This is a genomic window from Pseudoalteromonas sp. Scap06, from assembly GCF_013394165.1.
Taxonomy (GTDB): Bacteria; Pseudomonadota; Gammaproteobacteria; order Enterobacterales; family Alteromonadaceae; genus Pseudoalteromonas.
In genome coordinates, this window is the sequence record NZ_CP041330.1 from 865,072 (window position 1) to 922,742 (window position 57,671).

Annotated in this window: 50 protein-coding genes, 1 pseudogene and 1 riboswitch (2 of these 52 only partly in view); of the genes and pseudogenes, 31 read left to right on the forward strand and 20 right to left on the reverse strand. The window is 39.7% G+C overall.

Translation table 11 applies throughout. The features are described 5' to 3' along the window. From argB to FLM47_RS03985, 7 genes are all read left to right on the forward strand, one after another. Positions 1–339 carry the final stretch of an acetylglutamate kinase gene (gene argB, locus FLM47_RS03955; RefSeq protein WP_178955321.1) on the forward strand. Its footprint begins 429 nt before the window's first position, so the window shows 339 of its 768 coding nt (coding positions 430–768); its start codon lies off the left edge, out of view; its stop codon occupies positions 337–339. A 7-nt stretch (positions 340–346) separates the two neighbouring features. Next, positions 347–1,279 carry an ornithine carbamoyltransferase gene (locus FLM47_RS03960; protein WP_010391031.1) on the forward strand — a complete coding sequence of 311 codons (933 nt, stop codon included), beginning with the start codon at positions 347–349 and terminating at the stop codon, positions 1,277–1,279. Next, the gene (locus tag FLM47_RS03965; RefSeq protein ID WP_138605071.1) at positions 1,276–2,478 is read left to right on the forward strand and encodes an argininosuccinate synthase; all 1,203 of its coding nucleotides are present in this window, start codon (positions 1,276–1,278) and stop codon (positions 2,476–2,478) included. Before FLM47_RS03960 ends, FLM47_RS03965 begins: the two co-directional genes overlap by 4 nt. Positions 2,479–2,530: 52 nt before the next feature. After that, positions 2,531–4,396 carry an argininosuccinate lyase gene (argH, locus tag FLM47_RS03970; protein WP_138605069.1) on the forward strand — a complete coding sequence of 622 codons (1,866 nt, stop codon included), beginning with the start codon at positions 2,531–2,533 and terminating at the stop codon, positions 4,394–4,396. A gap of 251 nt (positions 4,397–4,647) precedes the next feature. Next, positions 4,648–4,848, forward strand: coding sequence for a hypothetical protein (locus FLM47_RS03975; RefSeq protein ID WP_076920190.1), 201 nt, complete (start codon positions 4,648–4,650; stop codon positions 4,846–4,848). Positions 4,849–4,862: 14 nt separating this feature from the next. Continuing rightward, positions 4,863–5,399: a hypothetical protein gene (locus FLM47_RS03980; RefSeq protein WP_138605067.1), complete on the forward strand. Its 537-nt coding sequence runs from the start codon at positions 4,863–4,865 to the stop codon at positions 5,397–5,399. Positions 5,400–5,899: 500 nt separating this feature from the next. Next, entirely contained in the window at positions 5,900–6,412 is a 513-nt protein-coding gene (locus FLM47_RS03985) for a hypothetical protein (RefSeq protein WP_178956842.1), read from the forward strand. A 20-nt stretch (positions 6,413–6,432) separates the two neighbouring features. Here the strand turns inward: FLM47_RS03985 and coaD are convergent, their stop codons facing one another. Beyond that, positions 6,433–6,924 carry a pantetheine-phosphate adenylyltransferase gene (gene coaD, locus FLM47_RS03990; RefSeq protein WP_138605064.1) on the reverse strand — a complete coding sequence of 164 codons (492 nt, stop codon included), beginning with the start codon at positions 6,922–6,924 and terminating at the stop codon, positions 6,433–6,435. A 442-nt stretch (positions 6,925–7,366) separates the two neighbouring features. Here coaD and FLM47_RS03995 point away from each other — a divergent pair, with 442 nt between their 5' ends. Both FLM47_RS03995 and thiI read left to right on the forward strand, forming a co-directional pair. Beyond that, positions 7,367–8,020, forward strand: coding sequence for a TetR/AcrR family transcriptional regulator (locus tag FLM47_RS03995; RefSeq protein WP_010391043.1), 654 nt, complete (start codon positions 7,367–7,369; stop codon positions 8,018–8,020). A gap of 100 nt (positions 8,021–8,120) precedes the next feature. Next, the gene (thiI, locus tag FLM47_RS04000) at positions 8,121–9,578 is read left to right on the forward strand and encodes a tRNA uracil 4-sulfurtransferase ThiI (RefSeq protein WP_178955323.1); all 1,458 of its coding nucleotides are present in this window, start codon (positions 8,121–8,123) and stop codon (positions 9,576–9,578) included. A 26-nt stretch (positions 9,579–9,604) separates the two neighbouring features. On the opposite strand, the gene FLM47_RS04005 is transcribed toward thiI, so the two are convergent. Beyond that, the gene (locus tag FLM47_RS04005) at positions 9,605–10,507 is read right to left on the reverse strand and encodes a ketopantoate reductase family protein (protein ID WP_178955325.1); all 903 of its coding nucleotides are present in this window, start codon (positions 10,505–10,507) and stop codon (positions 9,605–9,607) included. Further along, positions 10,500–10,850 carry a VanZ family protein gene (locus FLM47_RS04010; RefSeq protein WP_008113182.1) on the reverse strand — a complete coding sequence of 117 codons (351 nt, stop codon included), beginning with the start codon at positions 10,848–10,850 and terminating at the stop codon, positions 10,500–10,502. Before FLM47_RS04010 ends, FLM47_RS04005 begins: the two co-directional genes overlap by 8 nt. A gap of 151 nt (positions 10,851–11,001) precedes the next feature. Here FLM47_RS04010 and FLM47_RS04015 point away from each other — a divergent pair, with 151 nt between their 5' ends. Then, positions 11,002–11,484, forward strand: coding sequence for a YajQ family cyclic di-GMP-binding protein (locus tag FLM47_RS04015; RefSeq protein ID WP_008113183.1), 483 nt, complete (start codon positions 11,002–11,004; stop codon positions 11,482–11,484). Between the two features lie 286 nt (positions 11,485–11,770). Continuing rightward, a riboswitch (cobalamin riboswitch) is annotated at positions 11,771–11,936 on the forward strand. Positions 11,937–11,972: 36 nt separating this feature from the next. After that, positions 11,973–13,799, forward strand: coding sequence for a TonB-dependent receptor domain-containing protein (locus tag FLM47_RS04020; RefSeq protein ID WP_178955327.1), 1,827 nt, complete (start codon positions 11,973–11,975; stop codon positions 13,797–13,799). A 56-nt stretch (positions 13,800–13,855) separates the two neighbouring features. On the opposite strand, the gene msrA is transcribed toward FLM47_RS04020, so the two are convergent. From msrA to FLM47_RS04035, 3 genes are all read right to left on the reverse strand, one after another. Continuing rightward, entirely contained in the window at positions 13,856–14,392 is a 537-nt protein-coding gene (msrA, locus tag FLM47_RS04025; protein ID WP_138605671.1) for a peptide-methionine (S)-S-oxide reductase MsrA, read from the reverse strand. Between the two features lie 74 nt (positions 14,393–14,466). Beyond that, positions 14,467–17,565, reverse strand: a complete 3,099-nt coding sequence (locus tag FLM47_RS04030) for an efflux RND transporter permease subunit (protein WP_010391050.1) — start codon at positions 17,563–17,565, stop codon at positions 14,467–14,469. A 3-nt stretch (positions 17,566–17,568) separates the two neighbouring features. Next, on the reverse strand, positions 17,569–18,621 hold the full coding sequence (locus tag FLM47_RS04035) for an efflux RND transporter periplasmic adaptor subunit (RefSeq protein WP_138571138.1): 1,053 nt from the start codon (positions 18,619–18,621) through the stop codon (positions 17,569–17,571). Between the two features lie 247 nt (positions 18,622–18,868). Between FLM47_RS04035 and FLM47_RS04040 the strand changes: the two genes are divergently transcribed. From FLM47_RS04040 to FLM47_RS04065, 6 genes are all read left to right on the forward strand, one after another. Beyond that, positions 18,869–19,573: a DUF2982 domain-containing protein gene (locus FLM47_RS04040; protein WP_178955329.1), complete on the forward strand. Its 705-nt coding sequence runs from the start codon at positions 18,869–18,871 to the stop codon at positions 19,571–19,573. 35 nt (positions 19,574–19,608) lie between these two features. Further along, positions 19,609–19,941 (forward strand): hypothetical protein, encoded by a 333-nt coding sequence (locus FLM47_RS04045; RefSeq protein ID WP_010391054.1) that lies wholly within the window; start codon positions 19,609–19,611, stop codon positions 19,939–19,941. Between the two features lie 66 nt (positions 19,942–20,007). Then, positions 20,008–21,654, forward strand: a complete 1,647-nt coding sequence (locus FLM47_RS04050) for a DUF1566 domain-containing protein (RefSeq protein WP_178955331.1) — start codon at positions 20,008–20,010, stop codon at positions 21,652–21,654. Positions 21,655–21,664: 10 nt separating this feature from the next. Continuing rightward, positions 21,665–22,180 carry a DUF1566 domain-containing protein gene (locus FLM47_RS04055; RefSeq protein ID WP_178955333.1) on the forward strand — a complete coding sequence of 172 codons (516 nt, stop codon included), beginning with the start codon at positions 21,665–21,667 and terminating at the stop codon, positions 22,178–22,180. A 152-nt stretch (positions 22,181–22,332) separates the two neighbouring features. Next, positions 22,333–23,250: an ExeA family protein gene (locus FLM47_RS04060; protein WP_058154289.1), complete on the forward strand. Its 918-nt coding sequence runs from the start codon at positions 22,333–22,335 to the stop codon at positions 23,248–23,250. An 11-nt stretch (positions 23,251–23,261) separates the two neighbouring features. Beyond that, a complete protein-coding gene (locus tag FLM47_RS04065; RefSeq protein WP_178955335.1) occupies positions 23,262–24,272 on the forward strand; it encodes a general secretion pathway protein GspB in 1,011 nt (336 codons plus the stop codon). Between the two features lie 7 nt (positions 24,273–24,279). On the opposite strand, the gene FLM47_RS04070 is transcribed toward FLM47_RS04065, so the two are convergent. Beyond that, complete coding sequence (locus tag FLM47_RS04070; RefSeq protein WP_178955337.1) at positions 24,280–25,476, reverse strand: HD-GYP domain-containing protein; 1,197 nt, start codon at positions 25,474–25,476, stop codon at positions 24,280–24,282. A 109-nt stretch (positions 25,477–25,585) separates the two neighbouring features. Continuing rightward, entirely contained in the window at positions 25,586–29,389 is a 3,804-nt protein-coding gene (gene putA / locus FLM47_RS04075; protein ID WP_138605655.1) for a bifunctional proline dehydrogenase/L-glutamate gamma-semialdehyde dehydrogenase PutA, read from the reverse strand. Between the two features lie 169 nt (positions 29,390–29,558). Here putA and FLM47_RS04080 point away from each other — a divergent pair, with 169 nt between their 5' ends. Continuing rightward, positions 29,559–30,041 carry a winged helix-turn-helix transcriptional regulator gene (locus tag FLM47_RS04080; protein WP_178955339.1) on the forward strand — a complete coding sequence of 161 codons (483 nt, stop codon included), beginning with the start codon at positions 29,559–29,561 and terminating at the stop codon, positions 30,039–30,041. 88 nt (positions 30,042–30,129) lie between these two features. On the opposite strand, the gene FLM47_RS04085 is transcribed toward FLM47_RS04080, so the two are convergent. Further along, complete coding sequence (locus tag FLM47_RS04085) at positions 30,130–30,735, reverse strand: TIGR04211 family SH3 domain-containing protein (protein WP_138605653.1); 606 nt, start codon at positions 30,733–30,735, stop codon at positions 30,130–30,132. Positions 30,736–30,947: 212 nt separating this feature from the next. Here FLM47_RS04085 and FLM47_RS04090 point away from each other — a divergent pair, with 212 nt between their 5' ends. Beyond that, the gene (locus FLM47_RS04090; protein WP_178955341.1) at positions 30,948–32,468 is read left to right on the forward strand and encodes a CYTH and CHAD domain-containing protein; all 1,521 of its coding nucleotides are present in this window, start codon (positions 30,948–30,950) and stop codon (positions 32,466–32,468) included. Beyond that, on the forward strand, positions 32,468–33,160 hold the full coding sequence (locus tag FLM47_RS04095; protein WP_178955343.1) for an START domain-containing protein: 693 nt from the start codon (positions 32,468–32,470) through the stop codon (positions 33,158–33,160). Before FLM47_RS04090 ends, FLM47_RS04095 begins: the two co-directional genes overlap by 1 nt. A 48-nt stretch (positions 33,161–33,208) precedes the next feature. On the opposite strand, the gene FLM47_RS04100 is transcribed toward FLM47_RS04095, so the two are convergent. Then, the gene (locus FLM47_RS04100; protein ID WP_178955345.1) at positions 33,209–34,726 is read right to left on the reverse strand and encodes a S10 family peptidase; all 1,518 of its coding nucleotides are present in this window, start codon (positions 34,724–34,726) and stop codon (positions 33,209–33,211) included. A 305-nt stretch (positions 34,727–35,031) separates the two neighbouring features. Here FLM47_RS04100 and FLM47_RS04105 point away from each other — a divergent pair, with 305 nt between their 5' ends. The 6 genes and pseudogenes from FLM47_RS04105 to FLM47_RS18820 form a co-directional block, all read left to right on the forward strand. Continuing rightward, the gene (locus FLM47_RS04105; RefSeq protein ID WP_178955347.1) at positions 35,032–35,814 is read left to right on the forward strand and encodes a response regulator; all 783 of its coding nucleotides are present in this window, start codon (positions 35,032–35,034) and stop codon (positions 35,812–35,814) included. Between the two features lie 254 nt (positions 35,815–36,068). Then, on the forward strand, positions 36,069–36,407 hold the full coding sequence (locus FLM47_RS04110) for a P-II family nitrogen regulator (protein WP_010391070.1): 339 nt from the start codon (positions 36,069–36,071) through the stop codon (positions 36,405–36,407). Between the two features lie 9 nt (positions 36,408–36,416). After that, entirely contained in the window at positions 36,417–37,646 is a 1,230-nt protein-coding gene (locus FLM47_RS04115) for an ammonium transporter (protein WP_054202014.1), read from the forward strand. Positions 37,647–37,786: 140 nt separating this feature from the next. Continuing rightward, positions 37,787–40,120, forward strand: coding sequence for a penicillin-binding protein 1B (mrcB, locus tag FLM47_RS04120; protein WP_178955349.1), 2,334 nt, complete (start codon positions 37,787–37,789; stop codon positions 40,118–40,120). A gap of 242 nt (positions 40,121–40,362) precedes the next feature. Next, positions 40,363–43,383, forward strand: coding sequence for a TonB-dependent receptor (locus FLM47_RS04125; RefSeq protein WP_178955351.1), 3,021 nt, complete (start codon positions 40,363–40,365; stop codon positions 43,381–43,383). Between the two features lie 240 nt (positions 43,384–43,623). Continuing rightward, positions 43,624–44,015, forward strand: a pseudogene (locus FLM47_RS18820) (IS3 family transposase); the annotation flags it as partial. 60 nt (positions 44,016–44,075) lie between these two features. Here the strand turns inward: FLM47_RS18820 and FLM47_RS04135 are convergent. From FLM47_RS04135 to FLM47_RS04155, 5 genes are all read right to left on the reverse strand, one after another. After that, positions 44,076–45,917: a methyl-accepting chemotaxis protein gene (locus FLM47_RS04135; RefSeq protein WP_178955355.1), complete on the reverse strand. Its 1,842-nt coding sequence runs from the start codon at positions 45,915–45,917 to the stop codon at positions 44,076–44,078. A gap of 161 nt (positions 45,918–46,078) precedes the next feature. Continuing rightward, positions 46,079–47,359, reverse strand: coding sequence for a glutamate-1-semialdehyde 2,1-aminomutase (gene hemL / locus FLM47_RS04140; protein WP_069440337.1), 1,281 nt, complete (start codon positions 47,357–47,359; stop codon positions 46,079–46,081). 38 nt (positions 47,360–47,397) lie between these two features. Beyond that, positions 47,398–48,414: an aspartate carbamoyltransferase gene (locus tag FLM47_RS04145; protein WP_054202016.1), complete on the reverse strand. Its 1,017-nt coding sequence runs from the start codon at positions 48,412–48,414 to the stop codon at positions 47,398–47,400. A 112-nt stretch (positions 48,415–48,526) separates the two neighbouring features. Continuing rightward, a complete protein-coding gene (locus tag FLM47_RS04150; RefSeq protein WP_010391077.1) occupies positions 48,527–48,961 on the reverse strand; it encodes a CopD family protein in 435 nt (144 codons plus the stop codon). A 16-nt stretch (positions 48,962–48,977) separates the two neighbouring features. Continuing rightward, a complete protein-coding gene (locus tag FLM47_RS04155) occupies positions 48,978–50,660 on the reverse strand; it encodes a chloride channel protein (protein WP_010391078.1) in 1,683 nt (560 codons plus the stop codon). A gap of 237 nt (positions 50,661–50,897) precedes the next feature. On the opposite strand from FLM47_RS04155, the gene erpA reads away from it, so the two are divergent. Beyond that, the gene (erpA, locus tag FLM47_RS04160; protein WP_002958911.1) at positions 50,898–51,236 is read left to right on the forward strand and encodes an iron-sulfur cluster insertion protein ErpA; all 339 of its coding nucleotides are present in this window, start codon (positions 50,898–50,900) and stop codon (positions 51,234–51,236) included. Between the two features lie 58 nt (positions 51,237–51,294). On the opposite strand, the gene FLM47_RS04165 is transcribed toward erpA, so the two are convergent. Continuing rightward, positions 51,295–51,483 carry a hypothetical protein gene (locus FLM47_RS04165; protein WP_138605633.1) on the reverse strand — a complete coding sequence of 63 codons (189 nt, stop codon included), beginning with the start codon at positions 51,481–51,483 and terminating at the stop codon, positions 51,295–51,297. Between the two features lie 365 nt (positions 51,484–51,848). Here FLM47_RS04165 and FLM47_RS04170 point away from each other — a divergent pair, with 365 nt between their 5' ends. Further along, entirely contained in the window at positions 51,849–52,088 is a 240-nt protein-coding gene (locus tag FLM47_RS04170) for a helix-turn-helix domain-containing protein (RefSeq protein WP_008111877.1), read from the forward strand. A 72-nt stretch (positions 52,089–52,160) separates the two neighbouring features. On the opposite strand, the gene FLM47_RS04175 is transcribed toward FLM47_RS04170, so the two are convergent. From FLM47_RS04175 to FLM47_RS04190, 4 genes are read right to left on the reverse strand one after another with little or no spacing between them, the layout of a single operon-like run. Beyond that, complete coding sequence (locus FLM47_RS04175) at positions 52,161–53,537, reverse strand: MFS transporter (RefSeq protein WP_138605631.1); 1,377 nt, start codon at positions 53,535–53,537, stop codon at positions 52,161–52,163. Between the two features lie 51 nt (positions 53,538–53,588). Further along, positions 53,589–54,209, reverse strand: a complete 621-nt coding sequence (locus FLM47_RS04180) for a peptidylprolyl isomerase (RefSeq protein WP_178955357.1) — start codon at positions 54,207–54,209, stop codon at positions 53,589–53,591. Positions 54,210–54,211: 2 nt separating this feature from the next. Next, positions 54,212–54,772: a YajG family lipoprotein gene (locus FLM47_RS04185; RefSeq protein WP_008111881.1), complete on the reverse strand. Its 561-nt coding sequence runs from the start codon at positions 54,770–54,772 to the stop codon at positions 54,212–54,214. Then, a complete protein-coding gene (locus FLM47_RS04190) occupies positions 54,773–55,921 on the reverse strand; it encodes a methyltransferase (RefSeq protein WP_131690653.1) in 1,149 nt (382 codons plus the stop codon). Positions 55,922–55,964: 43 nt separating this feature from the next. Here FLM47_RS04190 and FLM47_RS04195 point away from each other — a divergent pair, with 43 nt between their 5' ends. From FLM47_RS04195 to fabV, 3 genes are all read left to right on the forward strand, one after another. Continuing rightward, positions 55,965–56,552: an alpha-ketoglutarate-dependent dioxygenase AlkB gene (locus FLM47_RS04195; RefSeq protein ID WP_138605623.1), complete on the forward strand. Its 588-nt coding sequence runs from the start codon at positions 55,965–55,967 to the stop codon at positions 56,550–56,552. A gap of 69 nt (positions 56,553–56,621) precedes the next feature. Further along, the gene (locus FLM47_RS04200; protein ID WP_010391086.1) at positions 56,622–56,933 is read left to right on the forward strand and encodes a BolA family transcriptional regulator; all 312 of its coding nucleotides are present in this window, start codon (positions 56,622–56,624) and stop codon (positions 56,931–56,933) included. 109 nt (positions 56,934–57,042) lie between these two features. Next, positions 57,043–57,671 carry the 5' portion of an enoyl-ACP reductase FabV gene (fabV, locus tag FLM47_RS04205; protein ID WP_010391087.1) on the forward strand. It continues 565 nt past the right edge of the window, so only the first 629 of its 1,194 coding nucleotides appear in the window; its start codon is at positions 57,043–57,045; its stop codon lies beyond the right edge, outside the window.

Below are 57,671 nucleotides of genomic sequence, written 5' to 3' on the forward strand. Positions count from 1 at the left end.
TCTATCGGCTTTGATGAACAGGGCTTGTTATACAACGTTAATGCAGATGAAGCAGCCGCCGCAATGGCAAATAATTTAAATGCAGAACTTATTTTTATGACGGACGTAGAGGCGGTACTTGATGCCAATAAGCAGCCTTTACATCAACTTGACACAAAACACATTGATACTTTAATTGCAGAGGGAGTAATTGTGGGCGGGATGGAGGTCAAAGTTAAGACCAGTCTTCACGCTGCCCAACATTTACGACGCGGTGTGTACATTTCCAGCTGGCAAAAGCCAGAAAACTTAACTGCTTTGCTGCAAGGCGAGCATGTCGGAACTAAAGTAACACCATAGGTTGAACATGTTTAAAGATTTTTTAACGGGTCTAGAATTAGACCAACAAGGCGCACTAAATTTATTAAAGTTAGCGCAAGATATTAAAGAAAGCCCGAGTAAATATAGCCAAGTATTAGCTGGTAAGTCAGTGGTTACTTTGTTTGAAAAGCAAAGTTTACGTACTCGCCTTTCATTTGATATTGGTATAAACCGTTTAGGGGGCCATGCGGTTTACCTTGACCAACAAAATGGTGCAATGGGCGCCCGCGAATCAATAAAAGATTTTGCCTTAAATATTTCGACTTGGGCAGACGGGATTGTTGCGCGGGTTAATCAGCACAGTACGTTAACGACACTCGGTGAGTATTCATCCGTTCCTGTGATTAACAGTTTGTGTGATTTATATCACCCATGCCAAGCATTAGCTGATTTTTTAACGCTACAAGAAGTACATGGTGATGTTAGCCAGTTAAAGCTTGCCTACCTAGGTGAGGGCAATAATGTAACACACTCATTAATGCTATTAGCCGCTACTTTAGGAACAGACTTTGTCGCTGTAACACCAAAAGGCAGCTCACCTGATTCGCAAGTACTTAAAAAAGCAGAGCAAATAGCAGCGATGAATGGCGCTTCTGTAATGGTAAGTGACAGGGTTGAGGCTGCAGTAGGCGCTAATGTTGTTTACGCCGATACCTGGGTATCAATGGGGGATACAACTCCTCTTGAGCAAGTAAAAGAAAAATACATGCCTTATCAATTAAACCAGGCATTGTTAGAAAAAACCGGTGCAACTACGGTATTACATTGCCAACCGGCACACCGTGAGTTTGAAATTACTTCTGAGGTAATGGATGGCCCTGCATCAAAAATTATACAGCAAGCAGAAAACCGCATGCATGCGCAAAATGCGCTATTAGTTACATTGTTAAATCCAAATTTTGTTAAGGAACACCTATGAGTTCAATTAAAAAAGTCGTTTTAGCCTATTCAGGTGGTCTTGATACATCGGCTATCGTGCCATGGTTAAAAGAGAACTACGGCTGTGAAGTTATTGCCTTTGTTGCCGATGTTGGCCAAGGCGCTGAAGAACTTGAAGGCGTAGAAGCTAAAGCTATAGCGTCTGGTGCATCTGAGTGTTACGTGGTTGATTTAAAAGATGAGATGGTAAGCGATTATATTTACCCAACGCTTAAAACGGGTTCTATATACGAAGGAACTTATTTACTTGGTACCTCTATGGCGCGTCCAATTATTGCTAAAGCGCAAGTAGAAGTTGCGCGTAAAGTAGGTGCCGATGCACTTTCTCACGGCTGTACAGGCAAAGGTAACGACCAAGTACGTTTTGAGTCATGTTTTGCCGCACTCGCACCTGATTTAAAAGTGATTGCGCCATGGCGTGAGTGGGATTTATCAAGCCGTGAATCACTATTAGATTATTTAGCTGAGCGTGATATTCCATGTTCTGCGTCAGCAACAAAAATTTATAGTCGTGATGCGAACGCATGGCATATTTCACACGAAGGCGGCGAGCTTGAAGACCCATGGTGTGAGCCAAGCGAACAAGTATGGACCTGGACTAACTCACCAGAGCAAGCGCCTGATAAAGCCGAACATGTCACTTTATCGGTTGTTGAAGGTGAAGTAGTTGCCGTAAATGGCGAAGAGCTTAAACCTTATGATTGTTTAGTTAAATTAAACGATATTGCATCACCTCATGGTGTGGGTCGTGTCGATATTGTAGAAAACCGTTTAGTGGGCATGAAATCACGTGGTTGTTATGAAACGCCAGGCGGTACTGTGATCATGGCGGCGCTGCAAGCTATTGATGAGTTAGTACTTGATAAAGCGAGCCGTAAATGGAAAGAAGTACTCGGTGGTGAATTTTCACACTTAGTCTACGACGGTCGTTGGTTTACGCCGCTAAAAGATTCTATTTTAGCCGGTGCAGAAGCGCTGTCTACACTAGCAACGGGCGAAGTGGTACTGAAGCTTTATAAAGGCCAAGTCACTGCGGTTCAGAAAAAATCACCTAACAGTTTATATAGCGAAGATTTTGCTACCTTTGGTGAAGACGATGTTTATGACCAGTCGCATGCAGAAGGCTTTATTCGTTTATTCTCGCTATCAAGCAGAATCTCAGCATTAGCTAAAAAGTAATTTTTTATGCCCCTTGGAATTAAGGGGCTATTATCGGGTTTGGAGAAATTTCATGGCATTATGGGGCGGACGTTTTTCTACGGGTCCAGATGAAGCGTTTAAACAGTTTAACGATTCACTTCCCTTCGATTATCAATTAGCAGAGCAAGATATTATTGGCTCTGTTGCATGGGCTGGTGCACTTGAACAAGTAAGCGTGTTATCTAGTGATGAGCACAAAAAGCTGGTATCGGCACTTTATGAGTTACTTGAAGAGGTAAAAGCAGACCCAACGGCTGTAGCTACCTCAGGTGCAGAGGATATTCACTCGCATGTTGAAGCTGCACTAATTGAAAAAGTAGGTGATTTAGCTAAAAAGTTACACACAGGCCGAAGCCGTAACGACCAAGTTGCTACCGACTTTAGACTCTGGTGCCGCGATACCGCCGATCATATTTTAAAAGCGATTACGCAACTTAAAGCAGAGTTTATTGGCTTAGCTGAACGTGAACTTGGCACAATATTACCAGGTTATACCCACTTACAGCGTGCACAACCGGTGTTATTTAGCCATTGGTGTATGGCTTATGTAGAAATGCTTGAGCGTGATGAAAGTCGATTACAAGATGCCCAAGCACGAATGAATTATTGCCCACTCGGCAGTGGCGCTCTTGCAGGCACTGCATACCCGATTGACCGCCATGCACTTGCACAAGGGCTAGGATTTACTGGCGCGACTAAGAATAGTTTAGATGGCGTATCTGATCGTGACTTTGTGGTTGAGCTATTAAGCTGCGCGTCTATTTCTATGATCCACTTATCGCGGATGTCTGAAGACCTAATTTTTTATAACTCAGGCGAAGCTGGCTTTATTGAACTGGCCGATAATGTGACCTCGGGTTCATCTTTAATGCCACAGAAAAAAAACCCAGATGCATTAGAGCTAATTCGTGGTAAAACTGGCCGGGTGTTTGGTGCGTTTAGCGCAATGATGATGACTCTAAAAGCACTACCGCTTGCCTACAATAAAGACATGCAAGAAGACAAAGAAGGCATTTTTGATGCCATGCCAACATGGCTTGCGTGTATTCATATGGCACAAGCGTGTATTAAAGGTATAAAAGTGAAAGCAGATAAAACCCTTGCAGCGGCAAAAGGTGGCCACGCGAATGCAACCGAACTTGCTGATTATTTAGTGGCTAAAGGAGTGCCGTTCAGAGAAGGGCATCATATTGTTGGGGTGTTGGTGCAATTAGCTATTAGTGAAGGTAAAACGTTAGAGGAGCTTTCACTAGAGCAGTATAAATCAGTAAATCCAGTGTTTGAAGATGACGTGTATCCGGTACTTGAAATTGATGCCTGTATTAAGGCACGCCAAGCGCTTGGCGGTACATCATTAGAGCAAGTAAGCAAAGCGGTGAAAGACGCGAAAAAAAAACAGCAAATAACGGTTCGTGATGCCAACTTAGATGACGTAGAAGCAATTGCTAAACTCGTACAGCACTGGGCAACAGTAGGCGAAAATTTACCGCGAGCTAAAAGTGATATGGTGCACTCAATTAATGAGTTTGCCGTAACTGAGATAAACGGTCAGGTATCGGGTTGTGCTTCACTTTATATTTACGACACAGGATTAGCTGAAATACGTTCATTAGGCATTGATCCTAAAAGCGCAGTAACGGGGCAGGGACGAGAACTGGTTGAACACTTATTAGTGAAAGCCAAAAAATTGGCACTCAATCGTGTCATCGTTCTGACTCGTGTACCTGACTTTTTCGAAAATCAGCGGTTTAGTTTCTGTGATAAAGAGAGCCTACCTGAAAAAGTAATGAAAGATTGCGAGCTATGTTTACGCAAAGAAAACTGTGATGAAGTCGCAATGGAATATATGTTAAAGCTAAGTAATAGCATGGAGATCCCATGCAAAAACGTGGCTTGAGCAATCCCTAGGATAAAAAACGCACGGTGACCCCGATGCGTTTTTTTTTGAGTAAAATAAAATAATTTTTAAATTAACATACTATTAATTTAAAGTTGGCATATCGTTTGCTTTTATTATTCTGAAGCGAGTTGTTGAGTCAATTAACCAACATAGATTAAACGCGACTGCAGTTATTTACTAACTGCTGCAGGTGGTGTGATTTAAATTTGCGCCAATAATAAAATTTAATACTCAAGAGGATTAATCACATGCAAATTTCAGCGAACAGCCAAGTACAAATGCAAGCATACAATAAAACGCAACAATTAAAGCCTGCAATGGAACAAACTGCTAGCCCTAAAACCCTACAATCTGATACAGTTAGTATATCTCAAGAGGCGATGGCTGCTGCTGGCGGTAGTGCTGATCTCCAGCGTGGTAATACGATTCTTTTACCTCGTCCAAAGTGATAGAAAGGTAGTAAATGTTTTTAGCTGAGTTTTTTGGTCTGTTTTCTTTGTCAGCCCTAGTGACATGGGGCTTTTTAATGGCGTTTTTTTTTAACCTCTTTGTCTACAGCTTAGATGTTAAGAGGAGAACGACTTTATTACTCAGCTCATTAGTTATGGTAGTATCCTATTCCGTGACTGATTACTTATTTACATGGATTTCCTATTACAATACTACTTATTTTGATTGGGCAATACATGATTTAATAACCATAATTTGCCTAATTTTCGTTTACAAATTAAGTAAAACTACGACTCCTTCATTATTATATTTACTAATAGGCCTTTCAATTAATTTGATGTTAGCTTTGCTAATGCATTTAGATATTTTTATTAATAAAAATATTGAACCTTGGTTTTTGTGGGATATATACACGTTTGGAGTGACATTTATAGACCTAGTAATGATTGTTGCTCTAATTGTAGACAAAGACTTCTTAGGATTACACAAACTCAAAAATAAAATAGTATCATTATTCCTAAGACCTAAAATTGCAAGGGATTGTAACTAAGTTGTACATCGATTACAGCATGGTTGATTACGTAAGTGCTTTCACTCAATGGGGTTTTTTAATGGCATTTTTATACTCACTTGTTTCGAGTATTAATAAGCCAGACAAGTCGGTAACATACTTAGCCGCTATTATGTTTTCCTCTTACTTTTGTAGTGATTTTTTTCCGATATTAGAAAATGTATACTTAGACTGGATCCTCTTCGATTATATAACCATTTCTATTATTCTCATTTTATTGAATTTCTGTCTAAAAGCTCCCCTCGCTAGCTATTATATTATTTCAGGCTTACTAATAAATAGTCTGCTAACATTTTTCATTTATTATGACTTATTTGTACGTAATAATATTGATGAATGGTGGCTTTGGAGTGTTTACTCTTTAGGAGTAAACTTTATTGATGTATTAATGATTATTTCTTTGGTAATAAATACAAGTATCTTAAAAAAACGACAGGTAAAAAAACAACTTAATTTAGCTATTCGAAATAATGTTTCAAATGAATGACTTCTTGCTCAACCCATATGTATCTCTTTATCTAGGTGCGTTTGTTCAATGGGGCTTTTTAATGGCTTTTTTATACTCATTAGTAACGAGTATAAATACATCAAAAAAAGAGGCTTTATGGCTATCGCTAATCATGTCAATTTCATACTCTTCAAGCTTGTTCATTGATATTCAAAATATTTCTTACACGCAACTATTACTTTTTGACCTAATGACTATTTTGGCTATTTTAGTGGTAAGTAACTTCATAAATAAAAATACTATAACTTCTTATCTATTATTAGGACTGAGCATAAACTCACTGCTATTTTTTGGTATGCATTTAGATGTGCTAGTCTTTAATAACAGCACACCATGGTGGTTCTGGTCATTTTATTCTTTGGGAATTAATCTGATGGATTTTGTGATGATAGCTATTTTCTTTATTAATAAAGACTTTTTGGGTTTAGTGAGGTTTAAGAACTTTTTACTTCAAGCAAGAGCGAAGCTACCTAGCGCAACATAATGAAACGCTAGGCGTTGAGTTTAATGCTTGGTTTCCCCCAGCCTAGATTGCAGGGCTTTCATTACTATGCTATCAACAAACTCACTCACATCTCCGTTATGGCGCGCAACTTCTTTTACCAAGGTTGATGATATAAAGGTATTACGCTCAGCAGGTGTTAAAAATACACTTTCTAAATCAGGGTTTAAACGGCGGTTCATATTCGCGAGTTGAAATTCATAATCAAAATCAGAAACCGCTCTTATACCTCTAATCAATACATTTGCATTATGGTCGCGAGCCAGATCTGCTAGTAGCCCTGAAAAGCCAATGACTTTTACATTATCTAAATGGCTTAAAATCTCATTTGCTAAATCAACGCGTTCTTCTAAAGTAAAACACGGTTTTTTACTTGGGTTATGAGCAATAGCCACAATAACGGTATCGAACATTTTAGCCGCACGCTGAATTAAATCAGTGTGGCCGTTGGTAAGAGGGTCAAATGTGCCTGGGTAGATTGCGGTCACTTTCATAATATTTACTGTGTTATTATTTTTAGCCGTAGTGTAGCAGTGTTTAGTGTGCAAAGCAGCCTTGTAAGTAAATTGTGAAGAACTTCCTGCCTTGATTGTTTTAACGCTGACTATTTGTTTATACTAGGGCCTGTTGACCTTTCAGGATTAAAATTTGTTCTAACTAGGGACGATTTAATCGTGGCGCGAGGTTTGTAACCTAGTGGGCTAAGTAAAAGCCGAGCAACAAAGAGTTAATCGTCCCTAGGACGAACCTTCAGGCAGCGCGTGTTTGGTATTTATGCTGCGTTATCGCCTATTTATGGGGAATAACCACACTACATAGGCTCTGCCTTGCCAAAATACCAAACACACTGCTGCAAATTCAACCTCGAAAGATAAACAGGCCCTAGTGGATTGTTTTAATGCAGCATCGTATTTTCGAAAATTGAGTAATGAGTATATGAATACCAAGGATAAAATAATTCAAACCAGTATTTCATTGTTTAATGAACATGGTGAAAGAGCAATATCAACTAATCATATTGCATCGAGTTTAGGCATGAGTCCGGGTAATCTGTACTACCACTTTAAAAATAAAGAAGACATTATTCGCCACATATTTGCACTTTATCGTGACCATTTAAGTACTCACTTTAAGCCAGTTGATAAAGGCGACGATGCTTTTGAGCATCTTGGCCCTTATTTAGATTCGCTATTTGAATTAATGTGGCGCTATCATTTTTTTTACGACAACCTTGGCGATATTCTTGCTCGCGATAGCCATTTAAAACAGGGTTACATTGATTTTCAGCAGGAATTACTTGAGCAGGTACGTAACATCATTTTGGCCTTGCGGGATAGTGAAATTATTGCCATTGATGAACAAGATGCCATTGAACTTGCTCATACGCTAAAATTAACGGTTAGCTTTTGGACACCCTATATGAAAGCAAGAAGACTAAGTGGTGTGCTGGTTGAGCAAGATATATACCCTGGTATTGTAAAAGTACTGACTTTATTTAAGGCTTACAGTACAGAAAAAAGCGCAAATAAAATTAATCAGTTAAGAGACAAGTACGCACTTTTAGCAAATGCTGCCCCCCAGAATCCTTAAGCCTGTTGAGTTGGTTAGTTCCTAGGCGTTAAATTTTTTGCTATAATCCGCCGCGCCCAATGCCTGGGTGCGCGAATTCCCGCAGTCTAAGAGTTGAACTATGCTTAAATTTATCGTCAAACTTCACCCTGAAATAGCCATCAAAAGCCGTTCAGTCCGTAAACGCTTTACCAAAGTGTTAGAAAATAACATTAAAATTGTATTGCGTCGTGTTGACGAAAAAGTACAAGTACGTAATAACTGGGATAATATTTCAGTTGTTACAAAACTAGATGATGCTCAAACTCGCCTTGATTTTATTGATAGCTTGCAGCGCATTCCTGGCATCGTACAGTTTATTGAAGTGACCGAAACAGACTTTAAAACCCTTGATGACATCTATCAAAAAACCATTGCGTTAGTTGGCCACACTATTATTGGTAAAACCTTTTGTGTACGTGCTAAGCGCATAGGTCAACATGATTTTACTTCAACTGAATTAGAGCGCTACGTTGGTGGCGGGCTTAATCAACATGTTGAAGGAGCCCGAGTAAAGCTAAGCCGCCCTGAGGTAACGATTCGTTTAGAAATTAAAGACGAAAAAGCCTACATAGTGACGCAAACCCATTTAGGAATGGCGGGCTTTCCACTGCCAACACAAGACGATGTATTATCGCTTATGTCTGGTGGATTTGATTCTGGCGTTGCCAGTTATCAGATGATCCGTAAAGGCGCTCGTACACACTTTTTATTCTTTAACTTAGGTGGCGCTGCCCATGAAATTGGGGTTAAGCAAGCGAGCTACTACCTATGGAAGCAATACAGCTCTACGCATAAAGTTAAGTTTATTACCGTTGATTTTGAACCGGTTGTTGCTGAAATTTTAGAAAACGTTGAGAACAGCCAAATGGGTGTTGTGCTTAAACGTATGATGATGCGAGCGGGTAGTGCCGTTGCTGAAAAACTAAATATTCAAGCTTTGGTAACGGGTGAAAGTATAGGTCAGGTGTCTAGCCAAACCTTAGCTAACTTAAGTGTTATTGACCGTGTAACCGAAACGCTGATTTTACGTCCTCTTATTCAACATGATAAGCAAGAGATCATCAATATAGCGCGCCAAATAGGCACTGCAGAAATGGCAGAAACGATGCCTGAATACTGTGGTGTGATCTCTAAAAAGCCGACGGTTAAAGCCAAAATTGAAGTAATTAAAGCAGAAGAAGAGAAGTTTGATTTTGACGTATTAGATACCGTTATTGATAACGCCCGTGTTATGGATGTGCGCGATATTGATGTTGAGGCTAAGCAAGAGCTTAAAGAGGCAGAATCAGTTACAGAGTTACCAGAGGGAGCGGTTGTTGTTGATATTCGCTCACCTGAAGAAGAAGATGCTTCGCCGCTGGAAATTGAAGGTATTGAAGTTATCCACTTACCGTTTTTCCGCTTAGCAACTAAGTTTGGTGATTTACCTAAAGGTAAAGACTATTACTTATATTGCCAAAAAGGAGTAATGAGCCAATTACAAGCGCTTATTCTTCACGAAGAAGGCTTTAACACCGTAAAAGTATATCGTCCTTGATGGCTTAATATATTAGATGCGCGGATTTATTCCGCGCTTTTTTTTGCCAAAATTTCAGCAAGTAAGGCGTCATTATAAGGTGTTGCAATATGGTGCAGTTTTCCTTGCTCACTTATATAGCCACAAATTGCCATGATCTCAGTTTGCCTATTATGCAAAACGTCTTGATGCATAGATGAGTAATTCTCTGCGGTTAAACTCATCACCTTATAGGCGCGCTCGAGGGCATCAATAAGCTTAATATTAAGTTTAAGCGCGGTCGCAGTGTGGCACGCTTCAGTTAATAAATTAATAATTGAGCTATTAAACTGTGGCGCACGCAACTGGCCGTTTTTTATATTGTACAGAGCGGTTAATGGATTTATGGCAATATTAACCAGTAGCTTTTCAAACCGCAGTTGCTCAATATTATTACTGACAATTAATTGCGGAATAGTGTGTAATTGCGCACTAAGCTGTTTAATATTTTGCATAGCTAGTTGACTACAGCCCCCTAATACACTTTGCCCGTTTCCGGTATGCTGCACAATATTAGGGTTTGATTTGAACCCAGCCATGCTAGTGGTTAAAAAGTACAACGACTGCTGCTTTGTTAACTGTGCATTTAATTGTTCAACATTACCCATGCCATTATGACTCAGTACAATATGGGTATTATTACCAAGATAAGGCTTTACTTGGGCATAGGCTTGTTGCACTGCAAACGCTTTAACAGTGAATAAAACAATTTCAAATTCAGGAGCTTGAGCTAATTGCTGTTGTGAGATGAAAGTAGCGTTAATTTTTTCTGAAGGGGCATCACCACGGCTATAAAAGCGAGTGTTAAGGGTGCCTTTTTTAGTAAGAATATTAACAGTGTGATGTTTCGCTAAGAAATAGCTAAATAACAAGCCAATAGCACCATCACCAACAACAAGTATGTTAGCCATAACGCTTCTTTTTACGTAGTGTTAATAGGGCTTTAGCTAAAAAGTAGCTCGCCGCACCAATAAAGTCGGCAACAAAATCGGCCAGTGATGCTTGTCTGTAAGGAAGGCTATCTTGCATAATTTCTATTGCGGCACCATAGCCGGCTAACAGCAATATTTGTGCATATAACGGCAGTTTAAAGGCTTTATCCATTATAATGGCAAGTAAAAAGAAAATACCAAAATGCGCCACTTTATCTACATGCGGAAATAAGTTTGCAGCCCCTTTTACCTCTTTAGCAAATAAGAAGGTAAATGCGACAATACTAATTAAAAAAATAGCTTGGTAAACACGCCTCGTCACAAAAAATCCTAAAATCGTATAAAAAAGAAGCCTCAGTATATCAAACTAAATTAGTATCGCACCTGAACAAGATGCAGAAAAATGTAAAGATTTATCATTTTAACGTTATAATTGCCGCATAAAATTAAGATTAGCTAGTTAGGAGAACATCATGCCTTCATTTGATATTGTATCTGAAGTAGAAATGAACGAAGCACAAAACGCGGTTGATAACGCCAATCGTGAATTAGAAACACGATTTGATTTTAGAGGGGTCGATGCCTCAATTGAATTAAACGATAAAACAATTAAATTAAAAGCTGAAGCAGATGCTCAGGTTATGCAGTTGTTTGATATTTTAGCTGGGAAAGTTTCTAAGCGTGGAATGGACGTTGCGAGCTTAGAACTTCAAGAGATTTCTCGCGCAGGCAAAAATGTTTTTCGTAACGTTGCACTAAAGCAGGGTATCGAAAAAGATATGGCTAAAAAAGTAGTAAAAGCCATTAAAGATTCTAAAGTAAAAGTGCAAGCGGCTATTCAAGGCGAAGAAGTACGCGTAACGGGTAAAAAGCGTGATGACTTACAAGCTGCTATGCAAGTTGTACGCACTGCCGATTTAGGTCAGCCATTTCAGTTTAAAAACTTCCGCGATTAATTTATTGTTTCGAGCTAGGCACTATAGGCGCTTAGTTCAAAGCAACATGTATTTAGCCAAACACGCTATATTGTTTGGCTTTTTTATTTTTGAATCTATGATCTGTCTCTTATACACATCTGACGCCCCGAGCCCTGAGCCCCGAGCCCGAGCCCCGAGCCCGAGCCCCGAGCCCCGAGAGCCCCGAGCCCCGAACCCCGAACCCCAAAAATCAAATTGTAGATGTTTAGACGTCCGTTGACATTTTTAAGTAAACAGATAACAATAGCAGCCTATTTTCAAGGTGCTTGCTAAACACTTCAAAGGTGTGATTTTTTTAGTAGGATAATCGGGAAGTTGGTGCGTTTTCATTGATGAAGTCAATCCCAACACTGCCCCCGCAACGGTAAAGTTATGCTGTATTTTATTATGGTAACTGAGTCCGGAGACCGGCCTTGATGTAATCTTACTTACTAACATCTTTGCGGTGGGCAGAGATAGGGAACATCATGATAAATAAAACTGCATTGGGTGTGGCTATTTCGGCTGCGCTGTCTTTTTCTGCATCTGCAGAACAAACCATTGAAAGAATAACCGTTACTGCAAATAAATTTGAACAATCAATCAATAATGTACTTGCCAGTGTTAATGTTATTGAACGCATAGATATTGAGCAAGGTAATTACCGAGATTTACCCACACTTCTAAGTACTCAGGTAGGCTTTCAAATAAACTCAAATGGCGGCTTTGGTCAAAACGCTGGTGTGTCCTTGCGTGGTACAGGCTCTGGTGATACGTTAATTTTGATTGATGGTGTTCGTACCGGTTCTGCAACGCTTGGCCAAAAAGCATTGAGTAACGTGCCTTTAAATAGTATTGAACGCATTGAAATAATTAAAGGGTCACGTGCCGCTGTCTATGGCTCTGATGCACTTGCTGGTGTTATTAACATTATTACGCGTGAGTCAGATAACCTTTCTGTTAGTGCAACATTTGGTTCAGACGCTTACCAAGATTATCAAATGGCAGGCTCTGTAAAGTCAAGCGATATGAGGAGTGCATTTAATGCAGGTTTTGAAAAAACAGATGGTTTTGATGTATTGCAAGGTGTAGCGCCAGATGAAGATGGTTATGAGAACAAAAACCTCGGTTTTAAAGTAAATTATAATGATGCACAGTACGGTGATTTTAAGTTATTAGGTCAATACAGCGAAGGCTTTGCTGATTACGATAGTCGCTTTAGTCCTGCCGATAGCACGATTGAACGCAATGACTTTGAAAATTATCAATTGTCTGCTGGTTGGAATAAAAACTATAAAAATCAGTCTCACGGTGTTGATATTGCACTTGTAACTGATGACTCAGATAACACTTATGTTAATTTTTCCACTGGTCTGCCAGTCACAAGTACGTTTATAACTCAGCGTACTCAAATTGATTACAATGGCCAATATCGTTTAGATGATACTTTAAATATTAGTGGCGGTATTAACTGGTATAAAGACGATGTGTCGCGCAGCTCTCAAGTATTTATTGAAGATAGTCGTGACGTGCTTGCAGTATTTGTAGGTGCCTATTACGGTACAGATAAGGTGCTTGCTAATCTAACTGTTCGCCAAGATGATGATGAACAGTTTGGTGATGAAACAACGTATACCGCGGCAGCGGGATATCATTTATCGAGTAATGCAACATTCCGTTTAAGCCAGAGCACAGGGTTTAAAGCGCCTACCTTTAACGATTTATATTACCCTGATTTTGGTAACCCTAATTTACAACCAGAAAAGTCCGTTAACCGTGAGCTTGGCTTAAATGTAGACTTTGATATTGCGCAAGTTGATGTCGCTATTTTTAGAAACGACATTGAGGATAAAATTGATTATGATGCAAACTTTGCATTAGCTAATATTGACGAGGCTCGCTTTGAAGGGGTTGAATTTAGTCTTTCTCAGCAGGTTTTTGGTTTTGATAGTCACCTTAATTTTGCATATTTAAGTGCGCAGAACAAAGAAACAGGCGCAGAGTTGCGTAATGTTGCTAAGCGTACATTTAATTGGGAGCTTAAAAAACAGTTTGGTAACTTTGATGCGCGTATCGATATGCAGTATCGCAGCGATCGTCAAGGTGCACAAACCCACTTAGGCTCTTACACACTATGGAATTTAGCGGGTAATTATCAAGTTAATCAAAATATTGAAGTATCGCTTCGCGTAGAAAACCTGTTCGATAAACAGTACAACGCCGTTGATTCACATCTAAGTTCTACAACAGCTCAAGCGTATTACTATAATACACCAGAACGTCGCTTGTTTGCTGGTATAAGCTATGAGTTTTAATTACTGAATTAGCACATATAATAAATGCCCGAATTTAAATCGGGCTTTTTAATGTGTTATTCCGTTAAAAACTCGCTAAATTCGGTTTCAAACTTGTGCAATTTAGGTGCAATTAAAATACTACAGTAGCCTTGTTCTGGGTTTTCATTGTAGTAGTCTTGGTGAAAACTTTCAGCAGGGTAAAAAGTGGTTGCTGGGCTTACCTCGGTTACTATAGGTTCGCTAACATGAGTTTGCAGCTCTGCAATAACGGCCTGTGTTTGCAATTGTTGTTGCTGATCATGGTAATACACAACGCTGCGGTATTGAGTACCTATATCGTTACCTTGGCGATTTAACTGGGTGGCATCATGCAAGGTAAAAAACATTGCGAGTAAGGTTTCAAAGCTTATCACACTAGAATCAAATTCAACCTTAATCACTTCTGCATGCCCGCTATTGCCTGTGCAAATAGCTTTGTAGGTTGGGTTATCAGTGTGCCCGCCCGTGTAACCAGAACAAACACTGAGTACACCTTTAACACGCCTAAATGCCGCATCAATACACCAAAAACAGCCGCCGCCGAGTGTTGCTACCTGTGTGGTCGAACTCATAAGTACTTCCTCAATTATATGGTTATATGCACCAAAATAGCGCCGTAACAGCTAATTACGACGCTCAGAGTGACTTAGATCTCTTTAAGTGGTTTTTCAGCTGCTTGTTTATCTAGCTTTTGCTGTAAAAACTCTGGTGATTGTGTATTTCGCGCTAGTGCGTAATAGGCAGCTGGCACCACAAACAGAGTCAGTATGGTGGCAACCGTTACGCCGGTAAATACCACTACACCAATTACCATTCTACTTTCCGAGCCAGGCCCTGAGGCGAGTACCAAAGGTACCGCGCTCATAACTGTGGTTAGGGAGGTCATTATAATAGGACGTAAACGCTGGGTAGCGGCTTGTAAAATAGCTTCACTAAATTCCAACCCTTTATCACGTAACTGATTGGTAAATTCAACAATCAGAATACCGTTTTTAGCGCTTAACCCGATGAGCATCACAATACCAATTTGGCTGTATATATTAAGTGTTAAGCCCATACTCCATAGGCCAAACATAGCACCCATTAGCCCAAGTGGAACGGTGAGCATAATAACAAGCGGATGCATAAAGCTTTCAAACTGAGCAGCGAGCACTAAAAAGGTCACGGTCAATGCCAGCACAAACACGTAGGTCATAGCTGAGGCACCTTCATAAAACAATTGTGACTCACCTTTGTAATCAATGGCGCCATCAATGTCATTTTCTTCTGCGGCAACATTGTTTAAAAAGTTTAGTGCTTGTTCTAGCGTATAGCCATCAGCTAAGTTGGCACTTAGAGTAATTGCACGCATACGGTTATAGCGATTTAAACGCGAGGCGGTGGCTTCTTCTTTCAAGCTTATAAGGCTGTCGAGTGGCACCAATTCATTGCTGCGAGATTTAAGGTAAATATTTGAAATATCAGTAGGGTTTGCAAAGTCTTCTTTAGTTCCCTTTAAAATTACATCGTACTCTTCACCGCGGTCAATAAAAGTGGTTACACGGCGTTGGCCAAGCATGGTTTCAAGTGTACGTCCCACATCTGAGACTGATACGCCTAAATCAGCGGCTTTATTTTTATCAATACTGACTAAAAATTGTGGGAAGGTTTCTTTATAATCATGATCAATGCGCACTAACCCAGGGTTTTTCTCTGCACGTTTAATAATTCTATCGCGCCAATCAGCTAGCTGAGCATAATCATTACCTTGTAAAACAAACTCTATCGGTCGCGATGAACCACCACCGCCAATACCACGGCGCATAATTGCAAAAGCACGTACATCGGTGACTTCTTGCATTTTACCGCTTATTTCATCCATGACTTCCCAGGTTGAGCGTTTGCGTTTATCCCAATCCGCCATACCAACAATGGCTACACCACCACTGCCACCCCAACCTGGAACTCGCACTAAAACTCGGCTTAGTTCGCCAGATTCAGAGTAAGGCATTAAGCGTTCTTCTATCTTTGCCATATTAGCGGCATTATTCTCATAGCTAGCCCCTTCAGGGCCATTCATAAGTACAAAAAAGGTACCACGGTCTTCTTTAGGGGTAAGTTCAGACGGTATTTGTAAAAATAATGAATAACTAACAAACCCAGCTAAAACTAAGCTCAGCATTAAGCCCCATTTGCGGGTCATGTTTGACGCTAAAGCGTTACGGTATCCATTTTCTAATTTAGTAAAAAAGCGATCCATTGCTTGGCTAAATTTACTTTCTTTTTCAGAGGCCTTTAAAACCTTTGAACACAATGCCGGAGAGAGTGTTAATGCAGTAATACTGGAGAAGAACACGGCTGCACTCACCGCCATTGCAAATTCTGTAAATAGTGCGCCTATTCGTCCTTCCATAAACACCAATGGTACAAACACAGAGATCAGTACTAGGGTGGTGGCTATAATTGCAAAGCCTACCTCACGGGCGCCGCGATAAGCTGCCAATAAAGGCGGCTCACCAAGTTCTATGCGGCGGTGAATATTCTCTAGCATTACAATGGCATCATCTACCACTAAGCCTATTGCTAATACTAGTGCCAGTAGAGTTAATAAGTTAATTGAATAACCCATTGCTAATAAAAACATAAAACTACCGACTAAGGCGACCGGTACGGTGACCGCAGGAATAAGTGTGGCGCGAATATTACCTAAAAATATAAAGATAATAAGCACTACTAAGCCCATAGAAATTGCTAAAGTTTTATAAACCTCATTAATTGATTCTTTGATAAATACTGAAGAGTCGTAACTGTCTTCGATAGTGGTGCCTTCTGGTAGGTTACGCTTAATCTTTTCCAGTTCACTGCGGGCATTATCAACTACTGTAAGAGTATTTGCTTTGGCTTGTTTAACAATACCCATACCAATCATATTACGGCCATTTCCGCGAAATAAGCTTTCATCATCGGCGGCTTCTAATTTTACGTCAGCCACTTCGCCTAGACGTACTAAATAACCATCTTCGCCTCGCTTAATGACAAGGTTTTGAAAATCACGTTGGTTTTTATAGCTGCGTGCAGTGCGCACAGTAAAATCACGGTCTACCGATTCAATTTCACCCGCCGGAAGCTCTACATTTTCACTGCGTAGTGTTTGCTCTATATCACTAGAGGTAATGCCACGAGCTGCCATCGCTTGGCGGTTAAGCCATACTTTCATGGCATACTTTCGCTCTCCCCCAATACGCACATTTGATACACCATCAACAACGGCTAAACGGTCGACAATAAAACGCTGTGCATAATCAGAAAGTTGCAATGAATCCATGGTTTCACTGTTAAGTACAAACCACGCGATAGGGCTTTCGTCACTATTTGATTTTGATACTTCAGGAGGGCGTACTTGCTCTGGTAGGCTGTCTAATGCCCGTGCAACACGTTCTCGTACATCGTTAGAGGCATCGTCTATATCGCGGTTAATATTAAACTCAATGGTAATGTTTGAGCGGCCATTACGACTCGATGAGTTAATACTTTTAATACCCTCAATCCCCGAAATACGGTTCTCGATAACTTGGGTTATTTTTGTTTCAATAATTTCAGCAGATGCACCGGTATATTCAGTACTAATATTTACAATCGGTGTTTCAATATCTGGATACTCACGCAAAGGCAGCATACTAAAAGCAACTAAGCCAAAAGTGAGTAACAGTAAGTTAATAACAATCGCAAAAACGGGGCGTTTGACGCTAGTATCGGTAATTTTCACGTGTTACCCCTTAACGCTTACTTTGCTACCAGAGCGGATTTTGATTATTCCCTCGGTAACAATCTGCTGGCCGTTCTTTAACCCCTTGTCTATTGCAACCCAGCCATTGTTTCTACTTGCAACATGTACCTCTATGCGATTAGCTATGCCATCTTCAATTTGAAAAACATAATGTTTATCTTGCAGAGGAATAATTGCTTTTTCAGGCACCATTAGCGCTTGATTGCTGCTTAGCTCTAGTGCAGTTTTAAGTAGCATACCAGGGCGAAGTAAACCCGATTTATTAGCAAAACTGGCTGTTACTTCTACACTGCGAGTGATTGAATCAATACGTGAGCTTATATGGGTTACTTTACCGGTGAATGTTTGATCAGGGTAAGCATCGTTTTGAGTGCGAACAGTCATTCCGTTTTTCAGTTGAGCTAAATACTTTTCAGGCACTTTAAAATCAACTTTTATGATACTGATATCATCTAAGGTTGTAATTATCGTGCTGTTACTAATATAAGCGCCTACCGATATTTCGCGTTTACCCAGTAACCCAGAAAAAGGCGCGGTAATAGCCATTTCATTGAGTTTAGTTTTGGCACTTTCAAGTTGAGCTTCGCTGGCATCAACACGGGCTAGCTGTTCTTCAAGTAACGACTTGGCAGTCGCTTGTGAGCGAGAAAGTTCGGTAAGCCTAGCTAATTGGCGTTTTTCTTCTTGTAAATTAATGCTAAGTTCTTTTACTGCAAATTGTTCTTGTTGGTTTTGCAGTTGCACTAATTTTTGTCCTTTGCTGACCAAGTCGCCGTCTTCAAAGTAAATGCTGGTGACATAATCGTTTTGTGCGCTTTTAATGTAAATAGCCTGATTAGCACGGGCACTGCCAATGGCTTCAATCATAATGGCATTTTCTTGCGACTCGACAGTGTGCGCAGAGACTTGTGTTGTCATTGCCGAGTAATCAGCTTGCTCGCCCTGTGATGCGGGCAAATATAAATAAACGCTAAAAATTATTAGTACCGAAATAATAAATGGAAATAGGGCTTTGCCGGATTGTTTAGAGTGCATTGTTTTCATACCTGAAAATAGATTATAAGTATTGTACGAAATCAGGACAAAAAAAGGCGGTTATGTATCTCATTAATTTGTGCGTTAGGCGTAAAAATAACTGATACTTAGTCATTGCGCATATTTAACAGTAATAATAGGAGTTAATTGATGAACTTCAAAACATCATGCAAACGCTGTTTAACACTGAGAAAGTTAGTATTGTGGGCTATTATTATGTTTATATTTTATATGGCGTTTTTTCAGTATGGCTAATATAAAAAAACACACACTTAAATACCGAGCGCAAGGCGCTAAAAATGGGATTGAAATACTGGTCGTAGGTAGCATTGGTTTAATCTTCATCATGCTATTTAATTTATTGCGTCCAGGTGAAATCAGTATTATTGAATTTTTTTTAGTAAGTTTATGTATTGCAGCAATTTTAATTGGATTTTTTAAAACACAAGAACCTTTTTATAGTATTATTTTAACTGAGCAGCAATTAACATATCAGCATAAGTACGGGCAATGGGATTTACACCAAGAAAATCTCCACCATTGCGGTATTCCTAAAGTTGATAACGGTATTGATCATCTTGAGCTGAACGCGATTGGTATTAAGTTAAATGATATAGATACATTTTTAGCTGCTTTAGCACCAAGAATTGCGGGTAAATTACTAATAGAACAGCGGCACTTATTTATGCAAGTTGTTCAAAAAAATTGCAAAAATGGGCATTGCCCATCAGAATGGTTAGTTGAAGATAATAAATTTAGGTCAAAAAAAGGAATTGACTATAATGGGCTTATAGCGATGTTTGCTAATAGGGCTAAGCATCTTCAGCTTTTAACAGGGTATGACTTACTGTTACCTGCCAGTGTAATAGAAAGTGATATTTGGGAATTTTGCGCAAATTTAAATAAATGGAAGCGTGATCCCTCTCAGTTTATCAAGTCGCAGTGTGAATAATAATATAAGCACTCACTGCGGGATTAGGAATAACTATGAGTCAAGACAGATCTTTTATTAAAAGTGGTCGAAACACCATAATTCACAAAGACAGAAAACTAGATTTAGTGATTGTTAATGGTGAGGAACATCCTCGAATTAAAGTAACAGCAAATGGCCTTGAACCATTTAAAGAAGAGCTGCCAAAAAACCGCCGTGATGCAAAAGAGCGCTACTTAGATATGGTTTATATTGCAAGTCCAGATGTATTTAGCGAGGAGAAACAGTTGTTGTTTATTCAATCCTTAGATGGCCGCGAATATAAAGTAGATTACAGTAAAGTTGGCACTAAGTTATTTGTTCGTATTCATCAAGATAGCTATTTATAATTTATAATGGCACTTTTTTTGCTTTACAGTCTTATTAGATAATTTTAAGACACAAAGGTGCTTAGTATGAAAGCAATTTCGTTAATACCACTTATGGCATGCTTGCTTTTGGCTGCATGTGGAGGGGGAGACGGTGCTGATAACAGTGATATTAAAACGTCAGTATTTGCAGGTAACGATCTCCAAGTTGTAGAAAAATCAGAGTTTACTATTTCTGCAAAAGGCTCTCCTGCAGATGGTATTTTTACTTGGCAGCGTGTAAGCGGTCCTATTATAGATGTGTTTCCGCTTGAAGGGGCTGAACAAACCATCACTGCACCGGATGTAAAATCTGATAGTGAATTGGTCTTAAGGGTAAGCTATCAAACGCCAGATGGTAGTTTAGTGAATGACGAGTTGAGTGTTTTCATTTCCTCTAATAATCAGCTTCCTCTTGCTGTTGTTACTCAAGTTGCTCCTGCAAACTTACCCTCAGTTTATAAAGATACTGTAACCCTTAGTGGTTTAACTTCCACAGACCCCGATGAAAATGGCGAAATTAGTAGTTACTTGTGGCAATTATTATCTGGGCCTGATTTAACAATTGATAGCTATACCAATCCAACGCTTAGTTTTCCTCATCCATTATTAGAAAATAACACCAACTTAAAATGGCAACTCACCGTAACGGATGATGAGGGCGGGGTATCTGCATCACAATTTGATATGACTCTCAATAAAACAGCCCAAGTGATTATTGCCGATGCGGGTGCAGACCAAACAGTAGAAGAGTTTGATAAGGTTATTTTAGATGCGACGGCAAGCGAAGCGGCAACTCAGACTTATCAATGTAAGTGGCAACAACTTACCGGAAATACCGAAGCTCTTCTTGAACCGCAGTCATGTACTGCTAGCTTTTTCGCCTCTGATATTGATTTAAATGCAACTCTTAGCTTTGAAGTACAAGTTATGGATTTAAAAGGGCGTACCGACACAGATACTGTATTTATTGATGTAACACCTAAAGCGCTTGGGTTAATAAACGATACTGGGCTGGGTGAGTGTTATAACAATACTCAACGTATTAATTGTAATAATGATGAGTTTCCAGCTCAAGATGCTGATCTTGGGCGTGATAGTTTTGCCAATCGTTTAGGTAAAGTGGGTAAAGGGAATTTGGCTTTTGATTACACCAAACTTAATGAGTTTGCCGATGAGCTTCTTGATGATGCGTCGAACTTTAGCTGTATTCGCGATAATACTACCGGCCTTGTTTGGGAAGTGAAAAGTCCTTATTCCGGTGTGTTACCAAATACCTCACTGCGTGATGGACAAAACCGCTATATTTGGCAAGGGACTGTCAATAGTGGCGATGTAACGGGTAGTGCTAATACTACGTGCCCAAATAATACTGATTGTGGATTGCAAACCTATATAGATGAAGTTAACGCGCTTGATTTTTGTGGTGGCAGTAATTGGCGTTTACCCACTTATTCTGAGCTGTTAGGTTTAATCGACTACGGTAAACAAGGGCAAAATGTATTGATAGATACTGCATTTTTCCCTAATACACCATCGACTAATAGTGTCGGGCATTTACGCTACTGGACTTCACAGACCGCGGTTGATGGTGCCAGTTTATCTCAGGCTTACACTATCGATATGATGGATGGCAACGATTTAGCCTATCCAAAAGATAATACCGCTTACGTGCGCTTAGTTAGAAATCGTTAAGGTGATTATTATGAAATTAATTAAAGTCTCTATGTTATTAGCCTTGGGATTGAGCCAGTCACTTGCAGCGCAGCAGTGTTATGAAGAAGTTGCGACTAGCGATGATACCGACCGATTTGTGATTAATATTGATGGCACTGTGTCAGATACTAAAACAGGGCTGATGTGGCAACGCTGTAATTATGGCCAAGTTTATAATAGCGAAACAACTAGCTGCGATGGTGATACTCAGCCACTAAATTGGCAAGCTTCACTTAAAGGCGCAGTTAATGACAGCACAGCAGATTATAACGACTGGCAAGTACCAAGTATTAAAGAGTTAGCCAGTATAGTAGATCACCGTTGTACCGATCCAAGTATTAATGCGGATATTTTTTTAGCAACGCAGTCGCAAAATTATTGGTCTAACACCTCAGGTATTAGCAATATAAATTCGGCATGGGTTTATCAATTTTCCAGTGGTTTAAATAGCTTACATGCTAAAACAAGTAACGTATATTTACGCCTAGTACGCTATGAGAAGTAGTTAATTAATGTATTAGCGAATCTAAAAATGCGCTTTTATTTAGTTTAGCCTTTTTATTTACACTATTTTAATAATAAAGCCTGGTTGTAGTTGTCACCCAGGCTATTTTTTTGCCATTATAGGCCGTGAATTAACGACCAAGGACTATAAAGGTGTATTTAAGCTATTTTGGTTTACAAGAAAAGCCATTCTCAATTTCGCCTAACCCCCATTACTTATTTTTAAGTGAACGCCACAAAGAAGCATTAGCACACCTTACTTATGGGTTAGGTGAAGACGGTGGTTTTGTGCTGTTAACAGGTGAAGTGGGTACGGGTAAAACCACCATAACGCGTAGTATGTTAGAGCGACTGCCTGAAAATACCCAAGTAGCAATGATCCATAATCCTGCGTTATCAGAACTTGAACTGTTAGCCAGTATTTGCGATGAATTACAAATAACTTACGACGCCAAAAATGCAACCCTGAAAAGTTTAACGGATGTGATTAAAAAGCACCTTGAGTTTAATAATAAAGCGGGGGGGCATACTATTTTGATTATTGATGAAGCACAATTGCTTGCCCCTGATGTGCTAGAACAACTTCGCTTATTAACCAATATTGAAACGGATCATAAAAAGTTATTACAAATAGTATTAGTAGGGCAGCCTGAGTTACAGGTACTTCTAAAGCGAAATGAGTTAAGGCAGCTGGCACAGCGTATTACTGCCAGATATCACTTGTTAGCACTAACACCAGGGCAAACCATTGCTTATATTCAACATCGGCTGCATATTGCAGGTTGTGACAAGAAAATATTTTCAATGGAAGCAATGCAAATGGTGCATCAGCTCACAGGCGGTGTGCCACGATTAATGAATCTGGTGTGTGAACGCGCATTAGTAGGGGCATTTTCGAAACAACAAGAAATTGTTGGCAGTGATATTGTTAAACAAGCGGCGAGTGAATCTTTACCTATCGACTTTATTGTTACAAATAATAAGGTGAGTAAAACAGGTTCGATTTGGCCTTATAGCGCTGCTGCGTTAATGCTTTTTGGTGCAGGAATTGGCCTGTCTTTTATTTTTTAGTTAGGTGATTCATGTCTTATTTATTAGATGCGTTAAAGCAGTCAAAGCACGATACCATGAGCGCTGAGCAATATGACTTGCAAGCGCAACAATTAAAACAACAACGCCAGTTGATGACCTATCGTCGAATTAGTTTTTTACTCGCAGGAAGTTTATTGGCAACGGGTATATTGGCCAGTGGCTTCTTTGTCGGCAAGTGGGCGCAACAAGAAAATGTAACCGTTAAAAATGAGCCTGTTCAAAATGACCTTAGTCAAAAAGAGTCAGGGGTTGTAGAAAAACCAACAACAAATGCAGAGGAAGTACAAAGAACGGTTGCTCAAACAGTAACAACTCCTCAAGCGCCCATTGTAACAGCTGCGCCTAACAATTCTGTGCCGCTGGCAGGGCAGTTGGTTTATGTACAAACCCCAACGGGTGTACAGCAAATGTTGCTGACGCCACAAGGACAATATTTACCTATGAGCGTTAATCAAGCGTCTCAAGGGCAAACGCAAAATTTCTCGACGCAGAATAACGCTTCATCTAGTTTTCAATCACCGAGCAGTCAACCGCAAAGTGTCCCAACTCAATCAGCGAAAAGAACACTTACTGCAGATGAGTTGAGTAAATATAAGGTGTTAGGTAAACCACTTAATCAAAATGTGCCTGCGCAGCCAGAGTCAAATGATGAACTTGATACGGTTCCCGATACGCTGAAAAATGCGTTTGCGCAAGCCGTTAATAGTACAGAAACAACAGCCGACTATGAAGTAACTCAAGGCTCTCGCCTTTCATCACGAGTACAGCCTGTTGAGCTACTTCCTGATGGCTTACAAAGTATGTTACCAAGTATTAAGTATCAGGCGCACATTTATTCTTCAGCTGCGGATAAACGCTGGATAAAGCTCAATGGCAGAGAGCTATATGAAGGGGAGTCTATTGGTGCGTTGAAGCTGTTAGAAATAGCGCCAGATCAGAGCGTACTTGATTTCGATGGTTATGAATTTAGCTTAAAAGCCTTGCAAGATTGGCCACAATAGTGGCCAATTAACTAAAGATAGAGTGCTTATAAAAGCCTTCTAAATCTATATTATATTCATTGGGTTTTATTGCTGATTCAAGCGTGTCCTTCGTTCTTTTATTTGCTAAATCAACGTCTTGAACTTCAGTGTAACGCCCATGTTTTGCATTGAAAAACGTTTTTACTACTGGCTTTAATGGTGTTGCTGGATTGCTTTGAGTAACGAGTCCCACCTTTTGGCTTGAGAGTTTTACCAGTGTGCCCACAGGGTGAATACCAATGCACTGAATAAACTTATTAAGTAGCACCCCATCAAAGCTATCTGGGCAGCCTTGCTTTAAAATTTTAAATGCTCTAATTGGCTCCATGCCTGCTTTATAAACCCGTTCAGCGGTTAATGCATCATAAACATCAACAATAGACGCCATACGAACGTACTGGCTTATTTCATTGCCTTGTTTGCCAAAGGGATAGCCTTTACCATCTAAACGCTCGTGATGCATACCTGCAATATCTACGGCAATCCCCGTTAATCCTGCGTCTTCTAGTATCTCTTTGCTAAAGAGCGCATGATTCTGCATCACTTTGAATTCTTCGTCCGTATAACGACCTGGTTTGTTGAGAATAGCATCAGGGATTTTTATTTTTCCCATATCATGTAAAAGAGCGCCAGTGGCAAGTTCTTCAATAATTGCTTTTTCAATACCGAGATGTTTGGCAAAAATACTCATCAAAATAGACACATTTATCGAGTGCTCTAACAAATAGGCATCTTTTTGGCGCATTTGTGTAATGCACGCTAGAGCATCTTGATTTCTAAATACGGAGTCAATAAACCCACTAGCCAGTTCTTTAAAAGGCGCAACATCAACAGTACGCCCAGACTCTATATCGCCAAAAGCTTTGGTTTGCAGGTTTTTTGCTTCATCGTAAAGCTTTTTAGCTTTACTCATTTCTTGCTCAGCACTGTGGGTAATTAACCAAGGATCGCGCTTTTTGATTTCGTGCTGAGTAGGTAAGGTTGCTTGTGTTTCAGGTGCTTCAGATTCGAGCATTTTATCAGGGTCGATTTCAACCTCTAAAATTCCTGATTTTATTAATTTATCAATTCCACTTTGAGTTTTAACCCAGCCTTGGTTTTTTATTCTAATGCTACCAGTTTGTTTAACAACTTTTTGTACAAACATACCAGGCTTTAGCTGTGAAGTAGGAATGATTTTCAAAGTGAACTCTAATTAACAGTTATTATTTTTTAAATTAACAAATAAATGCGTAGATAGGAATAAAAAAGGCATCAAATAGATGCCTTTATTTAGATTAATGCATTAATTGCTATTCATCATCTTCAACAAGGGTCATCAACGAGGTGTTACCGCCTGATGCCGTCGTGTCTATACTGATTGTTTTTTCAGTAATTAAGCGCTTAATTAGCGTGTCGTAATACTCAGAGCTGATCACTGGTAGTATTGCGCCTTTACGTTGTGCAAGCTGTTGGCTGAAGTAGCCTAAGCGAGAAGAACGTGCAGCAACTACCGCACCGGCTAGGTGAGGATGCGCCAATATCGCTTGTAATTGATTTGGTTTAGCTACTTGGAAAACACCTTCAGCAACGCCAGTCGCAATAAACTTATCTCTAAAAGCAACCGCTTCATCATAAAATATTTCAGATGCTACCGTTATTACCGTGTTACCAGCAGCAAGCGCGGTAATAATCGATAGTGCCCAAAAGTTAAATGAGGTGCTCTTATCTGCGTAACATACTACACAGCCGCGTGCTTCAAGGTGAAGAGTGTTTGACTCACCCGTTGGCCCCGGTAAGGTTGTATATTTGCGCATGTGCTTTTCTAAGCGGTTTAACTGAGCACGTGCATCGGCAAGCGTTAACGCTAAATCGTCTGCAAGATCATCAATAATTTCAACGGTTGCTACTTTCGCTAATAACTGACGCACCGCAGAAACACGATCATTCAGTGGTGTTGCACGCCAAATTTTTTCATCGCGCATAGAGTTAACCATTAGCTTTTCTACTTGCTCATTTGCGCCACTGTAGTGGTGTAAATCAAGCTCGTCTGGCGTTAGGTTAGTCATTTGTACGTTATCTGGTGATGCTTTTTCTTTAATTAAGCGTTGTAGGTAGTTTGGTCCACCGGCTTTAGGGCCAGTACCCGATAGTCCACGGCCACCAAATGGTTGCACGCCAACAATCGCACCAATCATATTACGGTTTACGTAAACATTACCTGCGCGCGACATTTTAGCTAGGTGTTCACAGCGCTCTTCAATACGAGAATGAATACCCATTGTTAAGCCGTAACCGGTGTTGTTAATTTGGTCGACAACACTATCAAGCTCACTCGCTTTAAAGCGGATCACATGTACACATGGGCCAAATACTTCACGCTTTAATACCGATAAGTCTTTGATTTCGTATAAACGTGGTGCAAAGAAAAATGCGCCATTTTCGCTGTTATCAGGAATTTTACACTCGTAGTGAAGTGTTGCATTACCTTTTAGGTATTCAACATGAGCATTAAGTGTTTTCAGCGCTTTTTCATCAATTACAGGGCCTACGTCTGTAGAGAGTAATGATGGGTCGCCAATATGTAACTCAGCAAGTGCGCCTTTGATCATATCGATAATGCCATCAGCAACATCTTCTTGAATAAAGAGCACGCGTAATGCCGAACAACGTTGACCGGCACTTTGGAAACCAGAACTGATAACATCATCAACAACTTGCTCAGGAAGCGCAGTTGAGTCAACAATCATACAGTTTTGACCGCCAGTTTCTGCAATTAAAGGTACTTGAATATCGTTACGTGCAGCTAATGTTTGCGAAATAAGCGTGCCCGTTTCAGTTGAACCTGTAAACATAACAGCTTGAATGCGCTCATCTGGCACAATGGTTTTACCTACTTCGCTACCGCGAGCAATCACAGGCTGTACAACGTGCTCAGGTAAACCAACAGAAAGCATTAATTCAATAGCGCGTAGGGCAATTAAGCTCGTCTGTTCTGCAGGTTTTGCAATTACAGTGTTACCCGTAACGATAGCAGCTGCAACTTGACCTAAGAAAATAGCGAGTGGGAAGTTCCATGGGCTAATACATAAAATCACACCACGAGCTTCAAAGCGCTCATCTTGAGCAAGCTCTTCAGCACGGGCAGCGTAGTAACGACAAAAATCAACCGCTTCGCGTACTTCATCAATACCATCTTGTGCCACTTTACCTGCTTCTTTGATACAGATAGCAACAAGTTCATCATGATGACGCTCTAAAATATCAGCAACGCGACGCAATAAATTAGCGCGCTCTTTTACTGGCGTTTGTGACCATGATTCAAAAGCGGTTTCAGCGTTGGCTAGCAACACTTTCATTTCATCGCTATTTTGTAATTTCACATGGCCAATAATTTCTTTATGGTTTGCTGGGTTTTTAACTGCCAGCGCGCCCTCTGGTACTTGGCTTTCTTCAATTAAGTGCTCTTCAAACCAAGTGTCTAAATTTTCTTTAAACGGGGTTATCACGTTAATATCAGTTAAATCCATACCCTTTGAGTTGGCACGTTCTTCACCGTATAAATCAATTGGCATTTTTATTTGCGTGTTGTACTTATTACGTAATCCTTGCAGTGTTTCAACAGGATCTGGTAATAATGCTTCAACCGGTTGGGTGGTATCTACAATGGCATTTACAAAAGATGAGTTAGCACCATTTTCTAGTAAACGACGAACAAGGTAAGCAAGTAGGTCTTCGTGCTGGCCTACTGGTGCGTATACACGACACTGGATTTTTTCTTCATTAACGATTTGGTCAAATAAAGATTCACCCATACCGTGCAGACGTTGGAATTCAAAACCTTGGTTATCACCTTTCGCTACTTCTAAAATAGTCGCTGCAGTATAGGCGTTGTGTGTTGCAAATTGCGGGTAAAGCACATCTCGTGCTTCAAGCATTTTAATCGCACATGCTTTGTATGACACATCTGTGGTTGCTTTACGGGTAAATACCGGGAAGAAGTCTAAACCATCTTGTTGCGTGGTTTTGATTTCGGTATCCCAGTATGCGCCTTTTACTAAACGCACCATCATTTTACGACCCACACGGGTTGCTAGGTCTGTTAGCCATTCAATAACAAAAATAGCGCGTTTTTGATACGCCTGAACCGCTAAACCAAAACCTTGCCAATCGCCAAGGTCGTCATCGCTAAATACCGCTTCAATAACATCGAGAGAAATATCCAAACGGTCTGCTTCTTCAGCATCAACAGTAAAACCGATGTCGTATTTTTTAGCGGCAAGAGCAAGTTCTTTTAGTTTTGGAACGATTTCTTCCATCACGCGTTCTTTATGAGTAAATTCATAACGCGGATGAATAGCCGATAACTTTACAGAAATGCCCGGGCTTTTAATCGGGCCACGACCATTCGCCGCTTTACCGATAGCATGAATTGCATTCATGTAGCTGTCGAAATAACGCTTAGCGTCTTTCATTGTGCGAGCGCCTTCACCTAGCATATCGTATGAATATACATAGCCTTTTTGCTCTTTTTCAGCCGCGCGCTCAATTGCTTCGTTAATGGTACGACCCATTACGAATTGCTTACCCATTATCTTCATCGCAAAGTTCACAGACTTACGAATAACTGGCTCGCCTAAACGACCAATTGTTTTTTTAAGTATGCCAAACTGCTGCTCTTTCGTTTTGTCGTTATAGTTAACCATTTTACCGGTTACTAGTAATCCCCAAGACGAGGCATTAACGAATAAAGAATCACTACTACCTAAGTGAGAGCTCCAATCGCCATTTGCTAATTTATCACGTATTAATGTTTCTTGAGTTGCTTTATCAGGAACGCGAAGCAATGCTTCGGCTAAACACATTAATACCACACCTTCTTCACTCGATAGTGAAAATTCATTTAATAGCGCATCAACACCGCTTTGACCATCTTGGTCTTTACGAATGTTTAAAACTATTTGGCGAGCTCTTTCCCATGCACGGCTTCGTGCTTTAACACCGACTTCTGCAAGTGGTAAAATGTGATCAATAACCGCATTTTCATCAATACGGTAAAAGTCACGGATCTTCTGTCTGATCGGACAAGTCGTTGTTAAATCGCCATTGAATAACATAAGCAACCCTCAGGAGTGTTAAGACTTAGGATAATTGTTAATTACCGCTAAATGTTGTTGGTGTAAAGCGTGCATTCTAATTAAAATCCAGCAGAATATGCTGGTTAATTTCGCCGTTTTACGATAATTTACAGGGCATATTATTAACTTATCCATATAAAATACTGATATGACTAATCCGAATAGATTACGCCTGCTTGATCGTATCGATATATCAATTTTAGACGTTTTGCAGCGCAATGGTAGAATTTCAAATGTTAACCTCGCAAAGCAGGTGAATTTAAGCCCCAGTCCCTGTTTAGATAGGGTTAAACGTTTAGAGCAAGAGGGCTATATTGAAGGGTATTTCGCTAAATTAAGTGAGGAAAAACTTAATCAAAGCTTATTGGCCCATGTGCAGGTATCATTAGTTACCTCAAATACAGCCGTATTTAAAGTATTTCGTGAACACATTCTTAAAATTAAGCAGGTTGTTGAGTGTGATATGGTAGCGGGTGGTTATGACTATTTATTAAAAATTCGCATTTCCAACATGGACGAATACAGAGAAGTATTAGGTGATTTGGTTGATATTCCGGGAGTGGGCACACACCACACTTACATGGTAATAGAAAAAATCAAACAAGACCCTGGGCTTCGTTTAGATATATAACGCAGGTATTTTTTTAAAGATAAAATATAGCAGGCATAAAAAAAGCATCATATGATGCTTTTTTTATGCCTGCTATATTAAGTTAAGCTTATGCCCAACCTTCATAGCGTTTTCTTCGTGATAACACGATAGTTAAGATAATCCCTAAGAACAAACCTAAAAATGCAATGGCTCCACCGTAAGTAAGTAGCTGGCGTTTTTCTTTAGCGCTGGTTGCTTGTTTTAGTTGTTGTTCTTGAGAAAGCTCACCTTGTAACTGACTAATTTGTGCTAATAGTTGCGCGTTTTGTTCGGTTAACTGTGTGTTTTGCTCTTGCAGCTCAGGTAACTCAACTTGCGCTTGGCGAAGTCTATTTTGCATAGTGCTTATTTCATTATTGAGGGCTTGGTATTGTTGTTTTAAACCCGCTGATTCACTAATGAATTTAGCTTCTACCCAGCCTTCACGATCTTTATCATCTTTAACTTTTATAAAGCCATTTTGTTCATCAGATAATAAAGTGAGTTGTGTACCTGCATCTATTGAACCAAGTAAGCGATAGTCTTTACTGGCACCTGAGCGCATGAAAGTATACAAATTATCGATTATATAAGCTGTTTTAGCATTAGTCGGCGACGTTGATTGAGCTTCCTCTGCTTGGCTCATAAACGGGGCGGCTGTTAAAAGCAGCCATAGTAAACAGTGTTTTAGCATTTATCTACCTTGTTAATCTAGCAGTGTCCGTTGTGAACGTGATTTTTATTTCGCATAAGTATATAGATAGTATGGATTTAATAGTTTAATAGCAAGACAGATATTGTAACCAGAGCATTTTGCTTGCGTGTTTATGACTAAAAAATTTGCAATATAGGGCTGCTTTGTTTATTTTGAGCACTTATTAATTTTAAGGGTAATCCGCAAGCCTAATGGATACTGAGATAGAACTGAAATTTTTGGTATCAGATGACGTCATTCCACTGATCCCCTCACTAATTACTCAATTTGCAAAAACAGTCACAAACAAACCTTCTAAAAGTTTGCAAAATGCTTATTATGATACACCAAGCAGAGAGTTAAGAGCACTCGATATTGGCTTTAGAACGCGTTGTACAGACGAGCGCTGTGAGCAAACAATTAAGCTAGCTGGAGAAGTGGTCGGGGGCTTACATCAGCGCCCAGAATACAATCTTCCAATAGAAACAAACCGACCAAATCTAATGGCGTTTGATTCATCAATTTGGCCTCACGGTATGCAAATTGATGCCATATCACAAAATCTATACCCTATTTTTAGTACTAATTTTATTCGCCGTACGTGGTTAATAGAAACCCCAAATGGTGCCAAAATTGAAGTGGTATTAGATAAAGGTGAAATTGCTGCGTCAGGTAAGGTAGAAATCATCAGCGAGCTTGAAATCGAGCTGGTTGAAGGTAGTCGTGAGGAGCTATTTGCTTTTGCAGATATATTAGTGAGCCAAAACAGCATTCGTTTAGGGCTCTATTCAAAAGCAGCAAGAGGCTATCGCCTTGCGGATGAAACACCGCTACAACCAAGTAAATCAATCGGCTTTGTTAAACTTAATAAGCAAGTCACTCAAGAGCAAGCTCTTATTGAAGCTATGGGGTTTGGAATTCGCTTTGTGCAAAAACACGAGCAATGCTACTTCGATAAGCCGAGCTTAAAAACATTAAAGCGGGTAACCGATGGCATTAGTTTAATTAGACACAACTTTTGGTTGTTTGACGATATTGTTAGTAAAGAAAGTACCGATCACCTCAGAACAGAGCTAAAGTGGTTATTAAGTGAATTAGCATGGGTTGAAAATGCGATTCAGTTAAAAACTTATACCTCTAAGCGCCATGCTTTTTATAAAAAAATAAATAGTGCTCCTGCGTTAACGCAAGTTATAAACGATTTAAAAGAGTTACAGCCGAGCATTGACGATATTTTTTCGCTTTTTCATAGTGCCCGCTACAACCGTTTATTGCTGAGCTTAACAACGTGGCTGATAAATAAGCAGTGGCGTAAAGATTGGAGCCAAGCAGAGCTTCAAAATGCAGAGCAACCTATTGTAGATATTGCTCATCGCTTATTTGATAAAGATTGGAAAAACTTACATCGCTTATTGCCTAAAGAGCAAAGCTTAGCAGGCAATGATTACTTAAACTTCCGCACTCAATTAGAAAATAGTTTACTCAGTGGTAACTGTTTAGGGGCACTGTTTAATAAAGATGAGCGATTAGAATTTAGGCTCCCTTGGCTGGATATTTCTCATGGGATGTATGAGTTAAGCACGCTTGATTATTTAAAACAGCTGTGTGGCGGGCAAGAAGATGCTCAACTGGCAAAAATACAACTATGGTTAGAACAAAAATCTGACTTTTTAGTTAGTGCCATGGAGCAAAGTCGACATGCTTCATTTGATACAGAACCCTATTGGCTTTAATGACTAAGCACTTTTGTGGCCGGACCTTGCTGCAAAAGTGCATGATTCTTTCACTTTTGTGTTTTGCTACCAATGTGTGTTCACAGCCATCTTGGCAACTTTACGAAAGTAAACAAGGGGTAAGTGTTTATTTTCAGCGTTTAACTGACGATACCTTGAAAATGAAAGCTGAAACGGTGGTTAGCAATGTCACCGCAGAGGATTTAGTTGCTTTACTTAGTGATACCGATACAGCCCCTAGCTGGATAGAAAACATTACTAAGGTCACGTTACTCAAAATTTTAAGCCCTTCAGAAAACTTAGTTTACAGTTATATTGATAGCCCGTGGCCTGTTAGCAATAGAGATGTGATTACTTATTCGTGCTATACAAGGGTGAGTTCGTTGCAAACGCAGCTTAGTATTCACGCGCGCCCAGATTTTTTACCTAAAACTAAAGGGGTAATAAGAATAAGCACCTTAGATGCAATGTGGCTGTTAACTCAGCAGGCGAAAAATTTGCACATTAGTTATCAGGTATATGCGTTACCAGGCGGTAAGATACCCACGTGGTTAAATAATCGGATCGCCCTAAAAAGTACCCTTAAGACGCTAATAAATCTTGCTGAAATACTCACTACTAAGCAGTACATAGCAAAGCCAACCGTTATTCGCACCGGTAATTGCACACATACCGAACCGCCGCAGTTATAAGTAAAAAAGTGACCTAAGTGATCACTTTTTTAAGTGGATATAAGCTAATCAGTATTTAGCGGATTCACCGTCTTTGGGTAAAGACTGCATTATAAACTCGCGTAAATCGTTATTAGAACTTTCTAAATCTGCATGACGTAGATACATCATGTGGCCACTGCGGTAGCCTTTAAAGCTTAATCTATCTTGCATTTTACCACTTGGATCTAATTGCCACATGGTGTACTTGGCATCAAAGTAATTGGTTGCACCGTCAAAATAGCCCGCCTGAACCATTACACTTAAATAAGGGTTTTGAGCCATGGCTAAGCGTAAATTTTCACCGGTATTATTTCCGCTTCTGTCCCATGGGTGAACGTTACCAAATAAGTTATATTTGATATCGGTTTTGTAATTAAGCTCTTCACGAAGATAGTAGTTAATTGCAGGGGTAAAAGAGTGCAGCCATGATGTAAGCTCTGCCCAGTAATCTGGAGACTCACCGGCATCGCGTTTATCTATGCCTAAATAGCGCGAATCCAGTCGACCAACCATTTGTCCGCGTTCACGCAACAACTCTTTCCAAAAAAACTGTGTTGGAATATCTAAATTGTTTTGACTAACAAATGTTTCAGATAAACCCGCATATTCAGCCATTTTTTTAATAATACGACGTTTTTCGTCAGGCGCAATAAAGCCGCCTTTTGCAAGCGCAGGGATGAGCTCATTAACAGTAAACTGTTCAACTTCTGGTAATAGCTCGTCTAAATCTTTTGCTTGTAAATCGGCGTTTAATGCTTTGTGGTACCATGCAGTAGCTGCAAAGTAAGGTAGGCGGTTAGCTGATTTTACTGGTCCGTCGCGTTTAATACCGATATCGGTAGGAGAAACGAGTACAACACCGTTAATGTACATCCACTGACTATTTTGCAGCTCATGTGCTAAACCCGATACACGAGTAGTACCATAGCTTTCACCAATTAAAAACTTTGGAGAGCGCCAACGTTCATTTCGAGATACAAAAGTATTAAGCCATTCTGCGAGGTACTTTATATCGGCATTAACGCCAAAAAATAGCTCTTTTTGTTTATCTTTGGGTAAAAGGTTACCGTCTTTATCTTCTACAACACGTGAATAACCTGTATTTACAGGATTTACATAAACGATATCCGCTACATCTAAAACCGAATAAGGGTTATCTTTTACACCATAAGGTTGAATTGGGTAGCCTTCGTCGTCAATTTTTAAAACACGAGGGCCGGTGTAAGCTAAATGCATCCAAACCGATGCTGAGCCTGGGCCACCATTAAATGAAATAAGTAATGGACGCTTTGTTCTGTCATCTACTTTATCGCGGGTGTAGTAAGTGTATTGAAGGGTTGCTATGGCATCTCCCTTGTTATCCCATACCGGTTGTGTGCCTGTTGCTACCGTATAAGAAAATCGTTCGTTATTTATTTTTGCTTTGTGCTGAGTAACTACTTTACTGTCGATATCAATACGGCGTTGATTATCGGCAAACGTTGCACTTGTAAATGTAAGTGCAATTGCGGCAATGGGTAAAAATAGACTTCGACTAAATTTCATAACTAACCCTTTTTATTTTATGTACTGCAGTTATAGCGATATTTGAGTAAAAAACAAAAGTATTGAGACTAGCTGCCGATAATAATCGTTGAGTTTATGTAATTAAGATTAATCTCAACATAGCAAACAGGCGAAATATACTTGATGTGTATGCCATACTGTAAGTTTAAGGCGATTAAAAAATTTAATTATTAATTAAGTTTTTTAAGTTATTGGTCGCTTTAATTGTTTTTAAATGGATGCTTGAGAGTGATTTATTTTTAGGTTTATTACCATAAAGGGTGAACGTAAATGAAAGGGAGTTTATGCAACGGGTTTTAATTGTTGAAGATAATATAAGGGTAAAACAGGTACTCAAACATATTGCTGCTCATTACCTTGATGTGCGGGTTGATTTCGCTCAGTCACTTACTCAATGTAAAAAGTTACTAAATCAAACTAGTTATTCGCTCGCGTTAGTTGATTTATCTGTTGGTGGTCAAATCGATACTGATATAACTCGCTTTACACTGTCGCAAGGTATCCCTACGTTGGTGATGACAACGCAAACAGATGAACATACACGTTTAAAAATGCTGGAATTAGGTATTATCGATTACGTCATTAAAGATAATCGCGACTCTTATCTTTACGCCATAAAATTTGTAGCACAGTTATTGCGTAACCAGGGGCGCAAAGCGCTGGTTGTAGATAATTCCTTATTGAGCAGTAGCTTGGTTAAGCAAATGCTCGAAAAACAATTGTTTGACGTCATTACTGTTGATAATAGTGCGCAAGCTCTTCATATACTTGAGCATGATCAGGCAATCAACTTAGTGATCACTGACCATAACTTATCAGGTATGAATGGTTTTGAATTAATTAGAGCAATTCGAAATATTAAAAGCCGTGAGCAATTGGCCATTATTGGTTTAGCTGATGTATATAGTTATGGCGTTGCTGCACGATTTATTAAATCAGGTGCGAATGACTTTTTAACTAAACCCTTCACCCATGAAGAGTTTCACTTTCGAGTGGTGCAAACTATGGAGTCAATATGGCTAAGTGATGCTCAAAAAACGGCTTTGTCTTTCGATGCGACAGAGTAACTTTAATCTTAAATACATTATCAATGTGTATTTGGGAGTGTAACGGTTAGTTAAAGACGATTATTTGCGTATTTATCGACTCGCACCAATTCTGTATTTTGCTTAAAAAAAGCGCACCTAAATGGTGCGCTTTTTTGTTTTTTATATTATTTAATTTAATAACCCTCTGTTTTTATTTGTAATTTAAAGGTGGCACAAAGGTTGGATTGTATAGAGCAAATACAATAACAAGCTAGTGTCCTAAGGGGGCCTTTGTGAAAATGATCAGTGCAATAATAAAGCCATTCAAACTAGATGATGTGCGTGAAGCACTCGCTGATTTAGGCATCGAAGGAATGACCGTGGTTGACGTTAAGGGGTTTGGACGTCAAAGAGGTCATACAGAGTTATACCGTGGTGCAGAGTACCAAGTTGACTTTATACCTAAAATTAAACTTGAAATTGCCACTCGAAGTGAAAATTGCCAACGCGTTGTAGAAACCATTACCAAAGTTGCTGGAACGGGCAAAATTGGTGACGGCAAAATTTTTGTTTACGACCTAGATCAAATCGTCCGTATTCGTACAGGCGAACTTGATGATGACGCAATTTAAGGGGGCAACATGGAAAATACAATTATAGAGCTGAAGTTTTCGCTCGATACGTTTTACTTTTTAATTTCTGGCATCTTAGTTATGTGGATGGCAGCTGGTTTTGCAATGTTAGAAGCTGGTTTAGTGCGCTCAAAAAATACTACAGAAATCCTAACTAAAAATATCGCACTTTATTCTATCGCTTGTACTATGTTTTTGTTGGTCGGTTACAACATTATGTATGTAGACAACGTTGAAGGCGGAATAATTCCTTCATTTGGTGGCCTAATAGGTAGTCAGGCGGCAGACGCCGATCATTCACTAGAGTCTGATTTTTTCTTCCAAGTAGTATTTGTTGCAACGGCTATGTCTATTGTATCTGGCGCCGTAGCGGAGCGTATGAAGTTATGGGCTTTCTTAGTGTTTACAGTAGTACTTACAGGATTAATTTACCCAATTGAAGGTTACTGGACATGGGGTGGCGGCTTCCTATCTGAATTAGGCTTTGTTGATTTTGCAGGTTCTGCCATTGTCCATGCAACCGGTGCAGCTGCAGCGCTTGCGGGTGTAATTCTACTGGGTGCACGTAAAGGTAAATATGGTAAAAATGGTGAAATTTACCCAATTCCAGGTTCAAACTTGCCACTTGCTACATTGGGTACATTTATTTTATGGATGGGTTGGTTTGGCTTTAACGGTGGATCACAGTTATTAATTTCAGATAAAGAAAATGCAACTGCAGTAGGTCAAATACTACTTAACACCAATGCTGCTGCAGCTATGGGTGCAATTTCAGCCTTGTTCTTATGTAAATTATTATGGGGTAAGGCAGATTTAACCATGGTACTTAATGGCGCACTTGCAGGCTTAGTGGTTATTACTGCAGATCCATTATCACCATCACCATTAATGGCGTGTTTATATGGCCTACTAGGTGGGTCTTTGGTTGTACTAAGCATTGTGGCACTTGATAAAGTGAAAATTGACGACCCTGTAGGTGCCATCTCTGTGCATGGTGTATGTGGCATATTAGGTGTGGTATTAGTGCCGGTTACTAATGCCGAGGCTAACCTTGTGGCACAGTTAATTGGTTTACTATGTATCATTGGCTTTGTGTTTATCGCATCATTCATTGTTTGGGCAGTCTTAAAACAAACTATGGGTATTCGTGTTACCGAAGAGGAAGAGCTAAACGGTATGGATCAACATGATTGTGGTATTGATGCTTACCCAGAATTTGTTTCAGTAAGAAGTAATTAAAAGTAAAAGTATTGTGTGTTCAATCAAAGCCCTACTCAGTTAGGGCTTTTTTGATTTCAGGAAGGGTTAATTTTTCAGGTGTTAGAGTAATGTGATAAGCTCCTCGCGTTAAATCAACCTTTGGAATGTATTACACTTAAATGGCTGAAAAAAAGAAAACACCGACCAGTAAACCCTCGACTAAGCGCGCTACTAAGTCATCTAAAACATCAGCGCGAAAAAGTGCTGCAAAAAAAACCGCAAGCTCGGCTAAACGGCCATTTTTAAAAACGTTGTTTTCTATTTTTTGGAAACTGAGTCTGGCGACTTTCATCGCTGTAGCACTTTACTTTATTTATCTTGATGCAAAAATCACCCGCCAATTTGAAGGCAATAAATGGCAACTTCCAGCCCAAGTGTATGCGCGTTCAATGACGTTTTTTCCTGGGCAGTTTTTATCTGAGCAAGAAGTTTTATGGGAGCTTAAACGTTTAAATTACACGGCAGTTAATCGCTTAAGCCGCACAGGGCAATATATTAAAACAGCTAATAGTATTAAGATTTTTCGTCGTGATTTTGAATTTTATGATGGTTTAGAAAATGCTCACGTAATTGAACTACGTTTCTCTGGAGAAAAGGTTGCCAGTATTAAAGATAAATTCGGTCGTCGCTTAAACACTGCCAGATTAGAGCCTGTACAAATAGCCCGTATAGGTAATGACTCAAAACAAGACCGCGAATTTGTGCCATTAGATAAATTTCCTGACATGCTTAAAAATGCTTTGTTAGTGGTCGAAGACCGCGATTTTTATGATCACCATGGGGTATCGGTATTTTCTATTTTACGGGCTTTATATACCAATATTCGCGCAGGAAGAACCGTGCAAGGGGGCAGCACACTGACGCAACAGCTAGCTAAAAATATTTATCTTACCCGTGAACGTTCATTAGTACGTAAAATCAATGAAGCTTTTATTGCGCTTATTCTTGATTATCGTTATTCAAAAGATCAGATTCTTGAAGCCTATTTAAACGAAGTCTACCTAGGTCAGTCTTATAACCAAGGAGTACATGGGATGGGGCTGGCTGCTGAGTTTTACTTTGCAAAACCCGTTGATGAACTTGAGTACGACCAAATTGCTCTGCTGGTGGCCATGGTTAAAGGCCCTTCTTATTATAACCCTAGACGTTATAAAGAACGTGCTATGGAGCGTCGTGACTTAGTGCTGCGTTTAATGGTCGATAACAAACTTATTTCCACTAAAGAGTATCGAGCCTCATTAAAGCGCGCAATTGATATTGCGCCAATAAAAGCCAGCTTACAAAAGTCTTACCCAGGTTACTTAGAGTTGGTTAATCGCGAGTTGAAACAGCTGCTACCTGATCAAGAAGTATTAGATGCAGGAGTGCGCGTATTTACCTACTTTGACTTGCAAAAACAAACCGCAATGGAAGAATCGATTAAGGCCAGTTTACCTTATTTGGAAAGGCGTCCAAATACCAAAGAATTAGAAGCGGCAATGATCTCCGTTAATGTTGAAAAAGCTGGTGTATCAGCGTTAGTGTCTGGACGTGATGTGCGCTATTCAGGGTTTAACCGGGTGCTTGATACCAAGCGCAATATTGGCTCATTAGTTAAACCGGCAGTGTATTTAAGTGCACTGCAGCTTCCTCATTATAATTTAGCGACATTGCTTGATGATTCACCCGTGCAAGTCACCAACGAAGAGGGAAAAGTATGGCAGCCAGAAAACTTTGATCATCAATACCGAGGCGCCGTGCCTCTTTATAAAGCATTCAGCCACAGCATTAATATTCCGGCAGTTAACTTAGGGCTTGATGTTGGGGTTGATAAAGTTGCTAATACACTCAGAGGACTAGGTGCTAAAGGCCATATTAATGAATACCCGTCGCTGCTATTAGGGGCTATTGAAATGTCGAGTTTTGAAGTGGCCCAGCTTTATACCACTATTGCTGCTGATGGCGAATACAGAGAGCTGACGTCTATCTCGGCATTAACTGACTCTGTTGGTAAAGTACTTTATAAGCATAAAGTGAGTAACGAACAACGCTTTGATAAAGATGCCATGTACATGACCAAATACGCTATGAAGCGAGTAACTAAAGATGGCACCGCTAAGCGCTTAAATTTACATTTTCCGTCGATTCAGTTAGCAGGTAAAACAGGTACCAGTAACGAATTACGCGATAGCTGGTTTGCCGGGTTTGATCAAAATACAGTGACTGTTGCTTGGCTAGGTCGTGACGATAATAAAAGCACTGGTTTGACTGGTAGTGTCGGCGCGCTTGAAACCTATATTCGTTATTTAAAACCGCTAAACCCCCAAGCCATTGCCGATACTCGTCCACCTTCAATTCGGTGGGCATTTGTAAACGAGCAAACGGGGAAGCAAGCACCACCAGGGTGTGGCAAAGTGATTCAATTACCACTTAGGGCCAGTGAGTTTAAACCAAGACCCCAGTGTATTCGCTAGGTAATAAAAATAAAAAAGCCCGAAAGGGCTTTTTTTTATGGATTTCTTTAATAAAGGACTAGTGAAATGTTTTTATTTATTTTTATAGTATAAATATTGTTCACCTGTTGTTAGTTTAAAGGAATGGGTATTTGTTTGTTTTTTGTTAACTTTGTTGTTTTTTTGTTTGCATTTTTGTTTCATAAGCATATTATAAATATGCCTTTAAGGCATATAATTATAATTTCAAACAGGGATAAATAATGAAATCAATATTTAGGAAAAGTATAACGGCAATTGCCGTATCAGCATCCTTAGGCCTAGCATTACCTGCTGTGGCATCTGATGTAATAGGAACTGTAAATAATATTAATGATAATAGTTCTTACACTGTAAAAGTTAAAAACCCTGCAACTGGTTTAGAGCGAACTCTAAGTATTTCTAGTGAAGGTACCTTTCGCTTTGCCTCTCTGCCTACAGGTAGTTACGAGATACAAATATTAAAAGGCGATGCTGTAGTTGCTGAAGACCGCGTTAGAGTCTCTTTAGGTGCCAATTCAAAAGCTAACTTTGACCTAAACAGTTTCGATTCTTCTGGCCCAGAGGTAATTCAAGTTGTTGGTGCTCGTATTTCATCAATAGATCTTTCAACAGCTGATTCGGGCCTAGTTATTACAGATGCTGAAATTGACAGAATGCCAATTAATCGTGATTTAACATCAGTTGCATTATTAGCACCTGGGGCTGTAAAAGGTGATAGCGCATTTGGAAATACAGCGTCATTTGGTGGTTCTTCTGTTGCTGAAAATGCATGTTATATTAACGGGTTAGAAGTTACTAATACTCGCCAAGGCTTAGGGTGTGGCGAAGTCCCGTTTGAATTCTATGACCAATTTCAAGTTAAAACCGGTGGTTATTCAGCCAAGTTTGGCCGAGCTACTGGTGGTACTATTAATACAACTACAAAAGGCGGTACTAACGAGTGGGAATTTTCTGCTGTAGTTCAGTACCAACCTGATTCTTTGCAAGAAGAGGGCAGCATTTCTCGTGGCAATAATGGAGCAGGTCAAATTTTCAGAGATGAAAGCTATGACTCTGATAACAAGACTGACGTTACACTTGCTGTTGGTGGCCCACTTATTGAAGACACACTTTTTTTCTATGGTTTAATAAACCCGCGTGATACTGAGTCGTCTTATACTTGGGGTGGAGATGAATTTTCACCGAACGATCAGTACCGAGAAGAATCTGCATCTGGCGGAGATAATTTATTCTGGGGTGGTAAACTCGATTGGGATATTAATGAAAACCATCGCTTAAGCTATTTTGCTTATTCAAATCGTCGTGATATTGAGCGTTCTGTTTATGATTACAACAACGGTGTTATAGGCGACCGCAAAGATGGTGCATTACTTAAGCGTGGTGGCGAAGCGCAAAGCTTGAGTTACACAGGTGTACTAACTGAAGATTTAGTTGTCACAGCAATGGCTGGTACAATTGAGACTGAGTATGAAACGCAATCAGAAAACTTAATTTGCCCAAGTATTACAGATTCTCGTGGTACTTCTAATCCAATCACTGGTTGTGGTGCTGGTGGTAGCTTTGGTGCAAATAATGATGAAAATACTCAGTACCGCCTTGATATTGAGTATGTTTGGCAAGACCATCAGATTAGCTTTGGTATCGATTATCAAGAGCGTGAATCTGAGCGTGTGAGTCGTCCTATCGGTGGCCACAGTTATGATTACCGTACACTAGCGGCTAACGGCAGTTTTCAAGCTGATAATGGCGCATTAACAAACAATACTGGTAATGTATTGCAATACGTTGAAGATCGAGTATTTGATGGTGGCGGTAGCTTTAAGTCAGAGCTTACGGCTTATTACATAGAAGATAATTGGCAAGTAACAGATGATTTTGCGGTAACTGTTGGCTTACGTATAGATGAGTTTGATAGTTGGGGCACAACAGATAAGCTACTTACAAGCTTCAAAACGGATGTTGCTCCTCGTTTAGGTTTCACGTGGGATCCAACGAGCACTGGCGACACTAAAGTATATGGTACTTATGGACGTTATTACTTACCTGTAGCAAATAACACTATTTTCCGTGCAGCTTCTGGGGTAAGTGATATTACTACTGCTTACACGTATACGGGTGTTGATGCAACGACAGGAGCACCTACAGGTTTGGCTCCTTTGGCAGATACTCTTGGCTCAGGCGGTTTAGCAAACTCACAACAAGTAAGTGGTGTTCCGGTTATCCCAGAAAAAGATATTTTCCAAGCGCAAGAAGCCGAACCATTTTCAAAAGATGAATATATTTTAGGTGTACAGCAAGCACTAAATGATGAGTATACTGTTGGTATTAAAGGTGTTTATCGTGAAGTTGCTACTGCATTAGATGATTACTGTGGTCGTTATGCTTACCCATATTGTGTGATGATTAATCCTGGTTCATCTTCTAGCTGGTATAGTGATGGTTACTATTGGAATGGTACTGATTGGGGTGATTCAAGCTTTGATAACGACGGTGTTCCAGATGAAGGTTCACTAACGACTTACTCTGCCGACACTATTGGTTTACCTAAGGCTAATAATGAATATACCGCCGTAGAGTTTAACTTAAATTATCAGGCTGATACGATTCGTTACCAGTTTGGTTATACATGGGCACGAAGTGTTGGTAACTTTGAAGGTGCTGTTAAATCCGATATTGGCCAAGCTGATGCGGGTATTACACAAGACTTCGACTTCCCAGCTGTAATGGATGGCTCTCAGGGTTATCAACCTAATGATCGTCGTCATACATTTAAATTTTTTGGTAGTTGGGAGCCAGTTGAAAACTTGACTGTAGGTTGGAATGCAACATTACAAAGTGGTCGTCCTAAAAGTTTATTCGGCCAAGGTTACCCGTCAAAAGATCCAAATCTAAATGGTGGTTGGGGTGATACTTTCTACATTTACACAAATGAGTGTCCTGATACCAATGGTAATGGTGAATGTGAGCAAGAAGAAAAAATCTATGAGAAGCATGACCGTGGTACAAATGGTCGTACACCATGGACATTTAACTTAGATTTATCTGCTGCATATGACTTTACTGTTTCAGATATTGATATGAGAGCATCAATCAATGTGTTCAACATATTAAATAGTCAGTCAGAGGCTTCTTTGAATGAGCATTACGAGCAAAATGAAGGCGAAGTTAATGCTTACCATGACGCTGCTTACTCTTGGCAGACTCCACGTTATGTTCGTATAGGGTTTGAAGCTCGATTCTAAACTTTATATAGCATCACAATAATATAAATAATAAAAAAGCCCGAAAGGGCTTTTTTTATGCGAAAGCTTTTTTGTCCTGAAATGCGTTTACACATTTAGGATCTATTTATGAAGACCATTGAAATTAAGGGCGCTAAGCGTACCCAACGAGATTGTACATTAGGCTTTAAACTATCCGTTGTTAAGTAAGTAGAAAAAGGTGACTTCACACAAAAGCAAGCGCAAAGCATATATTAACGGTCATTAGTAACTGATAGTTATAGTCGGAGAATAATGGATTATGAGCTGAGTGATGAAATGAAAGCGCTATATATGACGATTAAGCATAGCGTTTTTAAATGTGACGCGATTCATCATTCAGATAGAGGTTTACAGTGTTGCTCTGAAGTATATCAAGATGAGTTATTTAAAAAGAGAATTAAGCCATCGATGACGGATATAACTGTTATCAAAACACCTGAGTAGAGCGTAGAAACGGGATATTAAAGTAATATTCCTACTGTATAAATGTTATACATGGTAGAGTTAAGCTGCTTGTTGAGGAGTTGATATTCATATAAAATGAAATGCGTTCGTACTTAAGTTTGGGTATGAAAATACCAAATCAAGTGTATAAAAAAACTTGGTACTGACACACCAAGCCCCTCATTAAAACCGTCAAATTATTTCAGGACGGGGCAATTATTAATTTTTTAAGATTTAAAAAATTGCATTGATTTAGTCAGATCATCCGATAGTTGCTGTAATCGCTGAGCATCCTGTAAGGAAGACTGTGCCGAACTAAGCGTATGATTAGCTAGGTTACTCACCTCCTCTGAGTCGCCTAGAGCTTGTGCCGTAGCTTGTGATTGCTCTTTTACTCGCAGGGCTATTTCTTCTCCTTGTTGTTTAATCATATTCATACTGTATTCTGCATCTTGTAACACTTGATTTGTTTGTGTTGCGGCATCAACAGATTGCTCCATTTTTTCTACACTAGAATGCATTTTTTGCTGTGTATCTTCAGATGCTTGTTGCAACGAGCTAATAATTTGATGTATTTCTTGGGTTTGCGTTTGTGTGCGTTTAGCGAGTGTCCTTACTTCATCTGCAACAACTGCAAAGCCACGGCCATGCTCTCCTGCGCGAGCGGCTTCAATAGCGGCATTAAGTGCTAGCAAGTTGGTTTGCTCGGCTATTTCACTTATCCCTTTGCTTACTTTGCTTATTTCTTGGCTATCTTGGGCAAGCTTATTAAGCGATTGCTGGCTGTGTGTAAATTCAACTTTTAAGTCCTGCATGTATTTAGCCAGCTCCATCGTGTTATCTGCGCCTTGTTTAACATGTTTTGTTGCTTTTTGAGCTGTGAGCATTGCCTTATTAGCTGAGTCCTCAACGCTGTGTGCGCTATGGCTCATATTACTTAGGGCTGAGTTAATAGCATTAACGCGGTTTTGCTGCTTTTCTACATCCTGACTCGTTTGGCTACTTACATGAGATAAGGAGTAGGTTGCATCAGATAGTGAATGTGTGCTGCTTTTAACCTTCTCTAATAGCTGTGTAAAAGCACGTAATAAAGCATTGTACCTTTGGGCAATGATGTCCATTTCATCGTGAGTACTTGAATTGATCTTCGAGTTTAAATCGCCATTGGCTGCTTGCTCTGCACAAAGAGCAAATTGGGTAATAGTATCAACTACAACAAAGTAAAAGCCGACCATAAGATATAAAGCAAATAGCAAACTGATCACAGAGGCCGCTAATACTAAGTTGCGTATCCACAATTGTGAGGCGTATTTTTTTTCAATAAGACTCTCAAGAGTTGGGATACTTTTTTCAATTAGCGTATTAATACTCGTGTTTACATTGTTAGTGAGCTTCGCAAATTCTGCTTTTGTTAAGGCTATGTTGTCAGGTTCGAGTAATTTTTTTTCTATGGCGTTTTTAAATGTATTGATTGCGCTGTGTAATTGTTTTAGTGGCGCAGATAAGGCTTCGCTCACGGTGCTATCAGCATCGGTTGCCACTTTAAGTGTTTTATATAATTGATTTTCATAAAGGGGTAACGATTTATTTAAGTTAGATAGCGCAATAAAGGTTTCAGGAGTAAATCGATTATTATCGATCACAGTGTTTGCACTTCGTGTTAGTAAGTTAATTTGGACAATTAGCGAGGGTAAAGGCAGTACTAATGAGCGGTTAAGGTAGGAGCTTGCAAGCTGGTTATCTAACGCTAAGTTAGATTCAATAGAAATAAACTCGAGTATATCCTGAGTTTTAGTACTATTGATTTGATAGCCTAACGCACGCGCAACTTGTGGATTTTTATCTGTGTTGCCATCTATTTGGTTACTTAAGATGCGATGGTAACCTTTTAAGCCCTGTTGCTGCATTTGCGAAACACTAATACTGTTACCTAGCAAAGACACTAAAAAAAATAAGCTCAGCGCTAATGGTAATAATAAAATTCCAAACACAACACTAATTTTTGTTTTATATTTTAAATTTGCCATGAGTGTGATGGCGGGGGCTGCTAAGTGTCTTAATCCTGACATAGTTTTCTCTTATAATTGATTTAGGCTACATAGACCGTATAAAGTCTAATTATTATTCAAATATAAGCGTTTACAAATAAAAAAAGCCCTTTCGGGCTCTTTTTCAATTTTTTATTATTAATTTGTGTTTTATACGTAATTAATAACGTTATAAAGTGTACTTATAGCTTAGCAAAAGCGCGCTCTGCCGCTTCAATTGTTGCTTGAACTTCTTGCTCTGTGTGCGCAGCACAAACAAAACCAGCTTCAAACGCTGAAGGTGCTAAATAAACTCCTTCTTCAAGCATTAAGTGGAAGAACTTTTTAAAGCGCTCTAAATCACATTCAGTGGCTTGTTGGTAAGTAGTTACTTTTTCTGCATCAGTAAAGAAAAAGCCATACATGCCGCCAGCGTAGTTAGTCGTTAAGGCAATGCCTGCTTTCTTAGCTGCAGCTTCAAAGCCTTCACAAATCGCTTTACTAATAGCTTCTAATTTTTCGTGAACGCCAGGTGCACTTAGTAACTCAAGTGATTTTAAGCCTGCAGCCATAGCAATTGGGTTTCCTGAAAGTGTACCCGCTTGATAAACTGGGCCTACAGGTGCGATGTAATCCATAATTTCTGTTTTACCACCAAACGCGCCTACTGGCATGCCACCACCAATTACTTTACCTAAACAGGTTAAGTCTGGTTTGATGTTGTAGTAAGCCTGAGCGCCACCAAGGGCTACACGAAAACCTGTCATTACTTCGTCAAAAATAAGCACAGATTGGTACTGATCACAGACTTCACGCAGTCCTTCTAAAAAGCCAGGTACTGGTGGGATACAGTTCATGTTACCTGCAACTGGCTCAACAATAATACACGCGATTTCATCGGCGTATTTAGCAAAAATCGCTTTCACTTCTTCAATATTGTTAAACGATACCGTGAGTGTGTGCTTAGCTAAATCTTCAGGAATGCCCGGAGAGTTAGGTACACCCATAGTTAATGCACCAGAGCCGGCTTTTACTAGCAGTGAATCTGCATGGCCGTGGTAACACCCTTCAAATTTTAAAATTTTGTCACGACCAGTAAAACCACGAGCTAAGCGAATTGCACTCATTGTTGCTTCAGTACCTGAGCTTACCATACGTACTTTTTCGATAGATGGGACTAGCTCTTTAACTTTTTCAGCCATTAAAATTTCAGCTTCGGTAGGTGCACCGTAGCTTAAACCATTTTCTACCGCATCATGTACTGCTTGTTTTATTTCAGGGTGATTGTGGCCCATAATCATTGGACCCCAAGAGCCCACATAATCAATGTAACGGTTGCCATCAGCATCAAATGTAAACGCGCCCTGTGCTTTAGTAATAAACAGCGGAGTACCACCTACACCATTAAAAGCACGCACTGGTGAATTTACGCCACCAGGAATAGAGTCTTGAGCTCGTTTAAATAAGTCTTGGCTAATTGTCATGAAAAATCCTATTGTTTTATCACTTTAAAATTAAAAGCTTAGCTATCGCGTTTGCGGCTAAACCAAGGAACGTCTACTTCATACTGCTCGACTTTGTTTTCTACGCCGAGGGTTAAAGCAAACAGCGCCATACGAATAAGTACGCCATTTTGTACTTGGCGGAATATTGCTAGATTGTCGTTAGCATTTAAGTCATTATCAAGTTCGTTTGCCTCTAAACGGCTATCGCGAGGAAGCGGGTGCATTAACACCGAGTTCGGTTTGCAATGGGAATTGTAAATAGACTGGCTAATTCTAAATCCACCACGGTATTTATTAGCTTCCTCTTGAGACGGAAAACGCTCTTCTTGAATGCGTGTTTGATAAACAATATCGGCCGCTAAGTTACCTTCCATTTTATCAACCAGTTCAATTTTATGCCCTGCATTTTCAACGACAGATAAAATTGAGTCAGGCATTTGCAAGCCATTAGGGGCAACCATTGAAAAGCGAATGTTTTTGTAATGACATAGTAGCTTTGATAGCGAGTGAACGGTTCGGCCATATTTTAAATCGCCGACTAGCGCAATGTGCATACCATCAATATTTTGATCGAAGCGGTTAAGCTCTCGCTCAATAGTTAATAAATCAAGCAGCGCTTGAGTAGGGTGCTCATTGGGTCCATCGCCACCATTTATTACTGGTACGCTGCAACCTGTTGCAAATTCAGCTACCGAGCCTGAGTCTGGATGGCGCATTGCAACCGCATCAGCATAGGCTGAAATAACACGTGCGGTATCATATAGTGACTCGCCCTTAGCAAGCGCAGAGCTTTGCATACCGGTGGTTTCACGAACCAGTCCACCGAGTAAGTTAAACGCAGTGCCAAAACTAACACGAGTACGCGTACTAGGTTCAAAAAATAGATTTGCTAAAATAGCGCCTTCAAGCACATTGGTACGCTTTTGTTTTTTTGCGTATGGCTCCATTTTTTTTGCTACAGCAAATATGCGTTCAATACAGTCTCGATCGAGTTGATTAACAGAGAGTATATTTTCACCTTGGAAACTGAACATGGGGTTATTCCTAGTTATTCAAAAAGGCGCGATAATCCATAAAGGAGCACGCAATCGCGCGTATTATACAAACTTAGTTTGCGACTTGGCAGTGTAATTTATAATCCTGTATTTAAAAGCTTGGCTTAATAATGGCTAAAGCAACTATAACGAGTAACGCTAAAACAGGTAGCTCGTTGAAAATTCGGTAAAACCGATCGCTTTTTGTATTTCTATCGTGTTTAAAATCAGCTAATAATTTGAAACAGTAGCCATGATAAATATATAAAATGATTACCAGCACTAGTTTATAATGCAGCCACATACTGTAACGAAACCATTCGCGGCCGTATTCAACAATAGTTAATACGCCAAACACTGCGGTAAGCACAGCAAAGGGGGTAACAAAATAAAGCAGCCGACGTTCCATTACTTTTAGCATTGAGTTACACGATTTTTCTTCACTCATAGCGTGATAAACAAAAAGTCGAGGTAGGTAAAAAATACCGGCAAACCAAGCAATCATAAAAAATACGTGCAAGGTTTTGTAAATTAATAATGCGCTCATACTGTTCTCATTATTGTTAAAGTAAACTGTTACGTATGGTTAGAATATGATGGATTTGATCCCACCGTAGTAATCCCATAATTTGTTGATTATCTAATAAGTTATATACATAAAGTGCACCACTGCGTTTATCATTTAAAATTTCAAAGGCATCTGCAAGAGTGGCCTGGCTGCTGATACCTTGTAAGCTAATGTACTTTATATTGACCGCCTGATCAGACATTAAACTTAAGTCATATTCAGCTAGGCGATAACCATTTTCCTCGTCAAACACAATTAACGGTGTTTGGCTGTCCATGGCATCTAGACTGTTTTTTATTTGCTCTTTATCATCGGAGTAGAGCAGTTTAAAGTCTTCATCCATGTCATCCATCACCCCTACTTTTTGTAATGCCTCAGTGGCCGGAGATACATGGTAAGGTAATCCCTGAAAGTCTAATTGCTGTAAAAATATAGAGCGGTTACCAAACACCTGCAAAGCTGTAACGTAGGCGGTGGTAATGACGATCATCGCCGGTACAATAATTTCCGGTGAAGAGGTCAGCTCCATCACGGTAGTTAGTGCCGCTAAGGGAGAGTGCAATGTGGCAGCTAGTAAGCCTGCCATGCCGAGCACCCCATAAGTACCAGCTATGTCAGTTCCTGGGCTAATAAACTGGGCAAAAAATGCCATTAAAGTGCCGGTTAAAACGCCAAGTCCAATAACCGGACCAATTAACCCACCAGGAATACCTAAGCCAATAGCAAACAAGGTGGCTAATAACTTAGCAATTAAAATAGTGGTAAGTAGTTGCATGTTTTCAGGTGACTCTACAGCAATGGTTATCGCACTCATCCCTGAGCCCATAGCTTGTGGAACTGCATAGGCAATTAAGCTGGCAATACACCCTGCAATTATTAAACGAGGAAACATACTTAGTGGTTTAAAGGTTTTAATAATCAGCATTAAGTTTTGATTAAAAGCATAAGCCACCGCGCCCAGCCCCATGCCGCACAAAATTAAATAGGGGTAATGCCACCCACTTAAGGGGGCGATGCTTATTAGCGCAAGTTCTGAGCCTTCACCAAATACAAATTGAGTGGCTAATGCACCGGTAACGGCTGCGAGCATTATCGGCACAAAAATATGCACTTTGTATTCTCTGAGCACCACTTCCATTACAAAAATAACCGCAGCAAGCGGGGTATTGAACGACGCAGCAATTCCCGCGGCAACGCCACAACCACTGAGGGTACGCATAGCGTTGTGAGGTAAGTGTAATTTATTTGCTAATATGCTCGCCCCTGCTGCTCCCATGTGAACTGATGGGCCTTCGCGGCCAACAGAAAAACCACTGATCAGTGCCAGCGCACCACCAACAAACTGATTAACCGTGTTATACAGTGGCATTTGCCCGTAATGGCGCTTGATTCTGTGTATTACAAAAGGAATACCTAAGCGGTAATGTTTAAAGCCAGTGAAAGCCGCAAATGTAGCTATTAATAACGCTGCAACTAAAGGCATTAATACCCGTTCTAAAGTGGGTAGGGTGGTAAAATCGTCAGGGGTTTCTAGAAATAAACTTTGGAAAAATAAAATGGTTAAGCGGAACAGTATAATAAAAAATGCAGCAATTAATCCGGCACTTACGCCTAATAAGCATAATTGTACGGATGTTTTTGGTTTTGCTAATCGACGTCTCAGTCGCTCAAGCCACATGCTTTATTTCCCCGTAGCATTTTTAGGCGTCAAGTTTATCAAAATAGTCTAGGGAAGTCCTTGAGATTTTTAACAACAGATTAATTTAAATTTAATTTATACTGCACCTATTCACAGAGTGAGCTAAACAAGCCATGTTAGCATTGGAGCGTAGAAGCAGGATTAACTATACTTGATTAAAACACTCAGGTATTAGATAATCTCGCGCATTAGTATTAAGGTATTGAGGGTTATAAGATGTCTGAAGAATTACCCATTAAGTTTAGCGACGCAGCCGCTGTGCGTGTTAAACAGTTAATCGACGAAGAAGAAAACCCAGATCTAAAACTGCGTGTTTATGTCACAGGCGGTGGGTGTTCAGGTTTTCAATACGGTTTTACTTTTGATGAAAAAGCGAATCCTGGCGATTTAGAAATTGTTAAAAACGGGGTTACCTTAGTCATTGACCCTATGAGTATCCAATATTTAGTTGATGGCGAAGTTGACTACACCGAAGGATTAGAGGGGGCGCGTTTTTTTGTCTCAAACCCTAATGCGACCACTACATGTGGTTGTGGTGCTAGTTTTAGCGTATAAAAATATCGTTATCCAAAAAAACCGCTTAATAAGCGGTTTTTTTATATGTTCAAAAAAATTATAACTCAGTTGGGCTGTATTCTGTTATTTGCATCATTAACACAAAAAAACCAAGTACAAACGTTGAGAAAACTAAAATATAGATAAATCCTTTTTTACCCTGTTTTATTGGAATTGCATAATGGCGTAAAAAAAAGTACCAACCTAAGCACAAAATAATAGGCAGTAAAAAGAGTAGTCTAAACATGATTTAACCTCTTTAAGTTAGGGTCAATAGACCTTAATAATAAACAGCTTATATTTAAATGAAACAAAAAAGTTATAAAATATTTAACCTTATTCAGACTTAGTAAATATTTGTTGTTAGACTTTAATCGCAGAATTACTAATTAATCATTCAGATCAACGGTGAATGGTATATAATGTATCCAAGAATGAGACGGGCAAGGTTTCATTTTTACAATAATAAAGAGTTAATACATATTTAAGAATCTTTTTTGTTTAAATTGTAAGCGTTTACACTGTGTCTTAGTTAGTCTCAGTGGGCTTACAATGTTGACGGCATTGAGCACTTTGCAATATGTATAGTTAAACAACGAGTAGGAGTTGTATATGATGGGTAAAACCGTATCTTCGGAAGAAAATGCAAAGCTAACAAAGTGGCTTAAAACTAAGCGCCATGAAAAAGGCTACACAATGCGCAGCTTAGCGCAAATATTGGGTACGCCACATTCTTTTATAGGCAAAATAGAAAACCAAGAACGTCGCTTAGATGTGATTGAGTTTGTTCGCTATTGCAATGCATTAGAAGTTGACCCGTATGAAGCATTAAGCTTAATTAAAGCTGATTAACGCTTTTAGGCTGTAATCGTAAAGTTAAACCTAACGTCTACAGCTAATACTAATGCAGGGATGCATTAGGTATTACCTATTATGATAATTTTGCTCTAATAAATATAGTTTGTGCCTAATTAGATATAAAAATATCAATGAAGGTAAAACCATAAGCGCTGTTAATACAAAAAATAATGACCAATTCCCCATCAGCCAATCATCAATAACTACGCCACTATAACTCGATAATAACGTACGCCCTAAGTTACCCAATGATGCTAGTAGCGCATAATGAGTAGCGCTAAATGCTCTGTCACACAGCATAGATATAAAGGCAACCATCGCCACTAAAGACCAAGCTTGGGTAAAGCCATCAACTACAATTGCCATTGCATATAAGTGTTCCTGCGGTCCTGCTAAGGCAATCCAAGAAAACATTAAGTTAGATGCAGCCATGGCGATGCCACTTATAAATAGGCCTTTTACTATGCCATATTTGTGGTTAAAAATACTGCCTAAAAAGGCAAATACGATAGTGATTAAACCCGTGCCTAGCTTGGAGTAATTTGCTATTTGGGTATTACTAAAGCCCACTTCCTTATAAAATACAATCGACATTCGTGCTAAAAATGCTTCACCAATTTTAAATAAGAAAATAAACGCCAGCAGTGCTAGTGCAGTTTTAACCCCATTTTTAGCAAAAAAGGTTTTAAATGGGTCAACCACGGTGACACCCAGCCATGCGAGTATTTTCGTTAGTGGTGTTTGTTTGCTTGCCGCAAGCTTTTCAAGATAAACACGCTCTAGCTCGGCATGAACAGCTTCACGGTTTGATTTTGGTTCTTTAGCCCAAAACACACAGCTAATTAATAACAGCATAATCGCAGATAAAAAATAATAGACCTGCGGCCAGTCTATGTTTGGCATATCAGCCATATAAAAGGGCACAGCCCCTAATAAAGCATAACCTGTCCACCAACCTGATGTAGCCATTGCGGCGGCTGCGGTGGCTTTGTGAGATTCATTTTCACTAAGAGTGTCTATTCGAAAAGCATCTATAGCAATATCTTGCGTTGCAGAGGCTATGGCGATCAGCAAGCAAAGTGCGGCGGCAATCGCTAGGTTTGCTTTTAGATCAAGCCCTGCAAGTAGTAACGTGCCAAGCAAAATAAAGCTTTGGCAAAACAAGATCCAACTGCGGCGCTGACCAAGCCAGTTGTACAAAAAGGGCAGTTTAGTGCGGTCTATTAAAGGCGACCATAAAAAATTGATACTGTAGGCACCAAACACAATGCCAAATAAGCCTATCATGCTGCGACTCAAACCTTCATCTTTAAGCCAAGCCGACATTACCGAGCCAATTAACACCCACGGAAAACCACTGCTCATTCCAAATATAAAAACATTAATTAAACGTTTATCTTTAAAATAAGAAAAATATTCGCGAACAGAAAGTGTGCTATTCATAGGGGCTCATTGGCTCATAGAAAGAGCAGCCAAAGCTGCTCTGATAAAAAGTTATAAAGGAACTTGTTCAAGCACCTTGATATTTAATATAACAACCGGTTTTTCAGGGACAAAGTTGTAGCCAATTTTGTCATTAAAACCCGTTTTTACAGCCATGATTTTATCGAGCGTCTCATAACCTTCCATAACACTGCCAAACACGGCAAATCCCCAATCTCGCCCTGGATTTAAATGGTCATTGTCATCCATGTTAAAAAAGAACTGACGCGTTCCTGAGTGTGGTTCTCGATCTTGATAGGCCATAGCAATGCTATACATATCGTTAGTTAAGCCGTTACCGCTTTCATTAAAAATAGGGTCGTTTTCATGCAGGCCATCGTAATCTTTATCATAACCACCGCCTTGAATTACAAAATCACGATCATTTTCTACATCGCGTTCTACACGATGAAACACACTGCCTTGATAGCTTTTATCAGACACGTAAGTCAAAAAGTTATTGACCGTAATAGGGGCTCTTGAGCGGTCTAGCTCAACCACAATACTGCCCAACGATGTCACAATTTCTACTCGAGGGAAAATATTATCTTTTTGCACAAAGCGGCCTTCTTGTGCCGCTAAACTATTTACGCTAAAAAGTAAGCTTACGCAGATTAAAAAAAGTTGCTTCATTATTAACCTTCTAAAAATGCAATTAATTCAGGGTCAGATACAATGCGGGTAATTAACTGCTCAGTCAACTTATTGAGCTGACCTTCAATTTTTGCCCTATCATGACCAAGTGGTCCAGATAAATTAGCATTACCGCTATAACGCTTACTGAAATTACTGGTTGGGCGAATCACCCGTACTTCAAATTCAATCTTGGCATCACTGGTATGGCTCATTAGCTTTTCTGTAACCACAGCTTGCAGTGCGTGAATATCTAACTCAAAACGTAATTGCGCTAAATTAGAAATGCTAGCGCCATTGCGACTAAGCGCACTGTCTAATGCACTTTTAACTGACTCAGTAATACCCGTGCTGGCAATGGTTTTTGTTTTGCTTGATTCAATAAGCTTTAAGGTTGCACTGTCACCACGTAAATCAATCACGCTGGTGTTTAAGCTGTTATTGATTGAGCTTATTTGTCCACTTTTATAGACGGGATTGAGAATAAGCTGATTAGGCTGATTGGCACATCCCGAAAAAACCACTAAAGTACAACAGCTCAATAATATCTTTATGAGTTTCATTTATAACGTTCCACTATTTTTAGTTGCGCTGAGTACCACAAACTTTTTATTAGAGCCTAATAAAGTACAGTTACCAAACATACGGTTTAGTTTGTCATGATAATCTAAATGACGATTGCCAATAATACGCAGCTCGCCACCTTCTTTTAATGTGTCTTTTGCTTGTTTAAACATTTGCCACGCGATGTGGTCGGTAACCGCTTGTGCTTGGTGAAATGGCGGATTACACAATACAATATCGGCACTTTCACGTTCAAAGTCGGTTAAACAATCATTCTCTATAAAGGTACATTGTTCAAACTTGTCTTCCATGTTTAATTCAATGTTGAGTCGAGCTGATTCAACCGCCATATACGACTCATCAACAAAGCTAATACGAGCATTAGGGCAGCGCGCTAATGTCATTAAACCAACCACGCCATTACCACAGCCTAAATCTATAATATTTTTGGCTTTATTTGTTTGTGGCAAATAATTAAAAAAGAAGCGCGCACCTATATCAAGTGAATCACGCGAAAACACATTTGCATGATTGCTTATTGTAAAATCAGTGCCTTCAAGTGGCCAGCTGACTGGGAAATCTGCGCCTTTATAACCGCCTGCTGCTTGGCTAATAATTAAACGTGATTTTTTTACTGCAAGACTTGTTTTCGTCTCACCAATAAAGTTTTCAAATGCTTTAATAGTAGAGTTATGCACGTCTTTAGTTTTTGCAGCACCAATAACTGGCGTATCTGGCGCGAGCACCTCGCTTAATTCAGATAGCTGATATTGTAAAAAAGCCAACGTGCGTGGTACTTTTACCAACACTAGGTCTACTTGCTCAGGTAGAGCCGATAAACTATCAAGCTGGCTAAACGCAGTCGTCGCGATTTTGTTTTCCGCTAAGTTATAAGCAGCTGCCTGATGGCTAATATATGAGTCGTTTACTGAACAAACTGTTAATTGTTGCTTGCTAAAGTAACAGCTAAGTGCACCAAAACTGTCGTTTAAGATCAGTAACGAGCGACAATCAGGGTAGTGTTCATTAACATAGTCAATAAGGTATTCGTCTGCTGAATCCCACGCTTGTAAGCTGCGGTTTTTTTGATCCAAAGGAAAGCGTTCAAGAGTAAAAGTGTTATCGCCGAGCGTAGCTTGCGTAGTCATAATAGTTTAATGATCGGTAATCAAATGATAGGTAAATTCTAACATGCAACCGCCAAACGCCAACCCCCAACTGTTACCAAATGGCTTTTCTTATCAAAGTAAGGTACTTAGCGCACAAAAAAGCCTCGATTTATTTTATTATTTGCAGCAAAACCTAAATTGGCAACAGCCAAACATTACAGTGTTTGGTAAAACGGGGCCAATACCTAGGCTACAATGTTTTATCAGCGAAGAAAATCTTGAGTACGGTTATTCTGGGCATAAACTCGACTTAGAGCCTTGGCCAGACGTATTACTTGCCATGCGAACACGTTTAGAAAATCACCTACAGCAACCATTTAACTCAATTTTGGTTAATTATTATCGGGATGGCCACGATTGTATGGGTTGGCATAGCGATGACGAGGCTGAGCTAGGGCCTGAGCCTACCATAGCGTGTGTGTCGCTTGGTGCAGAACGGTTATTTAAACTTAAACACAAAGTAAGCAACAGCATTACTAACATCAAATTACAAAGTGGTAGTTGTTTAATAATGAGCGGACAGAGCCAACAAAATTACCAGCATGCGCTACCAAAACAAACAACACTTAAACACCCGCGGATCAGTTTAACGTTTCGCTACATTACTTAAATAGCATTAGCCATGGTGTAGCCGCAGTTGTTATAGTAACCATATAACTGAATTTTGAGGGTGGTTTTTATGTCAATGCAACAACAAATACGTGACAAGCTAGCAAATGCTATTGCGTGTAAGCATTTAAATGTTATTAACGAAAGCCATATGCACAGTGCGGGGACTGAATCTCACTTTAAAGTGATTGTAGTCAGTGAAGAATTCGCTGGTAAGCGATTATTGCAGCGTCATCGTGAAATTAATGAAATTTTAAAAGATGAGCTGGCAAATCATATTCATGCGCTTGCTATGCACACTTACACTCCTGAGGAATTTACAGAGCACGACGGCGAAGCGCCGCAGTCACCTAATTGCATGGGCGGCTCAAAAGTTGGATAACAGGTAATAGTGGATTGGTTTGAGCAGTGAGTAACTGATCAGATCAGTTTTTTTTGTTTTAGCCTTTAAACTAGCGCTAATTTTTATTGTAAAAGATATAGGATGATCAATGGTCATTAAGCCTAAAATTCGCGGATTTATCTGCACCAATGCACACCCAGTTGGCTGTGCAGAGCATGTTCAAGAACAAATTAATTATGTTAAGCAGCAAGGAGCATTAAAAAATGCGCCTAAAAATGTATTAGTTATTGGTGCGTCTACAGGTTATGGCCTTGCATCTCGCATTACCGCTGCATTTGGTGGTGGCGCTAAAACATTGGGTGTGTTCTTTGAAAAAGAAGGCACTGAACGTAAAACAGGCTCTGCGGGGTGGTATAACACGGCGGCATTTCAAGCAGCCGCTGAAGCTGAAGGCTTATGGTCTAAAAATATTAATGGTGATGCGTTTTCTAACGAAATCAAACAAAAAACAATCGACACCATTAAAGCTGAATTAGGTAAAGTTGACTGTATTATTTACAGCTTAGCATCACCTCGTCGTACTGATCCAAATACAGGGGAAGTGTTTTCTTCAACACTTAAGCCAATTGGTAATGCGGTAACGACTAAAAACTTAAATACGTCAAAGCGTGAAATTGATGAAGTAACTGTTGAAGCAGCAAACCAAGACGATATCGACAACACCATTAAAGTAATGGGTGGCGAAGACTGGGAAATGTGGATTGACGCCCTTAAAGA

Bases quoted from the DNA above. Each gene is read 5' to 3' on its own strand.
- coaD (WP_138605064.1), bottom strand. From the start codon at position 6,924: ATGAAAGTGACCGCAATCTACCCAGGCACATTTGACCCTCTTACCAAC.
- FLM47_RS04090 (WP_178955341.1), top strand. From the start codon at position 30,948: ATGGATACTGAGATAGAACTGAAATTTTTGGTATCAGATGACGTCATT.
- FLM47_RS03960 (WP_010391031.1), top strand. From the start codon at position 347: ATGTTTAAAGATTTTTTAACGGGTCTAGAATTAGACCAACAAGGCGCA.
- FLM47_RS04150 (WP_010391077.1), bottom strand. From the start codon at position 48,961: ATGAGCGCATTATTAATTTACAAAACCTTGCACGTATTTTTTATGATT.
- FLM47_RS04170 (WP_008111877.1), top strand. From the start codon at position 51,849: ATGATGGGTAAAACCGTATCTTCGGAAGAAAATGCAAAGCTAACAAAG.
- FLM47_RS04080 (WP_178955339.1), top strand. From the start codon at position 29,559: ATGACTAATCCGAATAGATTACGCCTGCTTGATCGTATCGATATATCA.
- FLM47_RS03995 (WP_010391043.1), top strand. From the start codon at position 7,367: ATGAATACCAAGGATAAAATAATTCAAACCAGTATTTCATTGTTTAAT.
- FLM47_RS04175 (WP_138605631.1), bottom strand. From the start codon at position 53,537: ATGAATAGCACACTTTCTGTTCGCGAATATTTTTCTTATTTTAAAGAT.
- argH (WP_138605069.1), top strand. From the start codon at position 2,531: ATGGCATTATGGGGCGGACGTTTTTCTACGGGTCCAGATGAAGCGTTT.
- FLM47_RS04065 (WP_178955335.1), top strand. From the start codon at position 23,262: ATGTCTTATTTATTAGATGCGTTAAAGCAGTCAAAGCACGATACCATG.
- FLM47_RS04050 (WP_178955331.1), top strand. From the start codon at position 20,008: ATGAAAGCAATTTCGTTAATACCACTTATGGCATGCTTGCTTTTGGCT.
- FLM47_RS04195 (WP_138605623.1), top strand. From the start codon at position 55,965: ATGCAACCGCCAAACGCCAACCCCCAACTGTTACCAAATGGCTTTTCT.
- erpA (WP_002958911.1), top strand. From the start codon at position 50,898: ATGTCTGAAGAATTACCCATTAAGTTTAGCGACGCAGCCGCTGTGCGT.
- mrcB (WP_178955349.1), top strand. From the start codon at position 37,787: ATGGCTGAAAAAAAGAAAACACCGACCAGTAAACCCTCGACTAAGCGC.
- FLM47_RS04155 (WP_010391078.1), bottom strand. From the start codon at position 50,660: ATGTGGCTTGAGCGACTGAGACGTCGATTAGCAAAACCAAAAACATCC.
- FLM47_RS04125 (WP_178955351.1), top strand. From the start codon at position 40,363: ATGAAATCAATATTTAGGAAAAGTATAACGGCAATTGCCGTATCAGCA.
- FLM47_RS04095 (WP_178955343.1), top strand. From the start codon at position 32,468: ATGACTAAGCACTTTTGTGGCCGGACCTTGCTGCAAAAGTGCATGATT.
- FLM47_RS04040 (WP_178955329.1), top strand. From the start codon at position 18,869: ATGGCTAATATAAAAAAACACACACTTAAATACCGAGCGCAAGGCGCT.
- FLM47_RS04115 (WP_054202014.1), top strand. From the start codon at position 36,417: ATGGAAAATACAATTATAGAGCTGAAGTTTTCGCTCGATACGTTTTAC.
- FLM47_RS04005 (WP_178955325.1), bottom strand. From the start codon at position 10,507: ATGGCTAACATACTTGTTGTTGGTGATGGTGCTATTGGCTTGTTATTT.
- FLM47_RS04185 (WP_008111881.1), bottom strand. From the start codon at position 54,772: ATGAAACTCATAAAGATATTATTGAGCTGTTGTACTTTAGTGGTTTTT.
- FLM47_RS03965 (WP_138605071.1), top strand. From the start codon at position 1,276: ATGAGTTCAATTAAAAAAGTCGTTTTAGCCTATTCAGGTGGTCTTGAT.
- FLM47_RS04045 (WP_010391054.1), top strand. From the start codon at position 19,609: ATGAGTCAAGACAGATCTTTTATTAAAAGTGGTCGAAACACCATAATT.
- FLM47_RS04055 (WP_178955333.1), top strand. From the start codon at position 21,665: ATGAAATTAATTAAAGTCTCTATGTTATTAGCCTTGGGATTGAGCCAG.
- hemL (WP_069440337.1), bottom strand. From the start codon at position 47,359: ATGACAATTAGCCAAGACTTATTTAAACGAGCTCAAGACTCTATTCCT.
- putA (WP_138605655.1), bottom strand. From the start codon at position 29,389: ATGTTATTCAATGGCGATTTAACAACGACTTGTCCGATCAGACAGAAG.
- FLM47_RS04020 (WP_178955327.1), top strand. From the start codon at position 11,973: ATGATAAATAAAACTGCATTGGGTGTGGCTATTTCGGCTGCGCTGTCT.
- FLM47_RS04190 (WP_131690653.1), bottom strand. From the start codon at position 55,921: ATGACTACGCAAGCTACGCTCGGCGATAACACTTTTACTCTTGAACGC.
- FLM47_RS04035 (WP_138571138.1), bottom strand. From the start codon at position 18,621: ATGCACTCTAAACAATCCGGCAAAGCCCTATTTCCATTTATTATTTCG.
- msrA (WP_138605671.1), bottom strand. From the start codon at position 14,392: ATGAGTTCGACCACACAGGTAGCAACACTCGGCGGCGGCTGTTTTTGG.
- FLM47_RS03980 (WP_138605067.1), top strand. From the start codon at position 4,863: ATGTTTTTAGCTGAGTTTTTTGGTCTGTTTTCTTTGTCAGCCCTAGTG.
- FLM47_RS04085 (WP_138605653.1), bottom strand. From the start codon at position 30,735: ATGCTAAAACACTGTTTACTATGGCTGCTTTTAACAGCCGCCCCGTTT.
- FLM47_RS04015 (WP_008113183.1), top strand. From the start codon at position 11,002: ATGCCTTCATTTGATATTGTATCTGAAGTAGAAATGAACGAAGCACAA.
- FLM47_RS04165 (WP_138605633.1), bottom strand. From the start codon at position 51,483: ATGTTTAGACTACTCTTTTTACTGCCTATTATTTTGTGCTTAGGTTGG.
- FLM47_RS04100 (WP_178955345.1), bottom strand. From the start codon at position 34,726: ATGAAATTTAGTCGAAGTCTATTTTTACCCATTGCCGCAATTGCACTT.
- FLM47_RS04200 (WP_010391086.1), top strand. From the start codon at position 56,622: ATGTCAATGCAACAACAAATACGTGACAAGCTAGCAAATGCTATTGCG.
- FLM47_RS03985 (WP_178956842.1), top strand. From the start codon at position 5,900: ATGAATGACTTCTTGCTCAACCCATATGTATCTCTTTATCTAGGTGCG.
- FLM47_RS03975 (WP_076920190.1), top strand. From the start codon at position 4,648: ATGCAAATTTCAGCGAACAGCCAAGTACAAATGCAAGCATACAATAAA.
- FLM47_RS04180 (WP_178955357.1), bottom strand. From the start codon at position 54,209: ATGAAGCAACTTTTTTTAATCTGCGTAAGCTTACTTTTTAGCGTAAAT.
- FLM47_RS04135 (WP_178955355.1), bottom strand. From the start codon at position 45,917: ATGTCAGGATTAAGACACTTAGCAGCCCCCGCCATCACACTCATGGCA.
- FLM47_RS04105 (WP_178955347.1), top strand. From the start codon at position 35,032: ATGCAACGGGTTTTAATTGTTGAAGATAATATAAGGGTAAAACAGGTA.
- thiI (WP_178955323.1), top strand. From the start codon at position 8,121: ATGCTTAAATTTATCGTCAAACTTCACCCTGAAATAGCCATCAAAAGC.
- FLM47_RS04145 (WP_054202016.1), bottom strand. From the start codon at position 48,414: ATGTTCAGTTTCCAAGGTGAAAATATACTCTCTGTTAATCAACTCGAT.